The organism is Flavobacterium sp., assembly GCF_046153165.1.
Taxonomy (GTDB): Bacteria; Bacteroidota; Bacteroidia; order Flavobacteriales; family Flavobacteriaceae; genus Flavobacterium.
Map to the genome: position 1 here is coordinate 1 of NZ_JBJXEN010000067.1, position 45,153 is coordinate 45,153.

A 45,153-nucleotide genomic window follows, 5' to 3' on the forward strand; every position below is an offset into this window, starting at 1 on the left:
AACCATATTTGGCTAATTCGATGCAACGTTTTATATAAAATTCATGTATCTTCACATCACAAAAATAAGATTTTACTTTTAGAATGAACAACATTATAATTAGAGAAATTCAACAAAAAGACAATCAAGCAATTGCGAAAATTGTTCGTGACGTTTTAATGGAATTAGATGCGCCAAAAGTAGGAACAGCTTATGCTGATCCGCAATTAGATTCTTTGTTTGAAACTTATCAAAATACAAAAACAAAATATTTTATAGTAGAAAATAATGGTATTACCATCGGTGGAGCTGGAATTGCTCCATTAGAAAACGAGGTGGAAACCATTTGCGAATTACAAAAAATGTATTTCTTACCAGAAGCTCGAGGATTAGGAATTGGTTCTCAACTAATCCAACAATGTCTCGAAGTTGCTAAAGATTTTGGGTATGAAAAATGCTACTTAGAAACTATGCCGTATATGGAAGCAGCACAGAAACTATACAAAAAAGTTGGTTTCGAATATCTTTGTGAACCTTTAGGAAATACAGGTCATACTTCTTGCCCTGTTTGGATGATAAAAATTTTATAAACTGAAAATCAGTAATTTACAATTTAGAAATGCTAATAAAAGACTATAGAACACAATTTACGCAAGAGCTAGCTTCAATTTTTGATGAAAAAGAAATCGAAAGCTTTTTTTATATTGTCCTTGACGCTTTTCATCAACTAAAACGTGTCGATTTAGTTTTGAATCCAGATTTAGAGTTAGATAGCATTCAAATTCTACAATGGGAAACTGTTTTGTCACAGCTTAAAGAACAAAAACCTATCCAATATATATTGGGTGAAACAGAATTTTTCGGATTGCCTTTTTATGTCAATGAGAATACTCTAATTCCTCGTCCAGAAACAGAAGAATTGGTCGAATGGATTATTAAAGATTTAAAAAATGAAAGATTTAAAGATTTAAAGATTCTCGATATTGGTACAGGTTCAGGTTGTATTGCCATTTCGTTAGCAAAAAACCTTCCGAACGCTTCAGTTTTTGCAATTGATATTTCAGAAAAAGCTTTGGCTACAGCCAAAAAAAATGCAGAACTGAACGATGTAAAAGTTACTTTTATTCAGAAAAATATTCTTGAGACTGAAGATTTATATCAACAATTTGATATTATAGTTTCTAATCCGCCGTATGTTAGGAATTTAGAAAAGCAGGAGATTCATAAAAACGTATTGGAATATGAGCCACATCTAGCACTTTTTGTAGAAGATAATGATGCATTAATTTTTTACAAAAAAATAGCAAAATTGGCTACAAAAAATCTTTCCGAAAACGGTCAATTGTATTTCGAAATCAATCAGTATTTGGGTAAAGAAATGATCGAATTGTTAGAAAAATATGATTTTAAAAACATAGAACTTAAAAAAGATATTTACGAAAATGATCGAATGATTCGATGCGTTTTTAAAGCCTAAAGTCAAATATCATAAAATCGCATTTTTTACTCGTAACGCAATGCTTCAATAGGATCTAGTTTTGCAGCTTTTATAGCAGGATAAGATCCCGAAACAACAGCCACAATAAAACTCACAACAAAAGCTGCGGTAATTGCTAGCCAAGGAATTACAAAATCAAATTTTATTAAAACTGAAATAATATAACCTATAAGTATTCCGAAAACAATACCAAACATTCCTCCTAGTTGACCAATTACTAGAGTTTCCATAAAAAACTGCATTGCAATTGTACTTTTCTTAGCACCAAGTGCTTTTCTAACACCAATTTCTCGAGTTCTTTCGGTTACAGAAACCAACATAATATTCATCAACGCAATCGAAGATCCAAAAATGGTAATAATTCCAATTACCCACGCCGAAAGGCTTAAATATTGTGTAATATCTAGTATTTTATTAATTAAATCATCACTTCTCGAGATAGCAAAATTAGCATCTTCAACAGGACTTAATTTTCTAACTTTACGCATTGCAATTACAGCATTATCAACAGCATTACTTAGCAGTTCCTTTTTATCGACCATTACACTTGTTGTGTAATTTATATTAGGCGCTGTAAATAAACTTCGAGCCACTTGTATGGGAATCATAACTCGTAAATCTTGGCTATTACCAAAAGTTGATCCTTTTTCTTTAAGAACACCTATCACTTTAAATTTTGCACCTCGAATAGAAATTATTTTATCTATTGGATTCAAATCTTTTAATAATTTCTTCTCGAAATCAGAACCTAATACACATACATAACTGTTGTTATCAATATCAAAAGCAGTAAAATTTCGACCTTTTACAACTTCCAGACCAGAATTTGGCATAAAATAATCATCGACACCCACAACCGAAGCTTCCGGATCCGTTTTATCTGTTTCAAACTTAACCTCAGCAGTTGTCGTTGCTGTAAATGAAACCGAAGTATGCGCAAGTGGATAATCAAAATTATCTTTAAAAGCCTTTGCCTCAGGATATGATATTATTGGATTTACTATTTCTCTCTCGCCACCGCCATTTCTTCGGGTTGAATTCTCATACTGATTTATCGAAAAAGTATTAGAACCCATCGATGCAAAATCTTTAGACAACGTGTTTTCTAAAGCAGACACCACAGTAAGAATACCTACCAGTGCGGTAATCCCAATAGCAATAATAAGTACCGTTAAAATTGTACGGAGCAACTGCGTTCTTATAGAACCCAGCGCAATTTTTACATTTTCTTTAAATAATCCTAGCATAATACTTATTTGACACGAAATTACAGATTTTGTTACAAGTTTCTATTTAAAATTTTATAAATAGGCTAAAAAACAAGATATTTGCAAAAGTTTTAGGAGCGAACAGCTTGGGAATTTTTGTAATTCATTTTCCTGCTGTCGCTTCAATCTGTCTCGTCCCAAAAGACGAAACAGGATTTTCGCTTCCATCAGGGCTAAAAAGCAATTTTTGAAACCTTCTGCAATCGAATAACCAAATAATCGAATAACCCGAATACACAACAAAATGAAACCAAGCATACCAAAAGGAACCCGTGATTTTTCGCCAGCAGAAGTAGCAAAACGCCAATATATTATTCAGAAAATGAGAACTCATTTCGAGAAATTTGGTTTCCAACCTATCGAAACACCTTCGTTCGAAAACTCTGAAACCTTAATGGGAAAATACGGAGAAGAAGGTGATCGATTAATTTTTAAAATTTTGAATTCGGGAGATTTTCTTAAAGAATATAATGTTTTCTTACTTGAAGAAATTAAAAATGCAATATTTAATCTAAAAGAAAGCATTGGTCTAAAAGGGACTTTTGGTCAACTTGATGAAAATTATATTAATTTATTTAAAAAAAATTTTGCAGATAGAGCAAAAAACAAAAATAGTAGAATCAATTCCGAAGAATTTGTAAAAGATTTATGGGACTTTATTTATACAAGTTTTCTAAATAAAGAAGATAAATTTGAAGAGTTTAAAAAAGCGAGTGAATCAAAACTTAAAGATTATGTAATGCGTATTTTTGCTGAATTTTACAACAATGACAGGAAAGATATAGGTAGAAATGTTTCCGAAAAAGCACTTCGTTACGACTTAACTGTTCCTTTTGCACGTTATGTAGTACAACATCAAAACGAAATCGAATTCCCTTTTAAACGTTACCAAATACAACCTGTTTGGCGTGCCGATCGTCCGCAAAAAGGGCGATTTAGAGAATTTTATCAGTGTGATGCCGATGTTGTGGGTTCGACCTCATTATGGCAAGAAGTAGAGTTGGTACAATTATATGATTCCGTTTTTACCGATTTAGGGTTAAATGGAGTAACCATCAAAATTAACAATAGAAAAATATTATCTGGAATTGCCGAAGTGATTGGAGCATCAGACAAATTAATAGATTTTACAGTAGCGCTAGACAAACTAGATAAAATAGGTGAAGATGGCGTAAAAAAAGAAATGATCGAAAAAGGAATTTCTGAAACTGCTATAGAAAAAGTACAACCTTTATTCAATTTCACAGGTTCTATTACTGAAAAAATAGAAAAATTATCGGTTTTGCTTTCTGAATCTATCGAAGGAATGAAAGGCGTTGAAGAACTACAATTTATTTGCGATAATGTTTCTAATTTAGGATTAAGTTCAGCTATTTTAGATTTAGACGTAACGCTTGCTCGAGGATTAAATTATTATACTGGTGCAATTTTTGAAGTGGCTCCGCCAAAGGCTGTCTCGATGGGATCTATAGGTGGCGGTGGTCGTTACGATGATTTAACTGGAATTTTTGGATTAAAAAATATGAGCGGTGTCGGAATTTCTTTCGGATTAGATAGAATTTATCTAGTTATAGAAGAATTAGGTTTGTTTCCAGAAACGGTAACGACAACTTCTAAAGCTATTTTCTTGAATTTTGGACAAGAAGAAACCAAATATTCAATGAAAGCAATTACTGAATTGAGAAAATTAGGTGCAAAAGTTGAATTGTATCCTGATAATGTCAAAATTGCTAAACAGTTTCAATATGCAGACAAACGTGGTATTCAGTTAGCAATAATTGTTGGAGATGATGAGATGAAAAACAATCAGTTTTCTGTAAAGAATTTAGTTTCTGGTGAACAACAAAAAGTTAGTTTTGAGGAATTGAAGAAGATGCTTCAATAAATTATTTTACCATTTCGACGAATGAGAAATTTTGCAATTAATTATGAGATTTTTCCTTCGTCGAAATGACAAAAACTTACTTATTTATTCAAACTATTTACTTCTCGGGTGAAAAGCCTGCATCACTTGGCTTAAATGCTTTCTATCTACATGCATATAAATTTCGGTAGTGGTTATCGATTCGTGTCCTAACATGAGTTGTATAGATCTTAAATCGGCACCATTCTCCAGCAAATGTGTAGCGAAAGAGTGTCGGAAAGTATGTGGACTTATTATTTTATTCAAGTCAATTTCAATAGCTAAGTTTTTTATAATTGTAAAAATCATCGCTCTAGTTAATTGCCTTCCTCTTCTATTTAAGAATAAAGTATCTTCGTGACCTTTTTGAATTGAAAGTAAATTTCTATCGGTATTTTTATAAATTTCGATATATTTTTGCGTGTGATCACTTATAGGCACAAATCGTTGTTTGTTTCCTTTTCCTGTTATTTTTATAAATCCTTCATCAAAAAATAAATCGGAAATCTTTAGAGATACCAATTCTGAAACACGCAAGCCACAAGCATATAATGTTTCTAGCATAGCACGATTGCGCTCGCCTTCATTAGTTGTTAGGTCGATAGCTGAAATTAGTCTGTCTATATCTTCTACATTCAGTGTATCAGGTAGTTTTCGCCCTAATCTTGGAGTTTCTATAAGCTCTAATGGATTATCAGGACGATAATCTTCAAAAATGAGATAATTGAAAAAACTTTTTAGTCCGGAAATAGTTCTAGCTTGCGAACGTGGATTAACACTTTTAGAGATTTCGTAAATAAACTGCTGAATCGTTTCTTCCTCTATTTTTATTGGAGAAACATCAATATTATTATCTGATAAATAATTACTTAATTTCTCTATATCAAGGACATAATTATCGATAGAATTTTTAGACAATCCTCTTTCTATTTTTAGATAGGATTGAAAGTTTTTAATGTAGTTTTTCCAATTCATTATGGCAAAGTAACGAAATTTTGGGCATAAAAAAATCCCGTCTTAATATAATAAGACGGGATTTTATGAATTTAATCTAAGATTAGAATTTATAAACTAAACCGAAGTTAAGATCATTTAAATTCAAACCAAAATTAACATTAGTTGTAGCATCTGCGCCAGCAACATCTGGTTTGTTAGAATTAAAGTTTAAAACTCCCCAAGCTGCTTCAATAGCAAAGTGGTTTGACAAGAAATAACTAACTCCTGGAGCAAGTGCAACACCAAAACCATTTGCTTTACTTACAGTACTAGTTGTAACGTTTCCAACTGTAACATCAGTAGTAGATTTAGTTGAATTAACATCAAAACCTAATTGACCGAAAACTGAGAATTGAGAACTTGGTGTGAAATAATATCTACCAAATGCACCAACAGAGAAATTATTATCTTTTACGATAGTATTTACTCCGTTATCATCTTTAGTAGAACCAACACCTAAAGCTAAACCCACTGCAATGTTGTTAGACACAAAATATCCAGCTTTAGGAGAGAAGTTAAACCCAGTACTTTTTACGTCACCAGTTTTCTCAGAAGTAACACCTACTGATCCAGAAATAAATAAATTCCCTTTAGAAAATCCACTTCCAGAAGTGCTTGAATCTTGTGCATTAGCAAAACTAAATGCAAATACTGCAACTGCAGTTAATAATACTTTTTTCATTTTTTTTGTTTTAAAATTTTGAGCAAAACTACATTTTTTTTTTAATTAAAAATTAAAAATTAAAAAAAAACTTACAAAAAACGATTCATAAATTGGCACGAATGGTTTTGAATAAATGTGTATAATGATAATTAGAATTTATATCCAACAGAAACTTGAAATACTGAATTTTTATCTTTATAATTTGTTCCAATTGCTGGTGATTTAGAAACATCTGACAATCCTATGTTGTAACGGAGTTGAAACATAATACCTTGTTTTAGTTCATATCCAGCTCCAACATTCATACCATAATCAATAGAATTGTAATCATCTTTTACATCAACTGTTGTGTTTTGCACTCTTTTTGCACTCATCAAGAAAGCTACATTTGGCCCTAATTCAGCACTTAAATGTTGGATAGGATAAAATTTTACCATAATAGGTAAATCTATATAAGATAAGTTTAGTTTGTCAGTTCCAAGACCAAAAGCTCCAAACCCGTAATTAAAATCTGCCCCTTTTAATGAATACAGTAATTCTGGTTGTACAGAAAATTTATCATTTATCTTAATTTCTGCTAAACCACCAACATGAAAACCTGCTTTGCTACCATAACTACCATAATAAGAGTCCCCACCATTTAGTGAAGCCATGTTTAAACCAGCTTTTACGCCAAACTTTACTTCTTGTGCATTAGCAAATGAAAATGCAAATACTGCTACTGCTGTTAATAATACTTTTTTCATTGTTTTTTTGTTTTAAAATTAGTAATTAAAAATAATCATTTATAAATATGGCAAATATACCAGTTTGAAAATAGTTATTAACAATTTTCAATTAACTTAATGTTAAATAGTTATGTTATAAAAAGAATGATAAACAGTCTGAAATATGATTTTTTTTAGCATTTTTACACAACTATATTTATCCTAAAAAAACTTTGCATAACAACTAAATCAAACTTTGTTAATTACTTATTGGGTGCTATTTTCATCTTTTAAAATTATAATTTAGTAGTACTTTATCCCAAATTAGAATTGAAATAATTACTTTTACAAAACAACAATAATAAAACAATGAAAATTATTATCATAAACGGACCTAATCTTAATCTATTAGGAAAACGGGAACCCGAAATATATGGAAATGAAGATTTCGAAAACTATTTTGAAAAACTAAAAGTTAAATCTCCTTTAATCGAATTAAGTTATTATCAAAGTAATATTGAAGGTGAGATCATAAATAAGCTACAAGAAGTTGGATTCGATTATGACGGAATAATACTTAATGCTGGTGCTTACACACATACTTCAATAGGAATTGGAGATTGCATTAAAGCAATAACAACTCCAGTAGTCGAAGTACATATTTCAAATACCTTTTCTCGTGAAACTTTTCGTCATCAATCTTATATATCTCCAAACGCAAATGGCATTATCATTGGTTTTGGATTAAAAAGTTATGAATTAGCAATACAAAGTTTTGTTAATTAATTTCTTACTTTATAAAGATGATTTTAAGTTTGTAGCTACTAACTAAAAAGCATTATGAAAAAAAATATTTTGTTTCTTCTCTTTTTCTCTTCATTTATTTCTAATGCTCAAATAAAGGGTTTAGTAACCGATGATAATAATATATCTCTTCCTTCGGTCACTGTTTTTATCGAAAATTCATATAACAATACCTCAACAAATGAAAAAGGTTTTTATGAATTAAACGTAAAAAAAGCAGGGAAATATATAGTTGTTTTTCAATATTTAGGTTTTAAAACTAAAAAAATCCCTGTTACCATTGATGCTTTTCCGTATGAATTGAATATAAAATTAGTAGAAGAAAATTTTACGCTAAATGAAGTAGTTATTAACAATCAGGAAGATCCAGCAAAGCAAATTATTCGTAATGCCATCGCTGCAAAAAAAGAAAATTCTGCCAAAACAGCAAAATACAATGCCGATTTTTATTCTCGCGGACTCATGAGAATAAAAGATGCTCCTAAGAAAATTTTAGGGCAAGATTTAGGAGATTTTGAAGGCGCATTAGATTCTACCAGAACTGGAATCTTATATTTATCGGAAACGGTTTCAAGATTAAATTTTCAGAAACCAGATAAAATGAAAGAAACTATTGTGGCTTCAAAAGTAAGCGGAAAAGACAATGGTTTTAGTTTCAACAATGCTGCTGGTGTCGATTTCGATTTTTATGAAAATTACATAACTTTTAATATCAATGTGATTTCTCCCATAAGTGACAATGCTTTTAATTATTACAAATTTAAAATAGAAGGCAGTTTTTATAACGAAGACAAGCAACAAATAAACAAAATAAAAATCATTCCACGACGTGATACTGAGCCAGTTGTAGAAGGATATATTTATATTGTAGATGATTCGTGGGCAATTTACGCAGTCGATGTAAACCTAAAAGGGTATCGAATGCAAACACCCGCATTAGACAATCTAGTTTTAAAACAAAGCTTTAGCTACAATAAAACGGACAATATTTGGACAAAAAATACACAAAGCCTTGATTTTATTGCTGGAATGCTAGGAATTAATGTTTCTGGAAAGTTTACTTATGTGTATAGCAATTTTGAATTTGAACCTAAATTTGACAAAAAAACATTTACGCACGAAGTGCTTACTTTCGAAAAAGATTCGAACAAAAAGGGAGATAGTTTCTGGAACACCATTCGGCCAATTCCCTTAACTACAGAGGAAAGTACAGATTATGTTAAGAAAGACAGTATTCAAACTTTACGAAAATCTAAAACGTATTTGGACTCGATAGATAAGAAAGAAAATAAATTTCATGTGCAACAAATTTTATCCAGTTACAATTATAAAAACTCGTACAAAAACACAAGTATTAATTATAGCGGACCACTAACTTCGTTAAGATTTAATACGGTTCAAGGTTATAACTTATCCGCAGGATTATCTTATACTAAACGAAATCCAGACGACAGAACTTATACAAATTTTGGAACAAAATTTAATTATGGTTTTGCCGAAACTAAATTAAGGATGATTGCAGATTTTTCTAAAAAATTCAACAATCATAACAATGCTTTTTTAGCTATTTCTGGCGGAAGCGAAGCAACTCAGTTTAATGAGAAAAAGCCAATTTCAGATATTGTAAACTCTATTAGCAGTTTATTTTTTAAAAATAATTACATGAAATTATTTGATAAGAATTTTGTCAAGTTAAGTTATAGCCAAGAAGTTGTAAACGGTTTTTCAGTTTATGCCAATTTCGACTATTCTGAAAGGAAACCATTGTTTAATAATACGGATTTTACAATTATAAAGAGTGATGATTTGTACACCTCAAACAATCCCTTATTGCCTTTAGATAATTTGACTCCAGCTATTGTAAAACATAATTTGGCAAAAGGAAAGATAACTGGAAAAGTGAATTTTGGTCAAGAATATTGGACTCGTCCCGACGGAAAATTTAATATTCCAAACGATAAATATCCAGTTCTTTACTTTACTTATGAAAAAGGTTTTGCTGGAAGTCAAAACAAGTATAATTTCGATTATTTAGGAGCAAAAATAACGCAAGATTTTGCTTTAGGAAACAAAGGCCATTTGGGTGTAAATGTGACTGCTGGAAAATTCTTCAACGCAGATAATATTTCCTTTGTAGATTACAAACATTTTGCAGGAAACCAAACCAGAATTGGGCAAACAAATGATTACTTAAATGTTTTTAACCTGATGCCTTATTATACAAATAGTACTAATGATGCTTTTTTTGAAATCCATTCAGAATATGATGACAAAGGTTTTATCATTAATAAAATTACTTTATTAAATAAATTAAAATCGAATTTGATTTTGGGTTATCATAATCTTTCGGTTCCTAACAGAACACCATATCATGAGTTTTCGGCAGGATTAGATAATTTAGGTTTCGGAAAATTTAAAATTTTTAGATTAGATTATGTTCGCTCCTATCAGAATGGTTTTCAGACCGATGGTGTGATTTTTGGTTTGAAATTTTTAAATGTTTTAGATTAGTAAACGGAAGTTAATATTGTAAAATGATAAAGTGGATAATGAATAATATTTTCTTTAAAAATTTGTCATTTGAATTGACAGAAATAGAATTAATAAAGAATGGTTTTTCTATTAAAAAACCATTCGGTTCAAAACAGAAACTCTTTTTTTGGAAAGACATAAAGGATATAAGTTTTTCTAAAGATTACAATGAGATTATTATTCAAAATGATACAGTAAATTTAATTAAAAGTAATAATATTGGCTGGTATGAACTAATACAAAATATACCATTATCATTTACAAATTTTGACTTTGAATATGTTAAATCTTTTTTTGAGTTGCTTGAATCCTGTCAGATTTGTGGAATTGTAGCAGTAAGTTCAAAAAAATGTATTATTTGTGGAAATATAGCTTGGAATAACGAAAACCCTCAAAATAAATTAGATTTTTTAAAAGATAAACAATTAGATTTTTTCAAAATACATTTGGATAATAAAATTAGAATTAAAAATTATGCAAAACCGGAGCACGGATTTAAGGCTGATGAAAATTGGAAGTTATATATTTAAAATCAGCTTTATGAACTTCTTAAAAAACCTTTATGTTCTTCGTGTTTAAAAAACTACCGTTTAAAAAACACATCATATCCAAAACGAATTAAAGTTCCAATAACAACCAGCAAAAAGAAAACTCGAATAAAACCATTTCCTTTTTTTATTGCTGTTTTTGCACCCAACCAACCACCAAAAGCATTGCAAAAAGCCATAGGAATTGCCATTGCCCAAATAATTTTTCCTTTCAATATAAATAAAGTAATTGAACCAATGTTAGAAGCAACATTAACCATTTTTGCATTGGCAGAAGCATGCAAAAAATCGAAACCCAGAATGGTAATAAAGGCTACAACAAGAAAACTACCTGTTCCAGGGCCAATAAATCCGTCATAAAACCCAATAAAAGAACTAATAATAATTCCTAAAAGTATCATCTTAGTTTCTGTTAATTCTTTGATCTGATGTTGTCCAAAATCTTTTTTGATAAAAGTGTAAATAGCTAATAAAATCAGAATTCCAAACAATAAAGGTTTCATAAAATCATTACTCACTAACATTAATAATTCCGATCCTAAAAAAGCAAAACCACAAGAAAAAAGAGCCATGATGATTAATAATTTCCAGTTCATGGTTACATTTTTCAAATAATGAAAAGCAGCAACACTCGTACCACTAATTCCAGGGATTTTCAGTGATCCTGTTATAGATGAGACTGGAAAATTAGGTAATAAAATTAATGCAATTGGAGTCTGAATTAATCCGCCGCCGCCAACTACTGCATCTACAAATCCAGCAAAAAATGAGGCAATACAAAGTAAAACTATAATGTAGGTTTCCATGGTTTTAAAAAATAAATCCCAAAGTGGAAGACAATGGGATTTGTTAGTATTTGATATTTCAACATTCTTTATTTAAAAAAACGAATGTTGAAATTTAAAAAATTAGACCCGAACAATGTTTGCGCCAATAGCTCTCAAACGTTCGTCGATTCTTTCGTATCCACGATCTATTTGTTCTATGTTTTGAATAGTACTTGTTCCTTTTGCAGTAAGTGCAGCAATTAACAAAGAAATTCCTGCTCTAATATCTGGAGAGGACATTGTGGTTGCTTTAAGTTGTGATTCGAAATTATGCCCCATAATTACGGCTCTGTGCGGATCACAAAGCATAATTTTCGCACCCATATCTATTAGTTTGTCCACGAAAAACAAACGACTTTCAAACATTTTTTGGTGTATTAAAACATCGCCTTTTGCTTGAGTTGCCACTACAAGAATAATACTTAATAAATCGGGAGTTAATCCTGGCCAAGGCGCATCGGCAATGGTAAGAATCGAACCATCGATATCGGTTTTTATTTCATAATTTTCATGCGTAGGAATATAAATATCATCTCCTCTTTTTTCTAAAGTAATTCCTAATTTTCTAAAAGTATTTGGAATAATACCTAAGTTTTCCCAAGAAACATTTTTGATAGTAATTTCACTTCTTGTCATTGCCGCAAGACCAATCCAAGAACCAATTTCTATCATGTCTGGTAAAATTTTGTGCTCACAACCACCAAGAGAATCCACTCCTTCTATAGTTAATAAGTTTGATCCAACACCAGAAATTTTGGCTCCCATAGAGTTTAACATTTTACACAACTGTTGTAAATATGGCTCGCAAGCAGCATTATAAATTGTTGTTGTTCCTTCAGCAAGAACTGCTGCCATTACAATATTTGCCGTTCCAGTTACCGATGCTTCATCAAGTAACATATAAGCACCTTTTAGTTTGCCTTCACATTCTACACCATAAAAATGGTCTTCTCTTTCATATCTAAATTTAGCACCAAGATTTATAAAACCTTCAAAGTGTGTATCTAATCGTCTTCTTCCTATTTTATCTCCACCTGGTTTTGGGATATAACCACAACCAAATCTTGCTAATAACGGCCCAACAATCATTATCGAACCACGAAGTGAACCGCCTTCTTTTTTGAAAGCTTCGGTTTTTAGATAATCAATATTTACTTCATCAGCTTGAAAAGTATAATCTCCAGGAGCGTTTTTCTTAATTTTCACACCTAAGTTTCCAAGTAAAACAATAAGCTTGTTTACATCAATAATATCTGGAACATTAGTTATTCTAACTTTTTCAGAGGTTAGTAATGCTGGACATAAAACTTGTAATGCTTCATTTTTTGCTCCTTGTGGTGTGATTTCTCCTTTTAGTCGGATACCACCTTCTATTTTGAAAGTTCCCATTTTTAGATTTTAGATTTGCTACGCCAGTTCGCTGACGCTCGTATCAGATTTCAGACTTTTAGACTGTAATCTTTATATTGGTTTTCTGTTATTGTTCTTATTTATCATTGGTTTGCCATTTTTAATAATTTTAGGCTTACCATTGTTATTATTTGTCTGAATTTTGTTCGACATGCGTTTGTTGGTTCGCATTAAATCATTCGAATTCAATAATTCTTCTGTACTTTGTGTTAAATTAATCTTCCCGTCAGATAGTTCTAGTAAATGTTCGAAGATTACAGCATCAGTTACAGTATCTTTGTTCCAACTCAAGTAAGATTTTTTCATGTGAGTTGCAATTACTTTACACAAAGCGTTTTTAAGCTCCCCATCTTCCCATTTGTTTGCCACATCTATCATATACTTAATATTGTTTCCGTAAAAACGATATTTAGGAAAATTTTGTGGATATTTTAAAGGATCAGGTCTCATTTTTAAAACCTCACGAGATGGAATAGGATACGGAGAATCTACCTCTAATTTAAAATCAGACATGATAAATATTTGATCCCATAATTTGTGTTGAAAATCTGGAACATCACGCAAATGCGGATTCAAATTCCCCATGACAGATATGATATATTTTGCCGCTTTATTACGTTCCGTCCTGTCCTCTATAGCTGTTGCTTGATCAACTAAAACATGTAAATAGCGACCATATTCAGGAATAATGAGTGGTTTTCTTTCAGAATTATATTCTAAATGTTGCACCACATCGCCAGCAATTTCTTTTATATATTTTGTATTCATAATTTATAGGGAAACAATACCTTCAATAGTACTTACTTCTTGGTATTTATCTATTATTTCTTGAGCATCTTTCATAGTAACATCCACAGATATACTGGTGAATTTACCCGTTTTAGATTTTGTTGTTTTTATAACTGCACCCAAACAATTAAATGCATTTTCTACACGATCTACATTATCATTAACACTAGGAACAATAAATTTAAACAAATATTCCGCGGGCCAAGTATTACTATTATCTAATTCTACTTTCAATCGTTCGTAGAATTCCTCAACTTTCTTATCCATTCTTCAACTTAAAAATAAAAGCAAATATACAATTTTTAGCATTAAGAATTAAGAAATTTCAGGAGCGAATTGCTTGGTGTTTTTTGTAAATCATTTTCCTGCTACTGGAAGTCACTTTCGTCTCGTCCCAAAAGACGAAACGAAGAGTTCCAACAATTCCAGCATCAGGGCTAACTAGTATTTTATATTCAATTTTTGGAATTATAATAATCTATTTTCTTTAAAACTCGATTGAAATATAAGTAACCTAACAATTCACTTCAAAAAAAACTTTTCAAATCCCAATAACTTTGAGTACTTTTGCGCCTTATTTCTAAAAAAGTGCAAAAAGAAATTGTTGTTATCATAGGAGGGCCAGGAACTGGCAAAACCACAATCATAGACGGCTTATTGTCTAAAGGTTATTGCTGTTATCCAGAGATTTCACGTGAAGTTATCCTAGAAGCAAAAAAAGAAGGAATCGAACAATTGTTTCTAGAAAACCCCTTACTTTTTAGCGAATTGCTGTTGGAAGGTAGAAAAAAACAATTTCTAAACGCTCAAAACGAACCTCATGAAGTTGTTTTTCTTGACCGAGGAATTCCAGATGTTTTAGCATATATGCATTATATAGGAGATAGTTATCCCGCTTTTTTCGATGCTGCTTGCCGCAATAATATTTATACTAAAATATTTATTTTACCGCCTTGGGAAGATATATATGTTGCTGATAACGAACGTTATGAAAATTACGAACAGGCAAAACTCATCTACAATCACCTTGTAGAAACTTACCAGAAATACGGTTACAATCTTATTGAAGTACCAAAAGATAGCGTAGATAATAGAATTCTTTTTATATTAGATCAAATTTAGTTTAGATTTTATCAAACCCGACCCAAGCCTGAAAGAGCGAATTGGCGAAGCCAATCTAAACTTTGAAATCTGAAATTAAATGCAAAGAGCATTACAAATTCTTCAAAAATATTGGCATTACGATTCTTTTCGTCCAGTTCAGGATAATATTATCCAATCGGTTCTTGAAGGAAATGATACTTTTGGACTCATGCCAACTGGTGGCGGAAAATCTTTATGTTTTCAAGTGCCAACTATGGTAAATGAGGGTTTGTGTTTGGTGATTTCTCCTTTGGTCGCCTTAATGAAAGATCAGGTAAATCAGTTACAATCTCGCGATATAAAAGCCATTGCATTAACAGGCGCAATAAAGCCTTACGAATTAATAAATTTATTAGATAATTGTCAGTTTGGTAATTACAAATTCTTGTATTTATCGCCCGAAAGATTAGAACAAGATTGGGTTCTTGACAGAATAAAAGCCTTGCCTATTTCCCTTATTGCCATTGATGAAGCACATTGTGTATCGCAATGGGGACATGACTTTAGACCTTCCTATTTAAAAATTAAAAACCTAAAATCCCATTTTAGTAAAATTCCTTTTATAGCACTTACGGCATCAGCAACGCCAAAAGTTAAGGACGATATTATTGCCTTATTGGGATTAGAAAATCCAAAAATTTTTCAGCAATCATTCGCTCGACATAATTTAGGCTATTTTATTATTCCTGCAGAAGACAAGATATACAAACTGAATCAAATTCTACAAAAAAATCCAGAATCGGCTATTATATACGTAAGAAATAGAAAAAACTGTCACGAGTATGCTTCTCATTTAGAAGTTTTAGGTCACAAAACTACTTTTTATCATGCTGGTTTATCGGTAAAAGAGAAAGAAAATAATATGAATTCGTGGATGCGTGACGAGAAAACTGTTATGATTTCCACGAGTGCTTTCGGAATGGGAATAGACAAACCCAATGTAAAAACAGTTATACATATTAATTTACCCGAAAATCTAGAAAGTTATTACCAAGAAGCAGGAAGAGCTGGACGAAATGGAGAAAAAGCCTTCGCCATTTTAATTAGTTCGCCTTCAGATATTATTATGGCAGAAAATCAGTTTATCGCTGTTTTGCCTAATACTCTTTTCCTAAAGGATATTTTTTTTAAACTCTGTAATTATTTCCGAATCGCTTATGGGGAAGGAATTAATGAGGAATTTTCGTTCAATTTAAATCAGTTTTGCAATCACTATAAATTACCAATATTAAAAACCTATAATGCCCTCCAGTTTTTAGACAGACAAAGTATCATTTCGCTTTCACAAGAATTTTCAGAGAAAGCACAAGTTCAATTTTTAATCGAATCTAAAGAAGTAATCCGTTATATTAGTTTAAATCCTGACGACGAGCCTATTGTATCAACTATTTTAAGGACTTATCCTGGGATTTTCGATTTACAAACCAATATAAACACAGTATTTATTGCAAAAAAATCGAATGTAACTGAAGTTAAAGTTTTAAATTTGCTAGAGAAGTTACAAAAAATGGAAATTGCTGCTTATTTTTCACAAAAAAACGAATCGAAAATAACATTTTTAGAAGTTCGTGAAGATGACAGAACTATAAATCGAGTTTCGAAACATTTAGAAAATCAAAATTTAGTAAAAAAAAATCAATTAAAATCGGTGGTAAACTATGTTTCAAATCAAGATACCTGCAAGAGTAAATTACTTTTACAATATTTTGGAGAAACAGTCACTAATGATTGTGGCATTTGTTCCTATTGTTCTAATAAAAAAGAAAGAATATATAATTCTGAAGAGATTAGAAACAAAATTATTCAATTATTGACCGAAAAATCAATGGATTCAAGAACTTTAATTGAAATATTACATATAGAAGAATCTGAAATATTAAAAACATTGAAGCAATTAATAGAACATAATATAATTAGCATCAGTACAAAAAATCAATACATTATAAAATGAAACGCCCATGATAATTATTGAAACGAAAGAATATGGTAGGCGTTCCATCTTCCAATAAAAAACAAATAGAATAAACACAGATGAAAGCATTACGAATCGTTTTTATGGGAACACCCGAATTTGCAGTAGGAATTCTAGATGCCATTGTAAAACAAAATCAACACGAAATAGTAGGAGTAATTACTGCTACGGATAAGCCAGCAGGAAGAGGTCAGAAAATAAAATATTCGGCAGTCAAAGAATATGCTTTAGAAAACAACTTGACTTTATTACAGCCAACAAATTTAAAAGATGAAGCCTTTTTAGCCGAATTAAAGTCATTAAATGCAAATTTACATATAGTTGTTGCTTTTAGAATGTTGCCAAAAGTAGTTTGGGCAATGCCTGAACTGGGAACATTTAATTTACACGCTTCACTTTTGCCAAATTATCGTGGCGCAGCACCTATAAATTGGGCAATTATAAATGGAGAAACAAAAACTGGTGTGACTACTTTTTTTATTGATGATAAAATTGATACTGGAGCCATGATTCTAAGTAAGGAATTAGCGATTTCTGAATCAGAAAATGCCGGTGAACTACATGATAGATTAATGGTTTTAGGATGTGAGGCAGTTTTACAAACTTTAGATAAAATTGCAGAAGAAAAAGTAGCAACAACAATTCAGCAGGATTCAGCAGATATTAAAACGGCTTATAAATTAGATAGAGAAAATTGTAAAATAGATTTCACAAAAAATGTAACCGAGATATATAATCTAATTCGTGGTTTGAGTCCGTATCCTTCGGCTTGGTGCAATTTTAAAGATGGAGAACAAGAATTTAGTATCAAAATATACGATACAAAACAAGAAGCAGTTTTACATGATTATACAATAGGAAATATCATTACGACCAAAAAAGAAATGAAAATCGCAGTTCTTGGGGGTTTTATTCAAGTTTTATCACTCCAATTCCCTGGGAAAAAGAAAATGGCGACTCACGAATTGCTAAACGGAGTCACTTTTTCGGAGTCAGCAAGAGTCTTTTAAACTTATAAATAGCTTTTTTTTAATCAAAAACACCTATTTGTCAACAAATAAACAAAGTTATTAACAAAATAAGTAAAAAATTGACTTGACTGTTGTGAGAATAGGAAATCCTTTTAAATTTGTATGTATAAGTTATAAATTATTAACCAATCAATTAATACAATTATTATGAACAAATCAGATTTAATCGATGCAATGTCAGCTTCTGCTGGAATTACAAAAGCTGCTGCTAAATTAGCTTTAGAATCATTTTTAGGTAATGTTGAAGGAACTTTGAAAAAAGGTGGAAGAGTTTCTCTAGTTGGATTTGGATCTTGGTCTGTGTCTAACAGAGCTGCAAGAGACGGAAGAAACCCACAAACAGGGAAAACTATTAAAATTGCTGCTAAAAATGTAGTGAAATTTAAAGCAGGTGCTGAATTAGAAGGATCAGTAAATAAAAAATAGTTTATCATAAAATGATTAGAGCCACGCAATGCGTGGCTTTTTTTTTGTTTTTTTAACAATTATATTTGGATTATAACTAAAAAAATTGTTAAATTTAAATCAAAATCCAATATTATGATAGCTGTAAAACCAAAAAAAGGACATCTGTTAGTAGCAGAACCTTCTATAACTGGAGATTTATCTTTCAATAGATCAGTAGTTTTGCTTGCAGATCATAATTCTGAAGGCTCAGTTGGATTTATTTTAAACAAACCTTTAGGATACACAATTAGAGATTTAATTCCTGAAATATCTGCTAGTTTCAAGATATATAATGGAGGCCCGATAGAACAAGACAATTTATATTTTATACACAACATTCCGCAACTAATACCTAACAGTATCGAAATTGCAGAAGGTATATATTGGGGTGGCTGTTTTGATTCTACTCGAGATTTAATAAATCAAGGCAAAATAACTAGAAATAATATTCGTTTTTTTCTAGGTTATTCTGGATGGGATGCAGAGCAACTACAAAATGAATTAGAGTCTAATTCTTGGATAATCTCCGAAAATGACCTTCATAACAAAATTATAGGAAAATCATCTACCGATTTGTGGCGTGAGAAAATAATGGAACAAGGCGGAGACTATCTAATATGGTCCAACGCGCCCGAAAATCCAATGTTTAACTAACCCCTAATCTAATTTTTGTATTTAATTTTGTAAGTAGTTGATTTGCAATATTTGATTGAAATTCTTTTTTTCGATATTTTGTAATTGGCTGAATTCCCACAATCACATTTGTAATAAACAATTCATCTGCTTTTTGTAAATCGAAAGGAGAAATTACAGCTTCTATTACTTCTATATTTTCAAGTGTTTTTGCTAAACCTAAAATTTGTTTTCGCATAATTCCGTTTAAACAACCTTCAGAAATGGGAGGAGTAGACAAAACACCATCTTTTAGCATAAAAATATTTCCGTTTAAGGCTTCAATAACATTTTTATCTTCATTAATTAAAATACAACTGTCTAATCCATTTTCATCTGCGTAAATACTTCCTGTAATATTTATTAATTTATTGGTAGTTTTTAAGGTAGAAATGAGTTGTTTCGATATATAAAAATCTTTATATAAATCAATTTCAAAATTAGCTTTCTGAATTTCATAAAGCGATTTTTCTATTTTTGAAACTGAAATTTCATAATTTACATTGTTATTTTCAGGTAAATAATAACCTCCATCCTTTCTATAAACAGTAATTCTAGCTCTAGCTGATGCTTCGATATTCTCTAATTTTGCTTTTGACAGCAGTTCATTTTCAAAAAACTCCATTGTAAAATTCATAGGAATTTCCATTCTTAGAATCCTCATAGAAGACATTAAACGGAAATAATGATCTTCTAGAAATAGAATTTTATTATCTAAAATTTTGACAGTTTCGAAAACTGCATCACCATATAAAAAAGCACGATTATTTTGCATAAAAAAAGCCCTGAAAAATTCAAGGCAAATATAAGTTTAATATTTTTTAGAAACTATACTGATCCTATAACATGTTTCAGATCTGAAATTTGATTTTCCCACAACAATTTAGACTCCTCAATATCATCAGCTTCAGCGTAATCTACAATCATTAAAGAAACATCTTTAGTGATTTCATCAACAAGTATTCTTAATTCAAAATAATATTCGGTATCTTTATTATCGTCATCCATCCATTTGAACTTGATTTTCTCCCCAGTTTTTTTAGAATATAATCTTGCTTTTTCTTCGGAATCATCCCAAATAAAAGTATAAAATTCGCCACGTGAGTTTACATTATCTGCAAACCATTCTTGCAATCCTGAAGGAGTTGAAATATATTGATATAATAACTGCGGAGACGAGTTTATAGGAAATTCTAGTTCGTATCGTATTTTGCTTTCCATTGTTTGTAATTTGGGCGTAATATATATAATTATGGTTTGAAAAAAAAATTATTTTAATAATAATATTTTTCTTTAAAAATATTTGCACCCTTTAAATTTAGTGTTATATTTGCACCCGCATTGAGAGATGCAAATTACATTATTGGCGAGATAGCTCAGTCGGTTAGAGCGCAGGATTCATAACCCTGAGGTCACGGGTTCAACTCCCGTTTTCGCTACAAGATTATTCTTTTTAAAATCACGGTTTAGGTACTCTAAACCGTTTTTTTATGTCCAACATTTTGTTACTTTTACAAACAGTACACAATTTGACTATTAAGAAGAGTTTTTCCGAACCTAAAATCTATACCAAAGTTTTTTTGGATATAAACTATTACTTCCCTGTAAACTATCATAGAAATAATAAACTCCTTAGGGAAAGAAAAATATTATTGAAAATGATATTACAAAAAATAGGCTTAACACATTCTGTGTTTTTTATGATATATAAATTTCTAATAAAATAGCCTTTCCTATTAATTCATAAGATGTTATTTGAGCAGGCAATAATAATGTATCACCCATCTTATAAGTGAAAATCTCTTTTTTATAATATAATTTAAAGTCTCCTTTTGTACACATATAAACTCTAAAAGAATCATTATTTTTTTTAATGTTCATTTTACCATTTAGAGGAATAATGTTAGTTGTAAAATACTCACAACTAACAACTTCATTAGAACAGTTTTCTGTTTTTTTATATTCTTGTTTAGTCTTGACTACATTATAATTAATTGCATCTAAAGCTAAGTCTAAATGTAATTCTCGAGTATTTCCGTTTTTATCAATTCGGTCGAAATCAAAAACCCTATAAGTTATGTCAGAAGTTTGTTGAATTTCAGCAATTACTGTTCCAGCTCCAATGGCATGAACAGTTCCTGTATTAAGAAAAAAAACATCGCCCTCTTTTACACTCTTGGTATCAAGAAGGTTTAAAAGTGTTTTACTTTCAAGTGATTCTAAAAACTCTTCTGGTAATGATTTTTTTTTTAACCCAACGATTAGTTTTGCACTTGGATCAGCTTGTATAACATACCACATTTCTGTTTTACCAAATGAATTATGCCTTTCCTTTGCTAAAACATCATTGGGATGAACTTGAATAGATAAATTTTCTTTGGCATCAAGATACTTAAAAAGCAAAGGGAATTGTTTTCCAAAAACCTCATACACTTTAATACCAAGAATTTCTATGGGAAAGGTATTAATTAATTCCTGAAGTGATTTCCCTTTTAAATACCCATTAGATATTATACTTATATCATCACCAACTGTTGTTATTTCCCAACTTTCACCTATTATTTCAGAAGATATAGGTTTATTCAATAATGTCTCTAATTTTGTTCCTCCCCAAATACGTTCTTTTAGAATTGGATTAAACTGAAGCGGGTATAATTTCATCTTTATAATTTTTACAAAAATCATAAAAATGACAAATACTATTTTGTCATTTACTAAGCCAAATTAAATAAAGTATCGTTTTAATTTTATATAAATCCCCCACCACTTTATACAATAGACATCAGGATGAGTTTAAACTAAAAACATTATCCTCTAATATATTTTTATCTTTTAATGATATATTTTGATTATAAATTGACATTTTAGTATCTTTTACAAACTTATAAAAAATCTATTTTTACACTCAAAATTTCAAATATATGTTTTTACAAAAACAATATCTTTTCATTCTTTTGTCATTTTCTATTGTTTCTGCTCAAAAATTAGATCAAGAAATTCAAGTCTATAAATATTCTGGTCGAATGGAATATCTTGAGCATAATAAAACAATTCTTATCGGTTCAGCTTCCTCTATTTCATTCAATTTTACAGGAAATAAGTGTGATATTTCTTTAAAAAGTATCGACTCTTATGAACATCATAACTATGTTTCTTTAGAATTAGATGGGAAATATATAGGAAGAATGAAAGTCGAAAAAGGAGAAACTAAATCTTATCCAATTATTATTTCTGAAACTAAAAACACACACAATCTTACGATTTACAAAGCTACAGAAGCTTCCAATGGAGGTGTACTGTTTGATGGTACAACAGCAAACTTATCTGAAATTAAATCCATAAAGAAAAAGAAAATAGAATTTATAGGAAATTCTATCACTTGTGGAATGGGAAATGATACGAAAGAAATCCCGTGCGGAACTGGCGAATGGTACGACCAACACAATGCTTATTGGGCTTATGGACCTATTCTATCAAGGGCTTTAAACGCAGATTACTTATTAAGTTCTGTTTCAGGAATAGGTATGTATCGAAACTGGAATGACGAACATATTAATGAAGCAATAATGCCTGATGTTTATGAAAATTTATATCTAAACAAAGACACTTCGAAACCTTATGATTTTAAATTTAACCCAGATATTGTGAGTATTTGTTTAGGTACTAATGATTTATCTAATGGAGATGGAATCAAACCAAGATTACCTTTCAATAAAGAAAAATATGTTTCAAATTATATTTATTTTATAAAAACAGTTTACAAACATTCTCCAAATGCACAGATTGTTCTGCTAAACAGCCCGATGGTATCTGACGAACGCAATTTTACTTTTGTTAACTGCTTGAAAGAAGTAATTGCTTCATTTAGAAAAGATAAAAAACATAAAAAAATAAAATTATTTGAATATCCCCCAATGCAACCTAAAGGATGTGGGTATCATCCTGATATTGAAGACCACAAAATTATGGCACAACAATTAGAATCTTTTTTTAAAAAAATATTAGATGAAAAGTAAACTATTTCTCTTATTAATTATTGTTTCAAATTCAATAATGGCAAACATTACACTACCAAATGTTTTTTCAGACAATATGGTTTTACAACGAAATTCCGAAATCCAAATTTGGGGATGGGCCAATCCGAAAGAAGAAGTAAAAATAACTACAAGTTGGAACCATCAAGAATATAAAATTATTGCAGATAATAATGCAAATTGGAGGATTATAATTCCAACTCCAAAAGAAGGTGGACCATATTCAATAATATTTAAAGGTTACAATGAAATTAATTTAAAAAACATATTAATTGGTGAAGTTTGGCTATGTTCGGGTCAATCAAATATGGAAATGAATGCAAATTGGGGAATTCAAAACGGAGAAGAAGAAGCCAAAAAAGCAACAAATGCAAACATTCGTTTTTTCTCTGTTGAAAAATCTTCCTCATCACATCCTCAAAATAATGTATCTGGAAAATGGTCAGTTTGTTCTCCTGAAACCATGAAAAACAATAGCGCAGTCGCCTACTTTTTTGCAAATAGAATTACTGAAGATTTAAAAAATGTCCCTATTGGAATGATAATTTCAGCATGGGGTGCAACTTCAGCCGAAGTTTGGATACCTGAAGATATTATTCAAAACAATCTAGAATTATTGGAAGCATCTAAAAAAATAAATCCAAATGAATACTGTCCAGTGGGCCCAGGTTTGACTTTTAACACCATGATTCATCCATTAATTGGCTATAAAATTGCTGGAACGCTTTGGTACCAAGGCGAATCTAATGTTGGCTCACCTATTTACGACAAAACATTTACTGCTTTAATAAACTCTTGGCGTGCATTATGGAAAGAAGATTTTCCTTTCTATTTTGTTCAAATTGCACCTTATCAAAATGGAGAAGATCATTACAGTAACGTCAAAATTAGAGATTTACAAAGAAGAGTGTTACAACTTCCTAACACTGAAATGGTAGTTACTAGCGATATTTCCCCAACAGATAACATTCACCCCAAAGATAAGAAATCTGTTGGACTTCGCTTAGCAAATTTAGCTTTGGTAAACATTTACAAAACCAATTCTAATCTTGCCAATGGACCTTTTTTTAAAAATTTAAAAATCGAAAAAAATAAAATCTTAGTCTATTTTTATTATGCTGAAGGGCTTTATTTTAAAGATAAAAAAGTCAATCAATTTGAAATAGCTGGTTCAGATAATGTCTTTTATCAAGCCAAAGCAGAAATTAAAAACAATGTGGTTATTTTAAATTCAGATAAGGTTAAAAATCCTATAAAAGTTCGTTTTGCATGGGCAAACACTACACAATCTCAACTTTTTAATAAAGTCAATTTACCAGCATCATCATTTATTTCAGAATAAAACTATGAAAAATAATTTAATTCTTGCCACAACAATTAGCACCTTATTTGCAATCACAACTATGAACGCGCAAAAAAAAACATACTTAGATAAAACAAAACCTATTGAAGAACGTATAGATTTATTGATGAAACAAATGACTTTAGATGAAAAAGTGGGTCAAATGAATCAATACAATGGTTTTTGGGAAGTAACTGGTCCAGCTCCAAAAGGAGGTGATGCCGAAACCAAATATGAACATTTACGTAAGGGTTGGGTAGGTTCTATGCTCTCTGTCCGTGGTGCAAAAAATGTAAAAGCCGTTCAGAAAATAGCTGTCGAAGAAACGCGTTTGGGAATTCCATTAATCATTGGTTTTGATGTAATTCATGGCTATAAAACTTTAAGCCCAATTCCATTGGCAGAAGCGGCAAGTTGGGACTTGGAAGCTATAAAAAAATCGGCACAAGTAGCCGCAGATGAAGCATCGGCAGCGGGAATTAACTGGACTTTTGGCCCCATGGTTGACGTTGCTCGTGATGCTCGTTGGGGAAGAGTTATGGAAGGTTCAGGAGAAGATCCATTTCTTGGAAGTAAAATTGCAGTTGCTAGAATAAACGGTTTTCAAGGTGAGAAAGTGGAAGATTTATTGAATGTTAATACTATCGCCGCTTGTGCAAAACATTTTGCAGCCTACGGATTTGCTGAAGCTGGGAAAGAATACAACACTGTTGACATTAGTAACTCAACACTTTATAACGTGGTTTTACCTCCTTTTAAAGCTGCAAATGATGCCGGAGTTAGAACTTATATGAACTCGTTTAATATTTTAAATGGAGTTCCTGCAACTGGAAGTTCATTTTTACAAAGAGATATTTTAAAAGAAAAATGGAAATTTAATGGATTTGTAGTTTCAGATTGGGCTTCGGTTCGTGAAATGGTAAATCACGGTTTTGCCAAAGATGCTGCCGATGCTACTGCAAAAGCTGTAATTGCAGGTTCTGATATGGATATGGAAGCTCATTACTATGTAGCAGAATTAGTAAATTTAGTAAAATCAGGTAAAGTAAAAGAGAGTTTGATTGACGATGCTGTTCATAGAATTCTTCGTGTAAAATTCGAATTGGGGTTGTTTGATGATCCTTATAAATATTGTAATGAAGCTAGGGAAAAAGCCGTAATTGGAAGTAAAACCAATAACAATGTGGTTTTGGACATGGCTAAAAAATCAATAGTTTTATTAAAAAACGAGAATAACCTACTTCCATTAAAAAAATCTGGACAAAAAATCGCTTTAATTGGAGCTTTAGCCAATGATAAAAACAGTCCTCTTGGAAGTTGGAGAATTGCTTCCGATGATAACACCGCAGTTTCAGTTCTAGAAGGAATGCAACAATATAAAGACAATCAGTTAACGTTTGAAAAAGGAACTGATGTAACTATTGGAAAAACCACTTTTGTTGACGAATTGGTTTTTAATACCACTGATAAAAGCGGATTTGAAGCAGCGAAAAATATAGCAAAGGGAGCTGATGTTGTAGTGATGGTTTTGGGCGAACACGGATTTCAAACTGGTGAAGGACGAAGCAGAACAGACTTAAATTTACCCGGAAATCAGCAAGAATTATTAGAAGAAATCTATAAAATAAATCCAAATATCGTTTTAGTTTTAAATAATGGACGGCCATTATCTATTCCTTGGGCTTCCGAAAAAATCCCTGCAATTGTTGAAGCTTGGCAACTTGGTACTCAAACTGGAAATGCAGTTGCACAAGTACTTTATGGAGATTATAATCCAAGTGGAAAATTACCAATGTCATTTCCTCGAAATGTAGGACAATGCCCAATTTATTACAACAATTATAATACTGGACGACCCGTAAATTCTGATAAAAATGTATTTTGGTCGCATTATACTGATGTAGAAAAAACACCTTTATTTCCATTTGGATTTGGATTAAGTTATACAACATTCGATTATAAAAATCTAAAATTGAACAAAGTAACATTTGTAAAAGGAGAAACTATAGAAGTTTCTGTAGAAGTCACCAATTCCGGAAATTATGACGGAAAAGAAGTAGTTCAATTATACCTTCATGATGTTGCAGCAAGTTTGGCTCGACCAGTAAAAGAGTTAAAAGGATTTGAATTAGTCAAATTAAAAAAAGGCGAAACCAAAACTATAACGTTAACATTAACTGATAAAGAACTTGGATTTTTTGACAATGATGGAAACTATCTAGTTGAATCAGGAACTTTTAAAATTATGGTTGGTGGAAGTTCGGATAGAGGATTAGAAAGCAGTTTCGAATTAAAATAGTTTAGTTGGTTTAGTGAAGAAGAAAGGGTTGAATTAATTTTCAATCCTTTTTTTAAAATTTGAATATGATATTCACTTTTAAGTAATTAAAATTCTTGAATTGGGTTGCAAAAAAATATTGATAGTTTACAAAACACTACTTTCTCAATTTATGAATTAATGGAAATTAAAAAAACGAAAAATGCAATTCTACTAAAAACATTTTAAAATTGATAAGCCTATGACAAAAAATATTTAAAAAACATGTTGGAAATAAATCTAGAAACCTATAAAATGCATTATGCTTAAAAATTGCTCTAAAATCAAAAATAATAATACAATGAAAAAAAAACATTTTATAATATTAAACCTACTTTTCACTCAAATACTTTTTTCACAAGTTGGTATAGGAACTACAAATCCAAGTAACTCTTCTGCATTAGAAATTAAAAGTTCAAATTCTGGTCTACTTATTCCAAGAATTGTATTGAATTCAACTAGTGATATTACCACAATTCCTAGTCCTGCAACTAGCTTATTAATTTACAATACAAATACAGCAAGTGATGTTACTCCAGGATTTTATTACTGGGAAGGAAGTTGGAAAAAAATAAACAATTCTGCCCCTGCATGGGAATTATCTGGAAATACACTTTCTTCTGGTTCAGAATATTTAGGAACAAATAATTATTATCCCTTAATTTTTAAAGTTAATAATAATCAATTTGCAAAGTTTCACCCAAATGGAGGAATTGCAATAGGAAACTCATCTGTTGCAAATAATAATAATTCTGTTGCCATTGGAACTTCTGCAAATGCATCTTCAAGTAATCAGGCAATTGCAATTGGTTATGCTACAACAGCATCGGGTTTCCAATCAACAAGTTTAGGGTTAAATGCGAATTCGAGTGCAAATTCAAGTGTAGCTATAGGAAATAATTCAGTAGCTTCAGGATTCCAGTCAGTGAGTTTAGGGTTAAATTCAAGTTCTAACACTAATAATGCTTTAGCCATTGGTAACAATTCTGTAGCTTCAGGATACCAGTCAATAAGTTTAGGTTTAAATGCAAATTCGAATGCAGATTCTAGTGTAGCCATAGGAAATGATTCTGCAGCTTCAGGATATCAGTCGACTGCAATTGGTTATCAAGCTCATGCAACTCAATCTAACTCGATTATTTTAGGTAACTCTTCAAATGCATCAAATAAAATTGGTATTGGAACCAATACGCCAGATGAAAGATTACATGTTGCAGGTTCAATTAAAATTGTAGATGGAACACAAGCAAATAACTTTGTTTTAACATCCGATTATAATGGAAAAGCTTCATGGAAAGATCCTAACGCAAGCAAATCTTTTGGAGAGATTTATAGAGCAAGTAACCTAAATTTAACAGCAGGAGCAGTAAATTTTGGCTCTAATGGCATAAGCAATTCTATTTCTCTAAATCCAAATTACATACAGGTTTTTACAGATGGAATTTATAAAATCACCTATACTATTTCTTTGAAAAAAAATTCAGGAGCTTTAAATAATGTTGAATTTTATTTAGGTATTTGGGGTACAGAAATACCTGGATCAAGAACTGTTGCAACAGTTAACAATGGAGAATCTAGAACTGTTTCTATAACAAAATTATTTAGTTTAACGGCATGGCAAGCTATTTCTGTATATTCAAACACAGCTGACTCTACTATTTCAGTATTAGGAAATGGTTCTAATTTAATTGTTGAATTAGTACTTTAATAATGAAACTAAACAAGGTGAGAAAAATATTTTTCTCACCTTGTTTAGTTTCATTATTTTTTAAACTTCAAATTGTATTCTTTTATTAAATCTAATGTAGATTTCTCGGAAGAAAACACCGAATTTAAACCTTGTGGTTCTTGTGGTGGATCGGTTGTAAAATCCTCTCCTATTTTCCATTTTCCATCAGCAGGATTATTTTTACCAATTCCTGCATAACCCCAAAAATTTAATGCAACAAATGGCTCTTTATTTAAGATTGCTTTTTCTAATCTTTCAAAAATAGCTTTGTAAAATTGATTTCTAAATTCAACAGAAGCAGTTCTATCTAAATTTTCTTGACTTCTTGGGTATCCAAATTCTTCTAGAACTAATGGTTTTTTAAGATTTTGTGCGACTTTAATATGTTCATCAATGTAGGCAATAGTTTTTTCAATAGCTATTGGCGTTGAGCCTTTTTCATCTTCCATCTTATACCAACCCCAATTTTTAGGCCAAATGTGCATCGTTAAATAATCGATATTCCTATTGGTATGGGTCCGTTCAAAAGTAGCCAAATCATCATTTGAACCTGCTTTACCTTCGGAACCAGTTGTTATTAAATGATTTTTATCCAATCGATTAATTTCGTCCACAGTTTCATTTAACCATTTGGTAAAAGTGGTTTCATTTTCTTTGGTAAAAACACGAGGTTCATTAGCAACTTCCCATGCCATGATGACTTTATCTTCGGTATATTTCTTTTTTGTGTACGGATTTGTTCTTCCAATAATAAATTGAATATGTTTTTTGAAATCTGCTTTACAAGGTTCGCATGAATGAAATTGCGAAGTGAAATTCATAAATTGAGGCCAAGTATTGGGAGTAATATTTGGATTAGGAACTTTTCCGTAGCCGTTCCATTCTAGATATTTTGCCATTCCGCCAGACCATTCCCAGTTATTATTCAAATATAAAATGGCGTTTAAATCACGCTTACCCATTTCGGCTAAAACAAAATCTAAGCCATCTAATAATTCCTGATTGTACTTTCCTTTTCCGGTTTGTAAAGCTGGTGTAACCGTAAAATCTTGATCGCCACCTTCTGCTCCAACAAGAATTCTAAGATTGGTAATTCCATTGGCTTTTAATTCATCTAATTCTTTTAAAAGTCTTGTTCTGTCACCGTTTTTTGCACCAATCATTGCACCATACCAATAATTTGTTCCAATATAATGATAGGATTTTCCTTCTTTTATAAATTTATTATCTTTTACAGAAATAAATTTTTGTGCTGTACAAGATGATGTAAAAGCGATTAAAAATGCTAAAAGAATTGATTTTTTCATATAAAAATTTAATTAGGTAAAACGTACATATTTGGTAATGTATTTTGTAAAACCGATTTTGGTTTGATAACAAAACTGTTAAAATCGGCTGCATTTGAAGCTGTTGGCGTTGGTACATAATAGCCCCCATTCCCATTTGCCCAAAACATTACAAAACCAATTTGAACATTATTGTTAGTTATGGCATCATACAAATAAGTAGAAAACCAATTTGTAATTGCAGGAGTAGTATTAGTTACGCGATAACCACTTTCAGTTAATGCTGCAATTTTCTTTTTAGAAATAGCTAAATCTGATAAATATCTTAATTTATTATTAGCATTAGTTACACCTGTTGGTCCTTGATTATTAAAATCTCCATAATTATCCATACCTAAAACATCTACATACGTATCCCCAGGATAACGACTTAAATAACTAATTGATGTTGTGTAAGTATTATCTGGAGCAAAAGAATATAAAATATTATGAACATTTTTAGTATTTTTCAAATAATCAACAGTGAATTGAAAAACAGCTTTGTATTCATCTGGAGAACAATAATTTGCACCCCACCAAAACCAGCTTCCATCAAATTCATGAAACGGACGGAAAATTATCGGGATTAATTTATTGTTAGCATCTCTCAAATTTGAAACTACCGAAGCCACTTTATCTAATTTTGTTTTGTACCAATTATGATTTACTCCACCAGGTAAAATACTTCTAAAAGCAGTTTGTTGTTGTACCACAGTCATGTCGGCAGCATAAAAACTGTCTTCATTATTGGGTTCACGCAAATGCCAACAGAATACATTTATCATTCCTTTTGATTTGGCTTCTTTAGCATCATCCGTAATAATGTTTTCTTGCTGATAAAACCAATTGCTTGCTTGACCATTATTATTTTTGTCAGTAATAAACATAAAATCGGAACCTAAAAGTGCTGGATCATAACCAGTAGTTTTCTTAATATCGGAATCGCCACTTGAAGTATAAAATCCGTTGAAAGCATCTTGTTGGCCAATTGCAAATTTTGTTTGAGAGAGTTTTCTTAAGTTGTAAAAAAGTGCAACTGTTTCGTCTGTAGCATTTTGGTCAACCATAAAAGTTCTAACATTTTGCGGAGTTACTGGATCGACAATAGTAACTGGCAGAATGATCACTGTTGAATCTGAAGTAAATCCATCATTTTTTGAACATGAAGTCATTATAAAAAATACTGACATTAGAATAGAAGTTAAAAGATTTTTCATAGCATTTTTATTTATTTAAAACTTACAACTAAATCATCAGCATATAAAGTTCCCGATGCAAAACCTAAGGCAAGCATAATTCTATATTTTTTTGTTCCTTTTATAAGCGGAACTGTTTTGGTATAAAATGTCCAGTCGGTTGTTCCTGTTACGAAAGTTATACTTTGGTCATCACTTGTTTTTTTGTTATCAATTCCAATGAATTCAACATTTAATAGCCCATTATTCCATGAATCTTTTCCCTGTTTGATATTTTCTGATTTTAACCAACCTGAAATAGTTATTGAAGTGGCATTTTCTGGAACATCAGCAATTTGATCAATTCCAGTCCAGTCGAAAGTTGTCGAATTTAAAACCAGTGAAGACTTTCCTTCTTTGAACGTTGTGTTTGAAGTTGCTGCATTTCCACGCCAAGAATTAGTTCCATTTTCGAAATTCCCATTGGTTAATTCGATAAATTTATTTTCGAAGTTTCCTGAAATTACAACTGGATTTCGTTTAGCATTTTCTTCTTCATGGCTTTTTGTTAGTTCATCTTGAGATATTGCAATAGCTTTTATTTCATCAAATAAAATAGTTCCGTTGGTTTGACCTAAAGCCAACATAATTCTTAATTTGGATGCCGAAGTTGGAACAATAATTGTCTTTTTATAAAATGTCCAAGGTGTTGTTCCTGAAACCGATGCAACACTTTCGTTCTGAATTCCTTTTTCGCCTGCATTTAAAAATTCAATATCAAATTTCCCTGTATTCCAATCATTTTTGCCTTTTTCGATAGCATCCGATTTTATCCAACCACTTAATTCTATGGCAACTGCATTTTTTGGAATACTTATAATTTGGTCAATTGCTTTCCATTCAGCCCCGGTATATTGAGTAATTATAGCACTTGCTTTTCCTATTTTTTTATCAAATGTTGATAATTGAGCCACATCTCCACGCCAATTATTCAACTCCATTTCAAATCCGCTATTAAGGACTAGATTTTTTTGTGCAAAAGAATTTATACTTAAAACTAAAAGAAATATTGAAAATGTTTTATTCATAATGTTTTGATTAATTTACAAACGTTTAATTAACTCCAGACAAGCACGCGAATTATGATAAGGACATTTCCAAAAACCAGCTTTATCTTTTTGAATTTTAGAATAATCTTGATTAATTCCCCAAATCCATTCTCCGTTTTCTTTATCTAGAATGTATTTTTGTACAAAGTCGAAGTTCTTTTCTGTAATTCTCAAGTATACATCGTCGTTGGTTAATTGCCAAGCATTTATCATTCCTATCCAAAGTTCAGATTGTGGCCACCAATGTTTTTCGGCAATTAATTTATTTTCCTTTGGATCAAATTCATACCATAATCCACCATCATCATCAATTCCTTCCTTGGTAGCATTTGCAATTTCTACTGCATATTTTTGGTATTCTTCAATCAATTCTTTGTCTCCAATAACTTCGGCACACCATTGCAATAACCAAGCTGCTTCAATGTCATGACCATAAGAAATTACATCTGGTTTTTCTATCCAGTTTTCATCAAAAAATAATTTTAAATGCCACGTATTTTTATCAATAAAATAAGTATCAATTACATAAAGCAGTTTTTTTATCTTATCTTTCAATTCTAAATCTGGCCAAACTTGATACAAATTTGCATACGCTTCAACAATGTGCAAATGCGTGTTCATGGTTTTCTTTTCGTTGGCATCTTTATCGCTCAAACGCAAATCTTCAATAGCTTGCCAATCGCGAGTAAATGCTTCAAAATAGCCTTCATTTTCTTTGTCGTAACTATACTTTTGTATCGAATTATATAGATTTATCGCTATTTGAAGCGCTTCTTGATTGCGAGAAATTTTATAAAATTCGGTCAATCCGTAGATGGTAAAGGCTAAAGCGTAAATTTGATTTTTAGTATCTTTCAATGTTCCATCATAATTTAAACTCCAAAAAATGCCACCGTATTGGTTATCGTAAAAAAACTTCCTTATGTAATTGAAAGTTCTTTCGGCAACTGCCAAATGGTTTGGATTTTTAGTTACAGGATAAGCAGCAGAAAATGACCAAAGAATTCTAGCGTTTAAAACTGAACCTTTGTCTGCCAGTTCATTTTTTACATCATTATAATCAATTTCACCAATAAACCCTCCATTTTTGTGATCAATAGTAATCTTTTCCCAATAATTTAATATGGAAATTAATTCTTGTTGGACTTTTGATTTTAATATTTCTGTGGTTACTAACACAATTGTATTCTTTTAAATTGAAACCTCATAATTATAAATCATGAGGTTTTAAATAGAGTTTAATTTTAAACAAAATAATTATTGAAGACTACAATTATTCTTGATGTACTAAAATTATTCTTGATGTACTAAAATATTATAAAACCTTTTTATTATTTTCAATTTGATTGATGATTGTTTGAACAGAGCCTGACGATGTAAAAGTATCTTCTGGTGTGTTGATAGTGTAATCTACCAATTTTTCGACAGTTGAAACAGCAACATGCATTTTAGTGTCCGATGATGCATAATAGATATAAACAGTTCCATTATCATCTGATATCCAACCATTTGAAAATAGAACATTAGAAACATCACCAATACGTTCGTCGTTTTCTGGAGCCATAAAATGTCCTGCTGGCTTGTGAATTACCTTTGAAATATCTTTTAAATCAGTCATGAAAACATACAAGGTATAACGCAAACCAGCAGCTGTATTTCTAACTCCATGAGCCAAATGCAACCAACCTTTTTCTGTTTTTATTGGTGCTGGTCCAAGACCATTTTTTAGTTCGTAAATAGTATGGTATGTTTTTCCAAAGATTATTTTTTCTTCTTTTACAATAGGGATTTCCATATTATCTATATAACCTAAACCAATTCCACCACCGCTTCCTACATCGATAAATCCGTCTTGTGGACGCGTATAAACTGCATACTTTCCATTTACAAATTCTGGATGAAGTACCACATTTCGTTGCTGACCTGTATTAGAAATCAAATCGGGTAAACGTTCCCAATTGATCAAATCTTTAGTACGAACTAAGCCCGCATTAGCAATTGCTGTACTTGTATCGCCTTTTGGCGCGCTTGGATCTTTTCTTTCTGTACAGAAAATCCCATAAATCCAACCATCTTCATGATGTACTAATCGCATATCATAAGCATTCGTATCTGGATTTCCTTCAATTTGAGGAATTACGCATGGTTTATCCCAAAATTGAAAATTATCAATCCCATTTTGACTTTCTGCGATGGCAAAAAATGATTTTCTGTCGTTTCCCTCAACACGAACGCAAAGCACGTATTTATCATTAAATTTCATCGCACCAGCATTGAACGTTGCGTTAAAACCAATTCGTTCCATACCAAAAGGATTAGTTTCGGCATTGAAATCGTAACGCCAATGTAATGGAATGTGTTTAGCAGTAACCACTGGATTTTTATATCTCGAATAAATTCCGTTATTTTCAGAAACTGGACTATTTGATTGTTTTATAAATTCCAAATGACTAGTTGTCAAAGTATCGAAATTATAAATTTTTGTTATGTTTTCCGTTATCATACAATGCGTATTATATTATAAATTTATTTTAAAAATCAGTTAATCTGTTCCACCAAGTACGTTTCATTACGAAGGCAATTACAATAAATAATCCCAAGACTATTCCGAGTGCAAACCATCTAGAAAGGATTAGATACATAGGAAGTAGTGTTAGCAGAATTTGTCCAGTAATTCCTAAAAACACGTTAAACATATTCAATTTGAAATTTTTATTTTTTTCTAATGTTGGATCTTCTAATAATAATTCATCATGAATAGGTTTCCAAAATCCCCAAGGACGAACAGTTTTATAGAAATTTACTAATACCTCTTTTTCTGTTGGTGGAGCTGTGTATGAGCCTACGATACAAGCTATTAATTGAATTATAATAAATATTGGGAAGAAATATAACATTCTTGTTCCGTCAAAATAAGTTGTGATTCCAGAAACTGATAATGCTGGAGGAATGGCACTTGCGATAATTCCGAATAACATTCCGTAGAAATAGCCATTAGCATTGAAACGCCACCAATACCATTTTAGGACATTCGCGCAAACAAATCCGCCATACAATCCAGCTGTAATAATATTGAAAATCATGTTTACATCTTTTATCAAAAGACCTAACCCAACGCCAAGAATTACCATCACAATTCCAGAAAGATAACCCATGTTTATGACTTCTTTTCTATCTGCATTTGGATTGAAATATTTTAGATAAATATCGTTTACAATATAAGCTTGACCCGCATTTAATGTTCCAGAGAAGTTGCTCATAAATGCTCCAAGAAATCCTGCAAGAACCAGTCCTACTAATCCAACAGGTAGGTATTTATTGATTACAGCTGGCATAATACTTTCGAAATTAATTCCATCAACCGTTTGATGCAAACTCAAATCTTTGAAGAATAAAATTCCTAAAATGCACAATCCCATTACCATAAAATATCTAATTGGAAGCAAAATGATAGAAATAAATCCGCTCATCTTACTGGCTTCTTCTGGCGATTTTGTACTTAATATTTTTTGGCAATCATAATTTGGTGCTGGTCCAGCTAAACTTTTTAGGACACCTGAAAAAAACATCATACTTACAATGGCAGAGAATAATTTATAACCATCTTTTTGAAGCTTCACTGTTGCGTCTGGAAGAATTTTACTCCAATCTAAACCTAATTCTTTTCCGAAAATTGGATTATCCCACCCAAGTGGCATTCTATCTGTAATTACAATTCCTGATGCTGCCAAATGATGCATTGCAATAGTACCAACAAAAATAGAACACACAATCATAATCATATATTTGATGAAATCGGCAAGAACAATTCCGTGCATTCCACCAACAATACTATAGAAAGTTGCTACAATACAAATTGAAACTCCATAAAATTGAGCAGTTGCATTTTTAGCATCAATTAAAGCCGATGCGTATTCTGGACTTCCCGCAGTTAAGGTTTCTAGATTGTGATTTAAGAATGGAACAACCTCTTTAATGGTTTCGTAAGGAATAAAAATTTCTAGAAATTCACCGACACCAACAAAAGCGTACGCCATGTATCCGATACAAAGCATTAATGCAAAAACTACTACAATGGCGTGACTTTGTTTTACCCCTTTATCGGTTAATCCGAAACGTGTCCCAAGCCATTCAGCACCAGTTGTTGCGTTACTTCTACGTAACCATTTACTTAAGAAAACCATCAAAAATACTTGGTTGAAAACTGGCCACATCCATGGAATCCAGATGCTTTTAAATCCATAAAGAAATGCCATACTTACTAAAAGCATGGTTCCAGAGATGTCAAACATATCACTAGCATCGCTCAAACCAAGCATGTACCAAGGCAGTTTTTTTCCAGCCATTAAATAATTGTCTTTGCTTTTTTTAGCTCTGTTTTTCATAACAAACCCAATGACAATCATCAAGATAAAGTAGGCGATTATTATTGTCAAATCTATGGTTGATAGTCTCATTAATGTATTTTTGGTATTTAATTTGGGTTTATTTATATAATTTCTCTTTGGTAACGTCTTTTTGAAAAAGTGTTTGTTTTAAATTAAAAAAATCTATAAAATCTTTTTCGCTTACTTGTCCTTTATATGGGGCATAATAATGCATTTTCTTTTCTTGTTCTTGCCAACCATGATTTCTCCATGCTAAAACGTAAGATATTTTATAATTTCCGATAGATTCTAAAAGTGTTTTTGTCCAGAATTTATCATAAGGAATCGCTTCATATCCTGTTTCTGCAAAAGCAATTATTTTGTTCTGTTCTTTGGCAATCTGATCCATTATGCCAAATAATTTCAAATTATTTTCTACAAATGAATTATCTTTTGTAGGATCATTATATTCGTAATTGTCAAAACTTAAAATATCTGCATAAGCTTCTCCTGGATAGTATTCAAGAAATTCCTCACGAGATTTTACCATCGAAGTATTGTAAACATAAATTAAATTGTGAACACCTTTTGACTTTAAATAATCGACTGTGAACTTCCAGCCTTCTTTAAATTGTTCAGGAGTTGCATTGTTTTTGCACCACCAAAACCAATCGCCAGTAAGTTCATGAAATGGTCTATATAAAATTGGAACTGCTTTACCATCGCTACCTTTTAATGATAAAAAGAATTTTGCTGCATCATCTAGCCATGATTTGTAAAGTTCGTGTTTAGAACCGTTTGGTAGTATTGATTCAAAAGAATTAGGAGTCGTATCCCAAGCATTTTTTCCTGTAAACGGATTATTCATGTGCCAACTTATTGTAGTAATGCCGCCACGATCATAAATTTCTTTAATCCATTTTTTTGTTTTTTTAAAAGGAACTCCATCAATATCATTTTCAGATTTAGTTTCTGTGCCGCCCAAATCACAACCATAAACTGCAGGATAATCTCCAGTTACGTCTTTAATATCGCTTCTTCCTTCTTCATATTTCCAATTTACTCCATAAGCTAATGCATCTTGATGCCCCATCATAAACCCTTTCTCTTTTAACTTATTTAGGTTTTGAAAGAGAGTTTGTGTTTCTTTTGTCGCATCTAAATCACTAAGATTTACTTGCTGTGATTTACAAGAAATGCTTAAAAATGCAATGAAAATATATAGAATCGAGTTTAACTTCATTGAATGCGATTATTTAATTAAAAAGATTAATTGTATAAAATGTCAAAACTATGATTTATTAAAAATAGTATGAATTTCGTAATTTTAAGTAGCTTTTATTTTATTATACAAAAAAATCTACTCTATATTTTTCCTAAAGTTCAAAGATAGTTTTGTTATTTCATCATCAATAGTATTATTTTATCATTTTTATATCATATAATTGCAACTTAAAATCGATATATGAGAGATATAACAAAATTTCATCGCGAAATTACCCCTTTATCTAAAGGTGATAGTTTTTTAGTTTTTGATAGAGTTAAAGATAATTTTGACTTTCCTATACACTATCATCCAGAATATGAAATCAATTTTATTAAGAATGGAAAAGGAGTTCGGCGAATTGTTGGAGACCATATAGAAGAGATTGATGACATAGAATTAGTTCTTGTTGGCCCAAATTTATACCACGGATGGGAAATAAATATTTGTAAAAGCAAAAAAATTCATGAAATCACCATTCAATTTCATAATGATTTATTTGACAATGACTTGTTAAATCGGCGAATAATGGCTTCTATTAAAGAAATGTTTAATCGCTCCATACATGGTATTTTATTCTCCAAAAAAACAGCAAATGACTTACATGAGCGAATTTCAAAACTATCAAGATTAGATGGTATGGATTACTTTTTGGAAATAGTTTCAATACTGCAAGACATGGCAAACTCTCGAAATCAAAGACTTTTATCTACATACACTATTGATTATGACAAATTTGAAGATGATGACAAAATGAAATTAGTTTATGAGTTTGTTCAGAAGAATTTTGCCGAAAAAATCACTTTAGATGATGTTTCAGAAGTAGCAATAATGAGTCCAGTATCATTCAATCGGTTTATAAAAAAACGCACTGGAAAAACATTTGTTAATTATTTAAATGATATTAGAGTTGGATATTCTGCAAGATGGTTGGTTGAAAAAGATTTAAGCATTTCGGAAATCGCATTCAAATCTGGATTTAATAATATCGCTAATTTTAATAGAATTTTCAAAAGCATAAAAAGAACCACCCCGAGTCAGTATCGCGAAGAATTTTACGGAATGAAAAGGTTCCTTTAGTTTTTTTATATTTATTTAAACCTCAATGACCTATATATAAAATTTTTGCATTTTAATACAATAATACAATTTTATCAAATTTTTCATCAATAGTTACGAAATCGATAGAGAAATAGTAGAATGAATTGATTAAATAATATTAACTTTTGGTTAACATCTCTTATAAATTTGTTATTCTTAATAATCATTCAATAAAATTACGCATAATGAAATTTTATTCTTTATTTATTTAGAAATTACTAATCTTAACCCACAAACGAAAAATTATGAAAAAAATTTTCTCAAACTTAACTCATTGGAAGGTCAAAAAGAGAGCATTTGCTTTTGTGATGCTATTATTACTCTCTAGTAGTTTTATTAATGCTCAAACAACTATTTCTGGTAAAGTTGTAGATCAAAACGGAGCCTCTTTACCAGGAGTAAACATAAAAGTTGAAGGCATGACAAATAATAGTACATCCTCAAGTTTTGATGGAACTTACAATATTAAAGCTCCTTCTCTAAATGTAACACTGACTTTTTCTTTTCTAGGCTTTAACACTCAAAATATTCCTGTCAATGGAAAAAAAGTAGTTGATATGGTTATGAGAGAAAATGTTGAGTCATTAAAAGAAGTTGTTGTAATTGGATATGGAACTCAAAAGAGAAGCGATATAAATTCATCCATTTCATCAATTAAGTCAAAAGATTTAGAAAATTTGAAACAAGTTTCTGTTGACCAAATGATTCAAGGTAAAGCAGCAGGAGTTTCAGTCACAAACAATTCTGGTCAACCTGGAGGTGCAGTGTCAATTAGGGTAAGAGGAACGACATCCATTAGTGGCACAAATGAGCCTTTGTATATTATTGACGGTGTTCCTGTTTCTGGTGATGCAACAGGTAGAGCGACCAGCGGAAGACCAATTGCAGGAAATGATTTTAGCTCTAATGGAAATAGTGGAAATAATGCAGTTAGTCCATTATCGATGATTAATCCCAATGATATTCAGTCTATAGATATTCTTAAAGATGCTTCAGCTACTGCAATTTATGGTTCTCGTGGTGCTAATGGTGTGATTCTAATAACAACAAAATCTGGTAAAAAAGGAACAGGTAAAATATCCTATGAAGGATATACTTCGATTCAATCAGTTTATAAAAATTTAAATGTTTTGAATTTATCTCAGTATGCTACGCTACAAAATCAACTAGCTGGTATTTATGGCACTACTCCAAGACCTGAATTTGCTCATCCTGAATTATTAGGTTCTGGAACTGATTGGCAAAAAGAAGTATATAGAACAGCTATGGCTAAAAGTCATCAAATTTCATTTTCAGGAGCTAAAGACGGCACAAATTACTATTTATCAGGAGGTTTTCTAGATCAAGAGGGTACTTTGATAGGTTCTGGATACAAACGATATACCATGAAATTAAATTTAGATTCAAAAGTTAAAGATTGGCTAAAAGTTGGAACTAATATTAATACAGGTGTAACCAATGAGAAAATCACAATTAATCAAAGTTATGGTGGATTAATTACAAATACATTACTAGAAGCTCCTGACTTACCTGTTAGAAATGTTGATGGCTCTTATGCAGTACCTCCTTCTGGTCAAACAGGTGGTGTTTATTTTAATCCTGTTGCAGAGGCACTAACCAAACACAACTCACTAGTAAGAAAAAACTATTTAGGAAATATCTATGGTGAGGCTAGTATAGTAAAAGGATTAAAATACAAGTTAGAGCTTAGTGCCAATACAGAGTTTTCTGAAAACACAGAATTTGCACCTACATCTTCAACCAATGAAGTTGCAGATTTAAATGAAAGAAGACAAAATTGGTACTCTACAAATTTAAAGAATTTGCTAACCTACGACTTTGGTATAAACAAGCACAAATTTACATTACTAGCTGGCCAAGAGGCCAATGACTCTCATTGGGAAGGTATTTTAGTTAGCGCTCATGGATTTCAAACAAATAATATATACACTCTTAATCTTGCAACACCAGCAAACACTACTGCTACAGGATACAAAGGCAGTCAATCACTTAGTTCGTTATTTGGTCGTATGATTTATGATTTTGATGACAAATATGGAATTTCAGCATCTATTCGTCAAGACGTTTCTTCAAAATTTGATCCTGCTACTAATAATCAAAAAGGTATCTTTTCTTCATTTTCTGCTTCTTGGAAATTATCTAACGAGTCTTTTATGGAATCAACAAAAAAATATATTGACAACATAAAATTTAGAGCCGGATATGGAACAACTGGTAATCAGCAAGTTGGAAACAATCTATATTCTGCTTTATTAAACCAACAAAATTCTGGTTTAGGAACTGGATTTCTAGTTTCAAATATACCTAATCCAGATTTAAAATGGGAATCTTTAGTTCAAACAAATCTTGGTTTAGATTTTACTTTATTAGATTCTAGACTTTCTGTAAATTTAGATTTATACAACAAAAAATCTAAAGACTTCTTATTTCAGGTGCCTTTACCTGGATATTTAACTGGTGGTGGTTCACAATATGGAGGTATATCCTCACCATATTCGAACTTAGGTGAAATGCAAAATAGAGGTTATGATATAACTTTAGGCTATAATACAAAAGGAAATGGTAATTTTACTTGGAGTTCCTCTTTAGTGTTTTCTCATTATAAAAATAAGCTAACAAGTATTGTTGATGGGTTACCATTAACAACTGAAATTAATACAAATGGTTATCAACCAGTAGTCGTTACAAACACACTTGTTGATAACCCTATTGGGATGTTCTACGGTTATGTTACAGAAGGGATTTTTAATGATTTAACAACTTTAAACAATGCTCCTTTACAATTTGGACAAACTGTTGGTACAGCATCCGGTCAAACCTATCTTGGAGATATCAAATATAAAGATGTGAATGGAGATGGTAAAATAGATTCAAATGACAGAACATTAATAGGAAATCCACATCCTAAATTTACCTTTGGTTTTACAAATAATTTTAAATACAAGAATTTTGATTTATCTGTATTCTGCCAAGGATCTTATGGTAATGATATATTAAACTTAACAAAGAGAAACGGAACTTTAAATGCAAGTTTATATCAAAATCAATTGGTTGATGCCTTAAACTACTGGACACCAACAAATACAAATACTGATATTCCAAGACCAATTGGAAATACAAGTAATACTAATATTCTAATTTCCGATCGTTATGTTGAAGACGGTTCTTATGTAAGAATTCAAAATGCAACATTTGGATTTACTTTACCTCAAGATGTCATTTCAAGATTAAAAATGTCTAGAGTTAGAATATATGGAAGTGCGCAAAACCTTTATACATTCACTAAATATTCAGGTTACGACCCAGAAATTGGCTCTTTCAATCAAAACCCTCTTTTAACAGGAATTGATAATGGAAGATATCCATCACCAAGAACTTATTCATTAGGAGTTAATATAGAATTTTAAAAAAAATGAAAATGAAAAATTTATTTAACGGATACAAATTGTTAATATTAACAATCATATTATTTGCTTTTGGCTCATGCCAAGAAGATTTTACCAACAGACCTCCTGAAGATGCAATAAGTTTAGATGCTTACTACAGTAGCAACGAGCAAGTTAACTCAGCAACTAATGGTATGTATAGCAGAACTTGGTTTCAGTTTAATAACAAATTCTTTTATGCAGTAGCCGAAGTTGGTTCTGGTAATATGTACACTAATTCAAGTGATGTAAATGCTATGAGAACATTTGCTCTAACAGGTAGTGACCCTGAATTGTTAAATGGTTGGAATTCTCTTTGGGCTAATATTGCTCAAGCGAATTCTATTATTAATTTTCTTCCTGCAAGGGTTGGGCCAAGCGTTAGTCCTGAGGTTGTAAACAATGCTGTTGGAGAAGCTTATTTCATGAGAGCAACCGCCTATTTCTATTTAGTAAGATTATGGGGAGCTGTTCCTATTATTGAAAATAATTTGGATTATGCAAGTAGCCCAATAATTCACACTAATAGAGTGGAAGATATTTACAAATTAATAGAATTAGATTATCAAGCAGCAATTACAAAACTTGTAGAAAAAACAAGAACAGCAAATTATGCTGCAAATGGACATGTTTCAAAAGGTTCTGCAAAATCAATGTTAGCAAAAGTATATTTGTATGAAAAAAAATACCCTGAAGCTAAAACAATGGCTGAAGAAGTAATAAATAGTGGTGAGTTTAAATTATTAGGTGGTATACAATTGCCAGGAAAATCATTCGGTGATTTATTTACTTATGGTAATAATAATAATGAAGAATCAATATTTGCTCTTCAATGGAAAGGTGATGGTAATTATGGCTCTGCAAATAACTGCAATACCCAATTTGGAATTAGTAACGGAACCATTTCTACATCTAACGCCGCTTATGGTGGTGTTTTTGCACCTTCTCAAGATATTATGAGTGCTTACAGTCCTTTAGATGTAAGAAGAAAAGAAACAATTATGCTTCCAGGGGATGTTTATCCAAATATTAAAGTTTCTCCAAGCGGAGGTATTTTAACTGTTCCTGTAGCAAATCAAATTGGAGGTCAAGGTGCAGGTTCTGCAATAAAAAAATATTGTATTGGAATTGTTAACGGAAGTGCAACAGGACCTGCTGATAGCTGGGCAATGATGGATAATAATACTTACATCATGAGATATGCTGATTTATTATTAATTCATGCAGAGGCTACTTTAGCTGGAGGATCAAGTACAACAGATACAGGAGCTCTAGCTTCTTTTAATGCCGTTAGAAATAGAGCTGGATTAAGCAGTTTATCTTCAATAACATTTAATGATATATTTAATGAAAGAAGATTAGAGTTGTGCTTTGAAGGAGATTATTGGTTTGATTTAGGTAGAATCCCAAGAGCACAAGCTACAGCAATTATGGCAGCTCAAAACAGAGGTAATATGCTTTCAGCTGAATATTATTCACCAGAAGCTAGTGATTTCTTAATTGATTATCCAGATAATGATGTTGCTAAAAACCCACTATTATTGGAGCCTCCAGTTCCTTATATTTTTAATTAAAAAACAAATAAAACATGAAAAACATCAAAAACAATAAAATAAACAGCTTATTAGCATTTATTTTTACATTATTCTTATTGTCGTCATGTAGTAAAGATGACTCTAACGATTCCTCTTCCAATAATCCACCCGTAATAACAGGTGTAGCAGCAGCGGTAAATACTGATGGAACACCATCAGATTTAACTCCCATTACTCAAGGATATGCTAATAACATGTATATCATTAGAGGATCTGGTTTTAAAACAACAAAAAAGATTTACTTTAATGAAAAAGAAACTTTTTTTAAACCAACATTAGTAACAGATACTGAAATTTTTGTAACCGTTGATATTAATACGCCTTATGAAAACGCATCTGAAGAGTTGAAAGTAGTTACAGAAAACGGAACAGCAACATATCATTTTGTGATTGCCCCACCTGCTCCAATAGTTTCTAGTGTAAATCCAATTAATACAGCAGATGGAACCGATATAACAATTAAAGGAAATTATTTTCTTAATCCAATTGTAAAAGTTGGAGCATTAACTGCAACTGTTGTTTCTACATCATTAACAGAAATACATGCAACATTGCCTATAGGGTCACAATTGAAAAAGGTTTCTGTAACGACTATTTCTGGAACAGGAACTTACAATTCTGCAATTGGAACTGCTTACTATGATGATTCTTTTTATTATGGTATGACTGCAGGTGGTTGGGGTGAAAGCCACGATATTGCAGACACTTCTAATGTTACTCAAGGAGATACAGCAATGAAGTGTACAATCCAATCTTGGTCTGGTTTTCAAATAGATGGAAATGTACCTATGGAACCTACTGCAACTGGAATTCGTTTTAAAATGAAAGTCGCTACAGATGCTCAAATAAGACTAGTTTTTAATTATGATTGGAGCAAACAATTTTATATGAATATAACAAGTTCATATAAAGAATATTTTGTGTCTTGGGCAGATTTAGGTTTAGTAGGTCCTCCAGCAGCTTATCAAAGTTTAGTATTTGGAAGTACAGGTGACGCAAACACTTTCTATATAGATGACTTCGGTTTTTCTGTAAATTAATTTTTGAGTTTTGTTTTATTTTAAAACCCTGACATCTTATTTGTCAGGGTTTTAGTTTTACAAAACAATAATTGTTTAAAATCTATTTATAAATATTCTTTTTAAATAAAATATATAAT

At 31.2% G+C, this 45,153-nt stretch carries 37 protein-coding genes and 1 tRNA gene; 20 read left to right on the forward strand and 18 right to left on the reverse strand.

Translation table 11 applies throughout. The features are described 5' to 3' along the window. Positions 1-83: 83 nt before the first annotated feature. Together ACKVOV_RS07560 and prmC are read left to right on the forward strand one after the other, a co-directional pair. A complete protein-coding gene (locus tag ACKVOV_RS07560) occupies positions 84-569 on the forward strand; it encodes a GNAT family N-acetyltransferase (RefSeq protein ID WP_409206156.1) in 486 nt (161 codons plus the stop codon). Positions 570-598: 29 nt separating this feature from the next. Next, positions 599-1,456: a peptide chain release factor N(5)-glutamine methyltransferase gene (gene prmC, locus ACKVOV_RS07565; RefSeq protein WP_409206157.1), complete on the forward strand. Its 858-nt coding sequence runs from the start codon at positions 599-601 to the stop codon at positions 1,454-1,456. 26 nt (positions 1,457-1,482) lie between these two features. On the opposite strand, the gene ACKVOV_RS07570 is transcribed toward prmC, so the two are convergent. Further along, on the reverse strand, positions 1,483-2,724 hold the full coding sequence (locus ACKVOV_RS07570; RefSeq protein WP_409206158.1) for an ABC transporter permease: 1,242 nt from the start codon (positions 2,722-2,724) through the stop codon (positions 1,483-1,485). Positions 2,725-2,989: 265 nt separating this feature from the next. Here ACKVOV_RS07570 and hisS point away from each other — a divergent pair, with 265 nt between their 5' ends. Further along, the gene (hisS, locus tag ACKVOV_RS07575) at positions 2,990-4,630 is read left to right on the forward strand and encodes a histidine--tRNA ligase (RefSeq protein WP_409206159.1); all 1,641 of its coding nucleotides are present in this window, start codon (positions 2,990-2,992) and stop codon (positions 4,628-4,630) included. Positions 4,631-4,723: 93 nt separating this feature from the next. On the opposite strand, the gene xerD is transcribed toward hisS, so the two are convergent. From xerD to ACKVOV_RS07590, 3 genes are all read right to left on the reverse strand, one after another. Continuing rightward, positions 4,724-5,623 (reverse strand): site-specific tyrosine recombinase XerD, encoded by a 900-nt coding sequence (gene xerD, locus ACKVOV_RS07580; protein ID WP_409206160.1) that lies wholly within the window; start codon positions 5,621-5,623, stop codon positions 4,724-4,726. Between the two features lie 82 nt (positions 5,624-5,705). Further along, a complete protein-coding gene (locus tag ACKVOV_RS07585) occupies positions 5,706-6,326 on the reverse strand; it encodes an outer membrane beta-barrel protein (RefSeq protein ID WP_409206161.1) in 621 nt (206 codons plus the stop codon). A 131-nt stretch (positions 6,327-6,457) separates the two neighbouring features. Further along, on the reverse strand, positions 6,458-7,054 hold the full coding sequence (locus ACKVOV_RS07590) for a porin family protein (RefSeq protein ID WP_409206162.1): 597 nt from the start codon (positions 7,052-7,054) through the stop codon (positions 6,458-6,460). A 330-nt stretch (positions 7,055-7,384) separates the two neighbouring features. Here ACKVOV_RS07590 and ACKVOV_RS07595 point away from each other — a divergent pair, with 330 nt between their 5' ends. From ACKVOV_RS07595 to ACKVOV_RS07605, 3 genes are read left to right on the forward strand one after another with little or no spacing between them, the layout of a single operon-like run. Then, on the forward strand, positions 7,385-7,801 hold the full coding sequence (locus tag ACKVOV_RS07595; RefSeq protein ID WP_409206163.1) for a type II 3-dehydroquinate dehydratase: 417 nt from the start codon (positions 7,385-7,387) through the stop codon (positions 7,799-7,801). Positions 7,802-7,855: 54 nt separating this feature from the next. Beyond that, complete coding sequence (locus ACKVOV_RS07600) at positions 7,856-10,330, forward strand: DUF5686 and carboxypeptidase regulatory-like domain-containing protein (protein ID WP_409206164.1); 2,475 nt, start codon at positions 7,856-7,858, stop codon at positions 10,328-10,330. Between the two features lie 23 nt (positions 10,331-10,353). Next, positions 10,354-10,881, forward strand: a complete 528-nt coding sequence (locus tag ACKVOV_RS07605; RefSeq protein WP_409206165.1) for a hypothetical protein — start codon at positions 10,354-10,356, stop codon at positions 10,879-10,881. Between the two features lie 53 nt (positions 10,882-10,934). On the opposite strand, the gene ACKVOV_RS07610 is transcribed toward ACKVOV_RS07605, so the two are convergent. The 4 genes from ACKVOV_RS07610 to ACKVOV_RS07625 form a co-directional block, all read right to left on the reverse strand. Beyond that, positions 10,935-11,705: a sulfite exporter TauE/SafE family protein gene (locus ACKVOV_RS07610; RefSeq protein ID WP_409206166.1), complete on the reverse strand. Its 771-nt coding sequence runs from the start codon at positions 11,703-11,705 to the stop codon at positions 10,935-10,937. A 102-nt stretch (positions 11,706-11,807) separates the two neighbouring features. Then, entirely contained in the window at positions 11,808-13,115 is a 1,308-nt protein-coding gene (murA, locus tag ACKVOV_RS07615) for a UDP-N-acetylglucosamine 1-carboxyvinyltransferase (RefSeq protein WP_409206167.1), read from the reverse strand. A gap of 72 nt (positions 13,116-13,187) precedes the next feature. Next, positions 13,188-13,904 carry a DUF4290 domain-containing protein gene (locus ACKVOV_RS07620; RefSeq protein WP_409206168.1) on the reverse strand — a complete coding sequence of 239 codons (717 nt, stop codon included), beginning with the start codon at positions 13,902-13,904 and terminating at the stop codon, positions 13,188-13,190. Positions 13,905-13,907: 3 nt separating this feature from the next. Continuing rightward, entirely contained in the window at positions 13,908-14,192 is a 285-nt protein-coding gene (locus tag ACKVOV_RS07625; RefSeq protein WP_409206169.1) for a DUF493 family protein, read from the reverse strand. A gap of 321 nt (positions 14,193-14,513) precedes the next feature. Between ACKVOV_RS07625 and ACKVOV_RS07630 the strand changes: the two genes are divergently transcribed. From ACKVOV_RS07630 to ACKVOV_RS07650, 5 genes are all read left to right on the forward strand, one after another. Beyond that, positions 14,514-15,047, forward strand: a complete 534-nt coding sequence (locus ACKVOV_RS07630) for an AAA family ATPase (RefSeq protein ID WP_409206170.1) — start codon at positions 14,514-14,516, stop codon at positions 15,045-15,047. Between the two features lie 79 nt (positions 15,048-15,126). Beyond that, positions 15,127-17,019, forward strand: coding sequence for a RecQ family ATP-dependent DNA helicase (locus ACKVOV_RS07635; RefSeq protein WP_409206171.1), 1,893 nt, complete (start codon positions 15,127-15,129; stop codon positions 17,017-17,019). An 80-nt stretch (positions 17,020-17,099) separates the two neighbouring features. Then, positions 17,100-18,050 carry a methionyl-tRNA formyltransferase gene (fmt, locus tag ACKVOV_RS07640; protein WP_409206172.1) on the forward strand — a complete coding sequence of 317 codons (951 nt, stop codon included), beginning with the start codon at positions 17,100-17,102 and terminating at the stop codon, positions 18,048-18,050. A gap of 168 nt (positions 18,051-18,218) precedes the next feature. Next, positions 18,219-18,497, forward strand: coding sequence for an HU family DNA-binding protein (locus ACKVOV_RS07645; protein ID WP_409206173.1), 279 nt, complete (start codon positions 18,219-18,221; stop codon positions 18,495-18,497). A 114-nt stretch (positions 18,498-18,611) separates the two neighbouring features. Beyond that, positions 18,612-19,172, forward strand: coding sequence for a YqgE/AlgH family protein (locus tag ACKVOV_RS07650; RefSeq protein ID WP_409206174.1), 561 nt, complete (start codon positions 18,612-18,614; stop codon positions 19,170-19,172). On the opposite strand, the gene ACKVOV_RS07655 is transcribed toward ACKVOV_RS07650, so the two are convergent. Next, on the reverse strand, positions 19,165-19,965 hold the full coding sequence (locus ACKVOV_RS07655) for an aminotransferase class IV (RefSeq protein WP_409206175.1): 801 nt from the start codon (positions 19,963-19,965) through the stop codon (positions 19,165-19,167). The genes ACKVOV_RS07650 and ACKVOV_RS07655 overlap by 8 nt on opposite strands. A gap of 53 nt (positions 19,966-20,018) precedes the next feature. Then, positions 20,019-20,411: an START-like domain-containing protein gene (locus ACKVOV_RS07660; protein WP_409206176.1), complete on the reverse strand. Its 393-nt coding sequence runs from the start codon at positions 20,409-20,411 to the stop codon at positions 20,019-20,021. Between the two features lie 144 nt (positions 20,412-20,555). Here ACKVOV_RS07660 and ACKVOV_RS07665 point away from each other — a divergent pair. Continuing rightward, positions 20,556-20,629 (forward strand) — tRNA-Met (locus ACKVOV_RS07665). 259 nt (positions 20,630-20,888) lie between these two features. Here ACKVOV_RS07665 and ACKVOV_RS07670 read toward each other — a convergent pair. Continuing rightward, positions 20,889-21,857: a type I phosphomannose isomerase catalytic subunit gene (locus ACKVOV_RS07670; protein ID WP_409206192.1), complete on the reverse strand. Its 969-nt coding sequence runs from the start codon at positions 21,855-21,857 to the stop codon at positions 20,889-20,891. Between the two features lie 254 nt (positions 21,858-22,111). Between ACKVOV_RS07670 and ACKVOV_RS07675 the strand changes: the two genes are divergently transcribed. The 4 genes from ACKVOV_RS07675 (at position 22,112) to ACKVOV_RS07690 (ending at position 28,591) form a co-directional block, all read left to right on the forward strand. Further along, the gene (locus tag ACKVOV_RS07675) at positions 22,112-23,206 is read left to right on the forward strand and encodes a GDSL-type esterase/lipase family protein (RefSeq protein ID WP_409206177.1); all 1,095 of its coding nucleotides are present in this window, start codon (positions 22,112-22,114) and stop codon (positions 23,204-23,206) included. Continuing rightward, on the forward strand, positions 23,196-24,566 hold the full coding sequence (locus ACKVOV_RS07680) for a sialate O-acetylesterase (protein ID WP_409206178.1): 1,371 nt from the start codon (positions 23,196-23,198) through the stop codon (positions 24,564-24,566). Before ACKVOV_RS07675 ends, ACKVOV_RS07680 begins: the two co-directional genes overlap by 11 nt. Positions 24,567-24,570: 4 nt before the next feature. Beyond that, positions 24,571-26,865, forward strand: coding sequence for a beta-glucosidase BglX (gene bglX / locus ACKVOV_RS07685; RefSeq protein ID WP_409206179.1), 2,295 nt, complete (start codon positions 24,571-24,573; stop codon positions 26,863-26,865). Positions 26,866-27,184: 319 nt separating this feature from the next. Next, a complete protein-coding gene (locus tag ACKVOV_RS07690) occupies positions 27,185-28,591 on the forward strand; it encodes a hypothetical protein (protein WP_409206180.1) in 1,407 nt (468 codons plus the stop codon). A 53-nt stretch (positions 28,592-28,644) separates the two neighbouring features. Here the strand turns inward: ACKVOV_RS07690 and ACKVOV_RS07695 are convergent, their stop codons facing one another. The 7 genes from ACKVOV_RS07695 to ACKVOV_RS07725 all read right to left on the reverse strand — a co-directional run bounded on the left by ACKVOV_RS07695 (position 28,645) and on the right by ACKVOV_RS07725 (position 37,831). After that, the gene (locus tag ACKVOV_RS07695; protein WP_409206181.1) at positions 28,645-29,919 is read right to left on the reverse strand and encodes a beta-mannanase; all 1,275 of its coding nucleotides are present in this window, start codon (positions 29,917-29,919) and stop codon (positions 28,645-28,647) included. Between the two features lie 8 nt (positions 29,920-29,927). Then, on the reverse strand, positions 29,928-31,154 hold the full coding sequence (locus ACKVOV_RS07700) for a glycoside hydrolase family 26 protein (RefSeq protein ID WP_409206182.1): 1,227 nt from the start codon (positions 31,152-31,154) through the stop codon (positions 29,928-29,930). An 11-nt stretch (positions 31,155-31,165) separates the two neighbouring features. Beyond that, positions 31,166-32,200: a hypothetical protein gene (locus ACKVOV_RS07705; RefSeq protein WP_409206183.1), complete on the reverse strand. Its 1,035-nt coding sequence runs from the start codon at positions 32,198-32,200 to the stop codon at positions 31,166-31,168. A gap of 15 nt (positions 32,201-32,215) precedes the next feature. Continuing rightward, on the reverse strand, positions 32,216-33,400 hold the full coding sequence (locus tag ACKVOV_RS07710) for an AGE family epimerase/isomerase (RefSeq protein ID WP_409206184.1): 1,185 nt from the start codon (positions 33,398-33,400) through the stop codon (positions 32,216-32,218). Between the two features lie 136 nt (positions 33,401-33,536). Then, positions 33,537-34,724 carry a glycosidase gene (locus ACKVOV_RS07715; protein WP_409206185.1) on the reverse strand — a complete coding sequence of 396 codons (1,188 nt, stop codon included), beginning with the start codon at positions 34,722-34,724 and terminating at the stop codon, positions 33,537-33,539. A 28-nt stretch (positions 34,725-34,752) separates the two neighbouring features. Beyond that, positions 34,753-36,678, reverse strand: coding sequence for a sodium:solute symporter family protein (locus ACKVOV_RS07720; RefSeq protein WP_409206186.1), 1,926 nt, complete (start codon positions 36,676-36,678; stop codon positions 34,753-34,755). Positions 36,679-36,706: 28 nt separating this feature from the next. After that, a complete protein-coding gene (locus ACKVOV_RS07725; protein WP_409206187.1) occupies positions 36,707-37,831 on the reverse strand; it encodes a glycoside hydrolase family 26 protein in 1,125 nt (374 codons plus the stop codon). A gap of 222 nt (positions 37,832-38,053) precedes the next feature. On the opposite strand from ACKVOV_RS07725, the gene ACKVOV_RS07730 reads away from it, so the two are divergent. The 4 genes from ACKVOV_RS07730 (at position 38,054) to ACKVOV_RS07745 (ending at position 45,034) form a co-directional block, all read left to right on the forward strand. Then, positions 38,054-38,932 (forward strand): helix-turn-helix domain-containing protein, encoded by an 879-nt coding sequence (locus tag ACKVOV_RS07730; RefSeq protein ID WP_409206188.1) that lies wholly within the window; start codon positions 38,054-38,056, stop codon positions 38,930-38,932. Positions 38,933-39,198: 266 nt separating this feature from the next. Next, complete coding sequence (locus tag ACKVOV_RS07735) at positions 39,199-42,381, forward strand: SusC/RagA family TonB-linked outer membrane protein (RefSeq protein ID WP_409206189.1); 3,183 nt, start codon at positions 39,199-39,201, stop codon at positions 42,379-42,381. An 11-nt stretch (positions 42,382-42,392) separates the two neighbouring features. Next, on the forward strand, positions 42,393-43,973 hold the full coding sequence (locus ACKVOV_RS07740) for a RagB/SusD family nutrient uptake outer membrane protein (protein ID WP_409206190.1): 1,581 nt from the start codon (positions 42,393-42,395) through the stop codon (positions 43,971-43,973). Positions 43,974-43,987: 14 nt separating this feature from the next. Then, positions 43,988-45,034 (forward strand): IPT/TIG domain-containing protein, encoded by a 1,047-nt coding sequence (locus ACKVOV_RS07745; RefSeq protein ID WP_409206191.1) that lies wholly within the window; start codon positions 43,988-43,990, stop codon positions 45,032-45,034. Positions 45,035-45,153 lie beyond the last annotated feature (119 nt).

Bases quoted from the DNA above. Each gene is read 5' to 3' on its own strand.
- ACKVOV_RS07560 (WP_409206156.1), top strand. From the start codon at position 84: ATGAACAACATTATAATTAGAGAAATTCAACAAAAAGACAATCAAGCA.
- prmC (WP_409206157.1), top strand. From the start codon at position 599: ATGCTAATAAAAGACTATAGAACACAATTTACGCAAGAGCTAGCTTCA.
- ACKVOV_RS07570 (WP_409206158.1), bottom strand. From the start codon at position 2,724: ATGCTAGGATTATTTAAAGAAAATGTAAAAATTGCGCTGGGTTCTATA.
- hisS (WP_409206159.1), top strand. From the start codon at position 2,990: ATGAAACCAAGCATACCAAAAGGAACCCGTGATTTTTCGCCAGCAGAA.
- xerD (WP_409206160.1), bottom strand. From the start codon at position 5,623: ATGAATTGGAAAAACTACATTAAAAACTTTCAATCCTATCTAAAAATA.
- ACKVOV_RS07585 (WP_409206161.1), bottom strand. From the start codon at position 6,326: ATGAAAAAAGTATTATTAACTGCAGTTGCAGTATTTGCATTTAGTTTT.
- ACKVOV_RS07590 (WP_409206162.1), bottom strand. From the start codon at position 7,054: ATGAAAAAAGTATTATTAACAGCAGTAGCAGTATTTGCATTTTCATTT.
- ACKVOV_RS07595 (WP_409206163.1), top strand. From the start codon at position 7,385: ATGAAAATTATTATCATAAACGGACCTAATCTTAATCTATTAGGAAAA.
- ACKVOV_RS07600 (WP_409206164.1), top strand. From the start codon at position 7,856: ATGAAAAAAAATATTTTGTTTCTTCTCTTTTTCTCTTCATTTATTTCT.
- ACKVOV_RS07605 (WP_409206165.1), top strand. From the start codon at position 10,354: ATGATAAAGTGGATAATGAATAATATTTTCTTTAAAAATTTGTCATTT.
- ACKVOV_RS07610 (WP_409206166.1), bottom strand. From the start codon at position 11,705: ATGGAAACCTACATTATAGTTTTACTTTGTATTGCCTCATTTTTTGCT.
- murA (WP_409206167.1), bottom strand. From the start codon at position 13,115: ATGGGAACTTTCAAAATAGAAGGTGGTATCCGACTAAAAGGAGAAATC.
- ACKVOV_RS07620 (WP_409206168.1), bottom strand. From the start codon at position 13,904: ATGAATACAAAATATATAAAAGAAATTGCTGGCGATGTGGTGCAACAT.
- ACKVOV_RS07625 (WP_409206169.1), bottom strand. From the start codon at position 14,192: ATGGATAAGAAAGTTGAGGAATTCTACGAACGATTGAAAGTAGAATTA.
- ACKVOV_RS07635 (WP_409206171.1), top strand. From the start codon at position 15,127: ATGCAAAGAGCATTACAAATTCTTCAAAAATATTGGCATTACGATTCT.
- fmt (WP_409206172.1), top strand. From the start codon at position 17,100: ATGAAAGCATTACGAATCGTTTTTATGGGAACACCCGAATTTGCAGTA.
- ACKVOV_RS07645 (WP_409206173.1), top strand. From the start codon at position 18,219: ATGAACAAATCAGATTTAATCGATGCAATGTCAGCTTCTGCTGGAATT.
- ACKVOV_RS07650 (WP_409206174.1), top strand. From the start codon at position 18,612: ATGATAGCTGTAAAACCAAAAAAAGGACATCTGTTAGTAGCAGAACCT.
- ACKVOV_RS07655 (WP_409206175.1), bottom strand. From the start codon at position 19,965: ATGCAAAATAATCGTGCTTTTTTATATGGTGATGCAGTTTTCGAAACT.
- ACKVOV_RS07660 (WP_409206176.1), bottom strand. From the start codon at position 20,411: ATGGAAAGCAAAATACGATACGAACTAGAATTTCCTATAAACTCGTCT.
- ACKVOV_RS07675 (WP_409206177.1), top strand. From the start codon at position 22,112: ATGTTTTTACAAAAACAATATCTTTTCATTCTTTTGTCATTTTCTATT.
- ACKVOV_RS07680 (WP_409206178.1), top strand. From the start codon at position 23,196: ATGAAAAGTAAACTATTTCTCTTATTAATTATTGTTTCAAATTCAATA.
- bglX (WP_409206179.1), top strand. From the start codon at position 24,571: ATGAAAAATAATTTAATTCTTGCCACAACAATTAGCACCTTATTTGCA.
- ACKVOV_RS07690 (WP_409206180.1), top strand. From the start codon at position 27,185: ATGAAAAAAAAACATTTTATAATATTAAACCTACTTTTCACTCAAATA.
- ACKVOV_RS07695 (WP_409206181.1), bottom strand. From the start codon at position 29,919: ATGAAAAAATCAATTCTTTTAGCATTTTTAATCGCTTTTACATCATCT.
- ACKVOV_RS07700 (WP_409206182.1), bottom strand. From the start codon at position 31,154: ATGAAAAATCTTTTAACTTCTATTCTAATGTCAGTATTTTTTATAATG.
- ACKVOV_RS07705 (WP_409206183.1), bottom strand. From the start codon at position 32,200: ATGAATAAAACATTTTCAATATTTCTTTTAGTTTTAAGTATAAATTCT.
- ACKVOV_RS07715 (WP_409206185.1), bottom strand. From the start codon at position 34,724: ATGATAACGGAAAACATAACAAAAATTTATAATTTCGATACTTTGACA.
- ACKVOV_RS07720 (WP_409206186.1), bottom strand. From the start codon at position 36,678: ATGAGACTATCAACCATAGATTTGACAATAATAATCGCCTACTTTATC.
- ACKVOV_RS07725 (WP_409206187.1), bottom strand. From the start codon at position 37,831: ATGAAGTTAAACTCGATTCTATATATTTTCATTGCATTTTTAAGCATT.
- ACKVOV_RS07730 (WP_409206188.1), top strand. From the start codon at position 38,054: ATGAGAGATATAACAAAATTTCATCGCGAAATTACCCCTTTATCTAAA.
- ACKVOV_RS07735 (WP_409206189.1), top strand. From the start codon at position 39,199: ATGAAAAAAATTTTCTCAAACTTAACTCATTGGAAGGTCAAAAAGAGA.
- ACKVOV_RS07740 (WP_409206190.1), top strand. From the start codon at position 42,393: ATGAAAAATTTATTTAACGGATACAAATTGTTAATATTAACAATCATA.
- ACKVOV_RS07745 (WP_409206191.1), top strand. From the start codon at position 43,988: ATGAAAAACATCAAAAACAATAAAATAAACAGCTTATTAGCATTTATT.